Origin of the sequence: Klebsiella sp. MISC125, from assembly GCF_051131775.1 — a bacterium.
Lineage (GTDB): Bacteria > Pseudomonadota > Gammaproteobacteria > Enterobacterales > Enterobacteriaceae > Klebsiella.
This window is the reverse complement of record NZ_CP180448.1, coordinates 3,664,627-3,721,638: the sequence shown is the minus strand read 5'-3', so window position 1 is coordinate 3,721,638 and position 57,012 is coordinate 3,664,627. Positions and strand designations below refer to the sequence as shown.

The 57,012-nt window shown below is 53.2% G+C and carries 56 protein-coding genes (2 of these 56 cut by a window edge); 45 read left to right on the top strand and 11 right to left on the bottom strand.

Going from position 1 to position 57,012, the window contains the following annotated elements; translation table 11 throughout:
• Window positions 1–750 carry the 3' portion of a sulfite exporter TauE/SafE family protein gene (locus ACMYSL_RS17670; protein ID WP_110277116.1) on the top strand. The gene continues 36 nt to the left of window position 1, outside the view, so the window shows 750 of its 786 coding nt (coding positions 37–786); its start codon lies off the left edge, out of view; the stop codon is at window positions 748–750.
• Between the two features lie 60 nt (window positions 751–810).
• Here the strand turns inward: ACMYSL_RS17670 and ACMYSL_RS17665 are convergent, their stop codons facing one another.
• Window positions 811–1,395: a Maf family protein gene (locus ACMYSL_RS17665; RefSeq protein WP_182237874.1), complete on the bottom strand. Its 585-nt coding sequence runs from the start codon at window positions 1,393–1,395 to the stop codon at window positions 811–813.
• Between the two features lie 141 nt (window positions 1,396–1,536).
• Here ACMYSL_RS17665 and yceD point away from each other — a divergent pair, with 141 nt between their 5' ends.
• From yceD to ptsG (ACMYSL_RS17595), 14 genes are all read left to right on the top strand, one after another.
• Window positions 1,537–2,058, top strand: a complete 522-nt coding sequence (gene yceD, locus ACMYSL_RS17660; protein WP_181482689.1) for a 23S rRNA accumulation protein YceD — start codon at window positions 1,537–1,539, stop codon at window positions 2,056–2,058.
• Between the two features lie 16 nt (window positions 2,059–2,074).
• The gene (rpmF, locus tag ACMYSL_RS17655; RefSeq protein ID WP_000290724.1) at window positions 2,075–2,248 is read left to right on the top strand and encodes a 50S ribosomal protein L32; all 174 of its coding nucleotides are present in this window, start codon (window positions 2,075–2,077) and stop codon (window positions 2,246–2,248) included.
• Between the two features lie 202 nt (window positions 2,249–2,450).
• Window positions 2,451–3,548 (top strand): phosphate acyltransferase PlsX, encoded by a 1,098-nt coding sequence (gene plsX, locus ACMYSL_RS17650; RefSeq protein ID WP_182237876.1) that lies wholly within the window; start codon window positions 2,451–2,453, stop codon window positions 3,546–3,548.
• Between the two features lie 53 nt (window positions 3,549–3,601).
• Entirely contained in the window at window positions 3,602–4,555 is a 954-nt protein-coding gene (locus ACMYSL_RS17645) for a beta-ketoacyl-ACP synthase III (protein WP_112216823.1), read from the top strand.
• Between the two features lie 15 nt (window positions 4,556–4,570).
• A complete protein-coding gene (gene fabD / locus ACMYSL_RS17640; RefSeq protein WP_434659223.1) occupies window positions 4,571–5,500 on the top strand; it encodes an ACP S-malonyltransferase in 930 nt (309 codons plus the stop codon).
• A 12-nt stretch (window positions 5,501–5,512) separates the two neighbouring features.
• Window positions 5,513–6,247 carry a 3-oxoacyl-ACP reductase FabG gene (fabG, locus tag ACMYSL_RS17635; protein ID WP_004131399.1) on the top strand — a complete coding sequence of 245 codons (735 nt, stop codon included), beginning with the start codon at window positions 5,513–5,515 and terminating at the stop codon, window positions 6,245–6,247.
• 210 nt (window positions 6,248–6,457) lie between these two features.
• Window positions 6,458–6,694, top strand: a complete 237-nt coding sequence (gene acpP, locus ACMYSL_RS17630) for an acyl carrier protein (protein WP_000103754.1) — start codon at window positions 6,458–6,460, stop codon at window positions 6,692–6,694.
• An 89-nt stretch (window positions 6,695–6,783) separates the two neighbouring features.
• Window positions 6,784–8,025 (top strand): beta-ketoacyl-ACP synthase II, encoded by a 1,242-nt coding sequence (gene fabF, locus ACMYSL_RS17625; RefSeq protein ID WP_110277122.1) that lies wholly within the window; start codon window positions 6,784–6,786, stop codon window positions 8,023–8,025.
• 143 nt (window positions 8,026–8,168) lie between these two features.
• A complete protein-coding gene (gene pabC, locus ACMYSL_RS17620; protein WP_434659222.1) occupies window positions 8,169–8,978 on the top strand; it encodes an aminodeoxychorismate lyase in 810 nt (269 codons plus the stop codon).
• A 2-nt stretch (window positions 8,979–8,980) separates the two neighbouring features.
• A complete protein-coding gene (gene yceG, locus ACMYSL_RS17615) occupies window positions 8,981–10,003 on the top strand; it encodes a cell division protein YceG (RefSeq protein WP_304258136.1) in 1,023 nt (340 codons plus the stop codon).
• On the top strand, window positions 9,993–10,634 hold the full coding sequence (gene tmk, locus ACMYSL_RS17610) for a dTMP kinase (protein WP_182237884.1): 642 nt from the start codon (window positions 9,993–9,995) through the stop codon (window positions 10,632–10,634). Before yceG ends, tmk begins: the two co-directional genes overlap by 11 nt.
• Window positions 10,631–11,635 carry a DNA polymerase III subunit delta' gene (gene holB / locus ACMYSL_RS17605; RefSeq protein ID WP_434659221.1) on the top strand — a complete coding sequence of 335 codons (1,005 nt, stop codon included), beginning with the start codon at window positions 10,631–10,633 and terminating at the stop codon, window positions 11,633–11,635. Before tmk ends, holB begins: the two co-directional genes overlap by 4 nt.
• A gap of 10 nt (window positions 11,636–11,645) precedes the next feature.
• On the top strand, window positions 11,646–12,440 hold the full coding sequence (locus ACMYSL_RS17600; protein ID WP_182237888.1) for a metal-dependent hydrolase: 795 nt from the start codon (window positions 11,646–11,648) through the stop codon (window positions 12,438–12,440).
• Between the two features lie 299 nt (window positions 12,441–12,739).
• A complete protein-coding gene (ptsG, locus tag ACMYSL_RS17595; protein WP_181482682.1) occupies window positions 12,740–14,173 on the top strand; it encodes a PTS glucose transporter subunit IIBC in 1,434 nt (477 codons plus the stop codon).
• A gap of 227 nt (window positions 14,174–14,400) precedes the next feature.
• On the opposite strand, the gene fhuE is transcribed toward ptsG (ACMYSL_RS17595), so the two are convergent.
• The gene (gene fhuE, locus ACMYSL_RS17590) at window positions 14,401–16,584 is read right to left on the bottom strand and encodes a ferric-rhodotorulic acid/ferric-coprogen receptor FhuE (RefSeq protein ID WP_434664134.1); all 2,184 of its coding nucleotides are present in this window, start codon (window positions 16,582–16,584) and stop codon (window positions 14,401–14,403) included.
• Window positions 16,585–16,937: 353 nt separating this feature from the next.
• Between fhuE and hinT the strand changes: the two genes are divergently transcribed.
• The 8 genes from hinT to ACMYSL_RS17550 all read left to right on the top strand — a co-directional run bounded on the left by hinT (window position 16,938) and on the right by ACMYSL_RS17550 (window position 23,151).
• On the top strand, window positions 16,938–17,294 hold the full coding sequence (hinT, locus tag ACMYSL_RS17585) for a purine nucleoside phosphoramidase (RefSeq protein ID WP_041144975.1): 357 nt from the start codon (window positions 16,938–16,940) through the stop codon (window positions 17,292–17,294).
• A gap of 5 nt (window positions 17,295–17,299) precedes the next feature.
• On the top strand, window positions 17,300–17,674 hold the full coding sequence (locus ACMYSL_RS17580; RefSeq protein ID WP_181482679.1) for a YcfL family protein: 375 nt from the start codon (window positions 17,300–17,302) through the stop codon (window positions 17,672–17,674).
• 21 nt (window positions 17,675–17,695) lie between these two features.
• The gene (gene lpoB / locus ACMYSL_RS17575; protein ID WP_167492879.1) at window positions 17,696–18,322 is read left to right on the top strand and encodes a penicillin-binding protein activator LpoB; all 627 of its coding nucleotides are present in this window, start codon (window positions 17,696–17,698) and stop codon (window positions 18,320–18,322) included.
• Window positions 18,303–19,121 (top strand): thiamine kinase, encoded by an 819-nt coding sequence (gene thiK / locus ACMYSL_RS17570; protein WP_434659220.1) that lies wholly within the window; start codon window positions 18,303–18,305, stop codon window positions 19,119–19,121. Before lpoB ends, thiK begins: the two co-directional genes overlap by 20 nt.
• A gap of 31 nt (window positions 19,122–19,152) precedes the next feature.
• A complete protein-coding gene (gene nagZ, locus ACMYSL_RS17565) occupies window positions 19,153–20,163 on the top strand; it encodes a beta-N-acetylhexosaminidase (RefSeq protein WP_304258150.1) in 1,011 nt (336 codons plus the stop codon).
• 36 nt (window positions 20,164–20,199) lie between these two features.
• Window positions 20,200–20,742, top strand: coding sequence for an alpha/beta hydrolase YcfP (ycfP, locus tag ACMYSL_RS17560; RefSeq protein ID WP_112216810.1), 543 nt, complete (start codon window positions 20,200–20,202; stop codon window positions 20,740–20,742).
• Between the two features lie 234 nt (window positions 20,743–20,976).
• Complete coding sequence (locus tag ACMYSL_RS17555) at window positions 20,977–22,281, top strand: NAD(P)/FAD-dependent oxidoreductase (protein ID WP_142512420.1); 1,305 nt, start codon at window positions 20,977–20,979, stop codon at window positions 22,279–22,281.
• 330 nt (window positions 22,282–22,611) lie between these two features.
• Window positions 22,612–23,151 carry a glycine zipper 2TM domain-containing protein gene (locus ACMYSL_RS17550; protein WP_112216808.1) on the top strand — a complete coding sequence of 180 codons (540 nt, stop codon included), beginning with the start codon at window positions 22,612–22,614 and terminating at the stop codon, window positions 23,149–23,151.
• Between the two features lie 47 nt (window positions 23,152–23,198).
• On the opposite strand, the gene ACMYSL_RS17545 is transcribed toward ACMYSL_RS17550, so the two are convergent.
• Window positions 23,199–25,376, bottom strand: coding sequence for a TonB-dependent siderophore receptor (locus tag ACMYSL_RS17545; RefSeq protein ID WP_434659219.1), 2,178 nt, complete (start codon window positions 25,374–25,376; stop codon window positions 23,199–23,201).
• A gap of 232 nt (window positions 25,377–25,608) precedes the next feature.
• On the bottom strand, window positions 25,609–26,244 hold the full coding sequence (locus ACMYSL_RS17540) for a TetR/AcrR family transcriptional regulator (protein ID WP_304258159.1): 636 nt from the start codon (window positions 26,242–26,244) through the stop codon (window positions 25,609–25,611).
• Window positions 26,245–26,493: 249 nt separating this feature from the next.
• On the opposite strand from ACMYSL_RS17540, the gene bhsA reads away from it, so the two are divergent.
• Window positions 26,494–26,751, top strand: coding sequence for a multiple stress resistance protein BhsA (gene bhsA / locus ACMYSL_RS17535; protein WP_434659218.1), 258 nt, complete (start codon window positions 26,494–26,496; stop codon window positions 26,749–26,751).
• A 157-nt stretch (window positions 26,752–26,908) separates the two neighbouring features.
• Here bhsA and ldtC read toward each other — a convergent pair whose 3' ends face one another.
• The gene (ldtC, locus tag ACMYSL_RS17530) at window positions 26,909–27,868 is read right to left on the bottom strand and encodes a L,D-transpeptidase LdtC (RefSeq protein ID WP_434659217.1); all 960 of its coding nucleotides are present in this window, start codon (window positions 27,866–27,868) and stop codon (window positions 26,909–26,911) included.
• A 165-nt stretch (window positions 27,869–28,033) separates the two neighbouring features.
• Complete coding sequence (gene mfd / locus ACMYSL_RS17525; protein ID WP_434659216.1) at window positions 28,034–31,480, bottom strand: transcription-repair coupling factor; 3,447 nt, start codon at window positions 31,478–31,480, stop codon at window positions 28,034–28,036.
• 304 nt (window positions 31,481–31,784) lie between these two features.
• Here mfd and lolC point away from each other — a divergent pair, with 304 nt between their 5' ends.
• Genes lolC through cobB form a run of 5 tightly spaced genes read left to right on the top strand, consistent with a single transcriptional unit; the run spans window position 31,785 to window position 36,721 of the window.
• Window positions 31,785–32,984 (top strand): lipoprotein-releasing ABC transporter permease subunit LolC, encoded by a 1,200-nt coding sequence (lolC, locus tag ACMYSL_RS17520; RefSeq protein ID WP_112216803.1) that lies wholly within the window; start codon window positions 31,785–31,787, stop codon window positions 32,982–32,984.
• Window positions 32,977–33,678, top strand: a complete 702-nt coding sequence (gene lolD / locus ACMYSL_RS17515; RefSeq protein WP_182237907.1) for a lipoprotein-releasing ABC transporter ATP-binding protein LolD — start codon at window positions 32,977–32,979, stop codon at window positions 33,676–33,678. The genes lolC and lolD overlap by 8 nt, the downstream gene beginning before the upstream one ends.
• Entirely contained in the window at window positions 33,678–34,922 is a 1,245-nt protein-coding gene (gene lolE, locus ACMYSL_RS17510; RefSeq protein WP_434659215.1) for a lipoprotein-releasing ABC transporter permease subunit LolE, read from the top strand. The genes lolD and lolE overlap by 1 nt, the downstream gene beginning before the upstream one ends.
• A 48-nt stretch (window positions 34,923–34,970) precedes the next feature.
• Window positions 34,971–35,882: an N-acetylglucosamine kinase gene (nagK, locus tag ACMYSL_RS17505; RefSeq protein WP_434659214.1), complete on the top strand. Its 912-nt coding sequence runs from the start codon at window positions 34,971–34,973 to the stop codon at window positions 35,880–35,882.
• A gap of 14 nt (window positions 35,883–35,896) precedes the next feature.
• Window positions 35,897–36,721 (top strand): Sir2 family NAD+-dependent deacetylase, encoded by an 825-nt coding sequence (cobB, locus tag ACMYSL_RS17500; protein WP_434659213.1) that lies wholly within the window; start codon window positions 35,897–35,899, stop codon window positions 36,719–36,721.
• Here the strand turns inward: cobB and ACMYSL_RS17495 are convergent.
• On the bottom strand, window positions 36,718–37,776 hold the full coding sequence (locus tag ACMYSL_RS17495; protein WP_304258169.1) for a LacI family DNA-binding transcriptional regulator: 1,059 nt from the start codon (window positions 37,774–37,776) through the stop codon (window positions 36,718–36,720). The genes cobB and ACMYSL_RS17495 overlap by 4 nt on opposite strands.
• Window positions 37,777–38,006: 230 nt before the next feature.
• Between ACMYSL_RS17495 and ACMYSL_RS17490 the strand changes: the two genes are divergently transcribed.
• From ACMYSL_RS17490 to alsE, 4 genes are read left to right on the top strand one after another with little or no spacing between them, the layout of a single operon-like run.
• Complete coding sequence (locus ACMYSL_RS17490; RefSeq protein ID WP_434659212.1) at window positions 38,007–38,447, top strand: PTS sugar transporter subunit IIA; 441 nt, start codon at window positions 38,007–38,009, stop codon at window positions 38,445–38,447.
• Window positions 38,448–38,458: 11 nt separating this feature from the next.
• Window positions 38,459–38,725, top strand: coding sequence for a PTS sugar transporter subunit IIB (locus tag ACMYSL_RS17485; RefSeq protein WP_182237919.1), 267 nt, complete (start codon window positions 38,459–38,461; stop codon window positions 38,723–38,725).
• Between the two features lie 31 nt (window positions 38,726–38,756).
• The gene (locus ACMYSL_RS17480) at window positions 38,757–40,019 is read left to right on the top strand and encodes a PTS ascorbate transporter subunit IIC (RefSeq protein ID WP_434659211.1); all 1,263 of its coding nucleotides are present in this window, start codon (window positions 38,757–38,759) and stop codon (window positions 40,017–40,019) included.
• A 22-nt stretch (window positions 40,020–40,041) separates the two neighbouring features.
• Complete coding sequence (alsE, locus tag ACMYSL_RS17475; protein ID WP_182237924.1) at window positions 40,042–40,719, top strand: D-allulose 6-phosphate 3-epimerase; 678 nt, start codon at window positions 40,042–40,044, stop codon at window positions 40,717–40,719.
• 262 nt (window positions 40,720–40,981) lie between these two features.
• Here alsE and ACMYSL_RS17470 read toward each other — a convergent pair whose 3' ends face one another.
• Together ACMYSL_RS17470 and ACMYSL_RS17465 are read right to left on the bottom strand one after the other, a co-directional pair.
• Window positions 40,982–41,944 (bottom strand): sugar-binding transcriptional regulator, encoded by a 963-nt coding sequence (locus ACMYSL_RS17470; protein WP_110277146.1) that lies wholly within the window; start codon window positions 41,942–41,944, stop codon window positions 40,982–40,984.
• Window positions 41,945–41,985: 41 nt separating this feature from the next.
• Window positions 41,986–42,780 carry a triose-phosphate isomerase gene (locus tag ACMYSL_RS17465; protein ID WP_434659210.1) on the bottom strand — a complete coding sequence of 265 codons (795 nt, stop codon included), beginning with the start codon at window positions 42,778–42,780 and terminating at the stop codon, window positions 41,986–41,988.
• A gap of 245 nt (window positions 42,781–43,025) precedes the next feature.
• Here ACMYSL_RS17465 and pdxA point away from each other — a divergent pair, with 245 nt between their 5' ends.
• From pdxA to ACMYSL_RS17425, 8 genes are all read left to right on the top strand, one after another.
• Window positions 43,026–44,033 carry a 4-hydroxythreonine-4-phosphate dehydrogenase PdxA gene (pdxA, locus tag ACMYSL_RS17460; RefSeq protein ID WP_434659209.1) on the top strand — a complete coding sequence of 336 codons (1,008 nt, stop codon included), beginning with the start codon at window positions 43,026–43,028 and terminating at the stop codon, window positions 44,031–44,033.
• A 35-nt stretch (window positions 44,034–44,068) separates the two neighbouring features.
• On the top strand, window positions 44,069–45,787 hold the full coding sequence (locus tag ACMYSL_RS17455; protein ID WP_434659208.1) for a four-carbon acid sugar kinase family protein: 1,719 nt from the start codon (window positions 44,069–44,071) through the stop codon (window positions 45,785–45,787).
• A gap of 92 nt (window positions 45,788–45,879) precedes the next feature.
• Complete coding sequence (locus ACMYSL_RS17450) at window positions 45,880–46,899, top strand: 2-keto-3-deoxygluconate permease (protein ID WP_142461409.1); 1,020 nt, start codon at window positions 45,880–45,882, stop codon at window positions 46,897–46,899.
• A gap of 1 nt (window position 46,900) precedes the next feature.
• Window positions 46,901–47,269, top strand: coding sequence for a PTS glucitol/sorbitol transporter subunit IIA (locus ACMYSL_RS17445; RefSeq protein WP_434659207.1), 369 nt, complete (start codon window positions 46,901–46,903; stop codon window positions 47,267–47,269).
• A 33-nt stretch (window positions 47,270–47,302) separates the two neighbouring features.
• Window positions 47,303–47,761, top strand: a complete 459-nt coding sequence (gene rpiB / locus ACMYSL_RS17440) for a ribose 5-phosphate isomerase B (protein ID WP_434659206.1) — start codon at window positions 47,303–47,305, stop codon at window positions 47,759–47,761.
• A 30-nt stretch (window positions 47,762–47,791) separates the two neighbouring features.
• Window positions 47,792–48,742, top strand: a complete 951-nt coding sequence (gene tal, locus ACMYSL_RS17435; protein ID WP_434659205.1) for a transaldolase — start codon at window positions 47,792–47,794, stop codon at window positions 48,740–48,742.
• A gap of 18 nt (window positions 48,743–48,760) precedes the next feature.
• A complete protein-coding gene (tkt, locus tag ACMYSL_RS17430; RefSeq protein ID WP_434659204.1) occupies window positions 48,761–50,764 on the top strand; it encodes a transketolase in 2,004 nt (667 codons plus the stop codon).
• Between the two features lie 158 nt (window positions 50,765–50,922).
• Window positions 50,923–51,216, top strand: coding sequence for a hypothetical protein (locus ACMYSL_RS17425; protein WP_139537839.1), 294 nt, complete (start codon window positions 50,923–50,925; stop codon window positions 51,214–51,216).
• 7 nt (window positions 51,217–51,223) lie between these two features.
• Here ACMYSL_RS17425 and ACMYSL_RS17420 read toward each other — a convergent pair whose 3' ends face one another.
• The gene (locus ACMYSL_RS17420) at window positions 51,224–52,900 is read right to left on the bottom strand and encodes an SgrR family transcriptional regulator (protein ID WP_434659203.1); all 1,677 of its coding nucleotides are present in this window, start codon (window positions 52,898–52,900) and stop codon (window positions 51,224–51,226) included.
• A 257-nt stretch (window positions 52,901–53,157) separates the two neighbouring features.
• Between ACMYSL_RS17420 and ptsG (ACMYSL_RS17415) the strand changes: the two genes are divergently transcribed.
• Genes ptsG (ACMYSL_RS17415) through hxlA form a run of 4 tightly spaced genes read left to right on the top strand, consistent with a single transcriptional unit; the run spans window position 53,158 to window position 56,773 of the window.
• The gene (ptsG, locus tag ACMYSL_RS17415; protein ID WP_182237939.1) at window positions 53,158–54,708 is read left to right on the top strand and encodes a glucose-specific PTS transporter subunit IIBC; all 1,551 of its coding nucleotides are present in this window, start codon (window positions 53,158–53,160) and stop codon (window positions 54,706–54,708) included.
• A gap of 10 nt (window positions 54,709–54,718) precedes the next feature.
• Complete coding sequence (locus ACMYSL_RS17410; protein ID WP_434659202.1) at window positions 54,719–55,558, top strand: glucose-6-phosphate isomerase family protein; 840 nt, start codon at window positions 54,719–54,721, stop codon at window positions 55,556–55,558.
• Window positions 55,558–56,121, top strand: a complete 564-nt coding sequence (hxlB, locus tag ACMYSL_RS17405) for a 6-phospho-3-hexuloisomerase (protein WP_434659201.1) — start codon at window positions 55,558–55,560, stop codon at window positions 56,119–56,121. The genes ACMYSL_RS17410 and hxlB overlap by 1 nt, the downstream gene beginning before the upstream one ends.
• Before the next feature lie 16 nt (window positions 56,122–56,137).
• On the top strand, window positions 56,138–56,773 hold the full coding sequence (hxlA, locus tag ACMYSL_RS17400) for a 3-hexulose-6-phosphate synthase (RefSeq protein ID WP_434659200.1): 636 nt from the start codon (window positions 56,138–56,140) through the stop codon (window positions 56,771–56,773).
• Between the two features lie 211 nt (window positions 56,774–56,984).
• Here the strand turns inward: hxlA and ACMYSL_RS17395 are convergent, their stop codons facing one another.
• On the bottom strand, window positions 56,985–57,012 hold the 3' end of the coding sequence (locus ACMYSL_RS17395; protein WP_434659199.1) for a TPM domain-containing protein. 746 nt of this gene lie beyond the right edge of the window; the window shows 28 of its 774 coding nt (coding positions 747–774); its start codon lies off the right edge, out of view — the gene reads right to left on this strand; its stop codon occupies window positions 56,985–56,987.

Here is a 57,012-nt window from a genome sequence, read left to right as displayed (position 1 = left end):
ATGCAAATTGTCGGTTTTTTTGTTCAGGGATGTACCGGATTTGGCTGTACCGTTATCGCGGCATCAGTGACTAACGGTTTACTAGGAACGTCGGTAGGGGTACCTTATGGTACGTTGATTACCTTACCTTTTTTATATTTTCTGGCGGTCAGAACCTGGCGCGATGTTTCCTGGAAAGATTTAGGAAAAATAGTCGCCCTGTGCGTTCCGGGAATATTAGTCGGTAACTATTTATTTTATACAATTAGTCCCAATGTAGCGAAAATCTGTATTGGCGCAATGGTCACGATTATTGCAGTAATGAACATTTACAAGCATATCGTCAATCCATTGATCTTTAAAAAAGCAGAAGCTATTAATGTGCCAGATACGACAGCGAAAAAATGCTTTCGTTATGGTTGTCTTATTTTAGGTGGTGTTGTGCACGGTGCGTTCACTATCGGTGGGCCGCTGATCACCGTTTACACGATTGAAGCGGTGAAGGAGAAAGAAAAATTTCGTAATACCATGAATATGGTATGGGTGGTATTTAACACCTGGAACGCATTTAACCAGTATCGTAATGGCGCATGGACGGAACATCTTGGGGGCGCTCTGACTATCGGTTTCCCGATGGCGGCGATCGGCTTCTTTCTGGGAATGGCCTTCCTGCAGCGTATTAATAAGGAGACGTTCCTGCGCATCGTGTATTGCGTGCTGTTATTTGTCGGCGGCAACATGCTGTTTACCAGCCTGATGGCTCTTGCGTAAAATGAGGTCGTTATGGGATCGGGAGGATATTAAAACCTCCGATCCCATTTTAACGCCTGCTTATGTGAGTAAGGGGTTAAATCCTTCCCGGCGGAGCATTTGACATAAGGCGATTAACGGTAGGCCGACCAGTGCATTTGGGTCGCGGCCTTCAAGACGTTCAAAAAGCGTGATACCTAATCCTTCGCTTTTGAAACTTCCAGCGCATTGCAGTGGGTTTTCTTTGCGCACATAGCTGTCAATTTCCTGGTCGCTTAAACGGCGGAAATGAACGTCAAAGGGTTCGCATTCGGTCTGTAAATGACCATTAGCTGAATTGTACAGCGCCAGACCGGTGTAGAAGGTCACGATGGTGCCGCTGGCTTTCTTTAACTGGCGATGGGCGTTTTCTTCGGTATGTGGTTTGCCAGTGATTTCACCATCCAGGACGCAAACCTGATCAGAACCTATAATAAGGTGGTGTGGAAAGCGTTCGGCGAGGGCTTGCGCCTTTGCTTGTGCCAGACGCATCACCAGCTGGCGTGCCGATTCACCCGGCAGCGGCGTTTCATCAACGTCTGGAGCTGCGCATTCAAAAGGCACTGAAAGCTTCTCCAGCAGCATTCGCCGCCATGGAGAGGTTGACGCCAGGATCAGTTCAGACATATTTTTTCATCCACATGTAGCGCTTCGCAGAGCATCATTTTAAACTATGCGCCGCAATGTGTGCGAATAATTGGCAAAAGGCAACCTGAGGCTGCCTTTTTCTTTGACTCTATGACATTACAAAGTTAATATGCGCGCCCTATGCAAAAGGTAAAATTACCCCTGACTCTCGATCCGGTTCGCACGGCTCAAAAACGCTTAGATTACCAAGGTATCTATACCCGTGATCAAGTTGTGCGTGTCGCCGATTCTGTTGTCAGCGTGGACAGCGATGTGGAATGCAGCATATCGTTCGCTATTGATAATCAGCGCCTTGCCGTGATAAACGGCGATGCAACGGTGTCGGTAACCCTCGAATGCCAGCGTTGCGGGAAACCGTTCCCTTATCATGTCCACACAACGTATTGTTTCAGCCCCGTCAGAAATGACGAACAGGCGGAAGCACTGCCGGAAGCGTATGAGCCGATTGAGGTTAACGAATTCGGTGAAATCGATCTGCAGGCGCTCGTTGAAGATGAAATTATCCTCTTCTTGCCTGTAGTTCCGGTGCATGATTCTGAACACTGTGAAGTGTCCGACGCGGACATGGTTTTTGGCGAACTGCCTGAAGAGGCACAAAAACCAAACCCATTTGCCGTATTAGCCAGCTTAAAGCATAAGTAATTGAGGAGTAAGGTCCATGGCCGTACAACAGAATAAACCAACCCGTTCCAAACGTGGCATGCGTCGTTCCCATGACGCTCTGACCGCAGTCACCAGCCTGTCTGTAGACAAAACTTCTGGTGAGAAACACCTGCGTCACCACATCACTGCCGACGGTTTCTACCGCGGTCGCAAGGTAATCGCTAAGTAATCACGCATTACTCCATGGATTTCGCGTTGCAAGAAGACGCAAGCGAGAGAAGCACCCGGAGCATAGCTCACTATGTGACTGGTGTGAACGAGCGCAGTCAACGCACTTGCAGCGTGAAAGACGAAGAGTAAAAGCGTGATGAAGCTTAGTGAGGATTTCCCCGGGTAACTGGGGAATAACCAAACCGAGCAGCGACGATATCTTGACACATCTAACCCTGGCGTTAGATGTCATGGGGGGAGATTTCGGACCCTCCGTGACGGTGCCTGCAGCATTGCAGGCACTGAACTCTAATTCACAACTCACACTTCTTTTAGTCGGCGATCCCGACACTATCACGCCATTACTAGCCAAAGCTGATTTTGAACAACGTTCACGTCTGCAGGTGATTCCTGCGCAGTCAGTTATTGCCAGTGATGCGCGACCCGCACAAGCGATCCGCGCCAGTCGCGGTAGCTCAATGCGCGTGGCGCTGGAGTTAGTGAAAGAAGGGCGGGCGCAGGCCTGCGTTAGCGCGGGCAATACCGGGGCGCTGATGGGGCTGGCGAAACTGTTGCTCAAACCCATCGAAGGGATTGAGCGTCCTGCGTTGGTAACGATGTTGCCGCATCAGCAGAAGGGCAAAACGGTGGTGCTGGATTTAGGCGCTAACGTAGATTGCGATAGTACGATGCTGGTGCAGTTTGCGGTGATGGGGGCAGTTTTAGCCGAAGAGGTCATCGGTATTCAAAATCCCCGAGTTGCATTACTGAACATTGGCGAAGAAGAGATGAAAGGTCTCAGCAGTATTCGCGATGCGGCGGCGGTTTTGAAAACCTTGCCAACCCTCAACTATATTGGCTATCTGGAAGCCAACGAATTGTTGACGGGTAAGACGGATGTTTTGGTTTGTGATGGATTCACGGGCAACGTCACATTAAAAACGATGGAAGGTGTTGTCAGAATGTTCCTTTCACTGTTGAAATCACAGGGAGAGGGGAAAAAAAGGTCGTGGTGGCTGCTTTTATTAAAGCGTTGGTTACAAAAAAGCCTGTCGAGGCGATTCAGTCACCTCAACCCCGACCAGTATAATGGCGCCTGTCTGTTAGGATTGCGCGGTTCCGTGATTAAAAGTCACGGTGCTGCCAATCAGCGCGCCTTTAGCGTAGCGATAGAGCAGGCAGTGCAGGCGGTGCAGCGGCAGATCCCTCAGCGGATTGCCGCTCGCCTGGAATCTTTATACCCTACAGGTTTCGAACTGCCTGAGGGCGGCAGAAGCGGGAGTTCCGGTTCTCAGACTGGGATAACTGGTAACGACTGACGCCCGGTAGTTTGAGTAACCCAGGTATATTACCCAAGAGTGACTGAGCGTACATGTATACGAAGATTGTTGGTACCGGCAGTTATCTGCCTGAGCACGTGCGTACGAACGCTGAATTAGAAAACATGGTAGATACGTCTGACGAGTGGATTGTCACTCGAACAGGTATCCGTGAGCGTCGTATTGCCGCACCGAATGAAACAGTTGCTACGATGGGCTTTGCAGCCGCTAAGAATGCACTGGACATGGCGGGCGTTAAGCCGGAACAAATTGGTCTGATTATTGTTGCGACCACCTCCGGTACCCATGCATTTCCAAGTTCTGCTTGCCAGGTTCAATCAATGCTGGGCATTAAAGGTTGTCCGGCGTTTGACGTTGCTGCTGCATGTGCGGGTTTCACCTACGCGCTGAGCGTCGCCGATCAATACGTTAAAAACGGTGCGGTTGATTACGCGCTGGTCATTGGTGCTGATGTGCTGGCGCGAACCTGCGATCCGACCGATCGTGGAACCATCATCATCTTTGGCGATGGCGCTGGTGCGGTTGTGCTGGGCGCTTCTGAAGAACCGGGTATTATCTCTACGCATCTGCATGCGGATGGTAGCTACGGTGAACTGCTGACGCTGCCGAACGCCGATCGCGTTGATCCTGACAACTCAATTTATCTGACGATGGCGGGCAACGAAGTCTTTAAAGTTGCCGTGACCGAACTGGCGCATATCGTTGATGAGACCCTGGCGGCAAATAACCTCGAGCGTTCTGCGCTGGATTGGCTGGTGCCGCATCAGGCCAACCTGCGTATTATCAGCGCCACGGCGAAAAAGCTGGGGATGTCGATGGATAACGTGGTGGTTACTCTCGACAGACATGGTAATACTTCAGCAGCCTCTGTTCCTTGCGCGCTGGATGAGGCCGTTCGTGATGGCCGTATCCAGCGTGGTCAGCTCATTCTGCTGGAAGCCTTTGGTGGTGGTTTCACCTGGGGTTCCGCGCTGGTTCGTTTTTAGTATAAGGATTTAAACATGACGCAATTTGCTTTTGTGTTCCCGGGACAGGGCTCTCAGACCGTCGGGATGCTGTCCGATATGGCAGCCGCTTACCCGGTAGTCGAAGAGACATTCCGTGAAGCCTCTGCGGCGTTGGGTTACGATCTGTGGGCGCTTGTACAGCAAGGCCCAGCGGAAGAACTGAACAAAACCTGGCAGACACAACCGGCGCTGCTGACAGCATCCGTCGCGTTGTATCGTGTCTGGCAGCAGCAGGGCGGTCAAGCACCGGCGCTGTTGGCGGGTCATAGCCTGGGTGAGTATTCTGCACTGGTCTGTGCGGGCGTTATCGATTTTGCTGATGCGGTGCGTCTGGTTGAGATGCGCGGCAAATTCATGCAGGAAGCCGTACCAGAAGGTACCGGCGCAATGTCAGCTATCATTGGTCTTGACGATGCATCAATTGCGAAAGCCTGCGAAGAGTCTGCTGAAGGTCAGGTGGTTTCTCCGGTAAACTTTAATTCACCGGGACAGGTTGTTATTGCCGGTAACAAAGAAGCCGTAGAGCGCGCTGGCGCAGCATGTAAAGCTGCGGGCGCTAAACGTGCGTTGCCGCTGCCGGTCAGCGTGCCGTCTCACTGTGCATTGATGAAGCCTGCTGCTGAAAAATTGGCCGTTGAATTACAAAAAATCACCTTTAACACGCCGACTGTTCAGGTTGTGAACAATGTTGACGTGAAGTGTGAAACGACACCTGATGCTATCCGTGATGCATTGATCCGCCAGCTGTATAGTCCGGTTCAGTGGACCAAAACCGTTGAGTTTATGGCGTCACAGGGCGTTGAGCATCTGTATGAAGTGGGGCCGGGTAAAGTCCTCACCGGCCTGACTAAACGTATTGTTGACACCCTGACCGCCTCCGCGCTTAACGAGCCGGCGGCCATGTCTGCGGCGCTTGAGCAATAAAAGAGGAAAACCATGAGTTTTGAAGGAAAAATCGCGCTGGTTACCGGTGCAAGTCGCGGGATTGGCCGCGCAATTGCTGAAACGCTCGTTGCCCGTGGCGCGAAAGTTATCGGTACTGCAACCAGCGAAAGCGGTGCGCAGGCGATCAGCGATTATTTAGGTGCCAATGGCAAAGGTCTGCTGTTGAATGTGACCGATCCGGCATCTATCGAATCTGTTCTGGGAAATATTCGCGCAGAATTTGGTGAAGTTGATATCCTGGTGAACAATGCCGGGATTACTCGTGATAACCTGTTAATGCGCATGAAAGATGATGAGTGGAACGATATTATCGAAACCAACCTGTCATCTGTTTTCCGTCTGTCAAAAGCGGTAATGCGCGCTATGATGAAAAAGCGTCATGGACGTATTATCACTATCGGTTCTGTGGTTGGTACCATGGGAAATGCAGGTCAGGCCAACTACGCTGCGGCGAAAGCGGGTCTGATTGGCTTCAGTAAATCACTGGCTCGCGAAGTTGCGTCACGCGGTATTACTGTAAACGTTGTTGCTCCGGGCTTTATTGAAACGGACATGACACGTGCGCTGACCGATGAGCAGCGTGCGGGTACTCTGGCAGCAGTTCCTGCGGGGCGCCTCGGCTCTCCAAATGAAATCGCCAGTGCGGTTGCATTTTTAGCTTCTGACGAAGCGAGTTACATCACCGGTGAAACTTTGCACGTCAACGGCGGGATGTATATGGTCTGACCGAGATTTGTGCAAAACGCTCAGGAACCGCGCAGTCCGTGCGATTCACAGTAATGTTTTGTGCAAAATGATTTGCGTTATGAGGGGAAAAAGCCGCAAAATAGCGTAAAATCGTGGTAAGACCTGCCGGGATTTAGTTGCAAATTTTTCAACATTTTATACACTACGAAAACCATCGCGAAAGCGAGTTTTGATAGGAAATTTAAGAGTATGAGCACTATCGAAGAACGCGTTAAGAAAATTATCGGCGAACAGCTGGGCGTTAAGCAGGAAGAAGTTACCAACAATGCTTCCTTCGTTGAAGACCTGGGCGCTGATTCTCTTGACACCGTTGAGCTGGTAATGGCTCTGGAAGAAGAGTTTGATACTGAGATTCCGGACGAAGAAGCTGAGAAAATCACTACTGTTCAGGCTGCCATTGATTACATCAACGGTCACCAGGCGTAAGTGAACATCTCCAGGCGGTCATTCGACCGCCTGAGTTTTATCTACATTTTGTCCCACAAGAATCTATTTTCCCTCCCTGGAGGACAACCGTGTCTAAGCGTCGTGTAGTTGTGACCGGACTGGGCATGTTGTCTCCTGTCGGCAATACCGTAGAGTCTACCTGGAAAGCTCTCCTTGCCGGTCAGAGTGGCATCAGCCTGATCGACCATTTCGATACTAGCGCCTATGCAACGAAATTTGCTGGCTTAGTAAAGGATTTTAACTGTGATGATTTCATCTCGCGCAAAGAACAGCGCAAGATGGACGCATTCATTCAATATGGAATTGTCGCTGGCATTCAGGCCATGCAGGATTCTGGCCTTGAAGTGACGGAAGAGAATGCTACCCGCATCGGTGCCGCTATTGGTTCCGGTATTGGCGGCCTCGGTTTGATCGAAGAAAACCACAGTTCGCTGGTAAAAGGCGGACCGCGTAAGATCAGCCCATTCTTTGTTCCTTCCACAATTGTTAACATGGTGGCCGGACATTTGACCATCATGTTTGGTCTGCGTGGACCGAGTATTTCCATCGCGACCGCTTGCACTTCGGGCGTACACAACATTGGTCAAGCCGCGCGCATTATCGCCTACGGCGATGCTGACGCAATGGTTGCCGGTGGTGCAGAAAAAGCCAGTACTCCACTGGGCGTTGGTGGGTTTGGTGCAGCACGTGCGCTCTCCACTCGTAATGACAGCCCTCAGGCGGCAAGCCGTCCGTGGGACAAAGAGCGTGATGGTTTTGTGCTAGGTGATGGCGCGGGAATGGTCGTGCTGGAAGAGTACGAACATGCCAAAAAACGCGGTGCGAAAATCTACGCTGAAATCGTCGGCTTTGGTATGAGCAGCGATGCCTACCATATGACTTCGCCGCCGGAAGATGGCGCTGGAGCGGCACTGGCGATGGTTAACGCTATCCGTGATGCGGGTATCGATGCAGGCCAGATTGGCTACGTCAACGCGCACGGTACCTCAACGCCTGCTGGCGATAAAGCAGAAGCGCAGGCCGTTAAGTCTGTCTTCGGTGATGCCGCCGGCCGCGTAATGGTCAGTTCGACTAAATCAATGACCGGCCACTTGCTCGGTGCCGCGGGTGCAGTAGAGTCTATCTACTCTATCCTGGCGCTGCGCGATCAAGCTGTTCCGCCGACTATCAATCTGGATAACCCGGATGATGGTTGCGACCTCGACTTCGTCCCGCACGAAGCACGCCAGGTTAGCGGTATGGAGTATACCTTGTGTAACTCCTTCGGCTTCGGTGGTACAAATGGTTCGCTGATCTTTAAAAAGGTCTGATGCGCGCCTGGCGCAACATTAGTTATGCCGTTAATGCCCATCAAAAATTGGCCCGCTTGTCGGGCCTTTTTTATTCGGCTTTCTCCGCTTGTACCGTATCTTTCCTCCTGCGACACTGACCGACCAGCGATAAGGAGTCCTTTATGTTTTTGATAAATGGCACTGAAAGTGAAACGCTTGCGGTGAACGATCGCGGCGTGCAGTTCGGTGATGGTTGTTTTACGACAGCTCGAATAATTGGGGGCCGTGTACAATTTCTGCCTGCTCATCTGGCGCGCCTGCAAACCACCTGTGAAAGACTCTTTATTACCTTTAGCGACTGGAAAGTATTAGCCGAGGAGATGCAGCGTCTGGCGCAGCCATGTCAGGAGGGGGTTCTGAAGGTGATGATCACTCGTGGCGCCGGCGGCCGTGGATACAGCACTGTGGGCTGCACAAACCCTACCCGAATTCTTAGCGTGTCGCCATATCCTGCCCATTATGCCCGCTGGCGAGAAGAAGGGGTTTCTGTGTCGCTAAGTCCCATGCCGCTGGGACGTAATCCTTCTCTTGCCGGACTAAAACACCTTAACCGCCTGGAGCAGGTACTGATCCGCTCTCATCTTGAGCAGACGGACGCTGATGAAGCACTGGTTCTTGACAGTGAAGGGTGGCTTACGGAATGCTGTGCCGCGAACGTATTCTGGCGTAAAGGATTTGATGTTTTTACCCCGCGCCTCGATCAGGCGGGAGTAAACGGTATTATGCGCCAGCACATTCTCGCAACGCTGGCACCATCGCCGTTTCGCGTTGTCGAAGTGACTACGCGCCCCGATGCGCTACGCGAAGCCGACGAAGTGCTTATCTGTAACGCATTAATGCCGCTGGTGCCGGTTCGCCGTTGGGACGACACATGTTGGTCCGCGCGCGAGCTTTACCATTTTTTAGCCCCATTGTGTGAGCTGTCTGATTAGTCATGAAGAAAATGTTACGTTTCATCCTGTTGCTGGTAGTGGTGCTGGGCATTGCTGCGGGCGTCGGCATGTGGAAAGTTCGCCAATTGGCGGATAGCAAGTTACTCATTAAAGAAGAGACCATCTTTACTCTTGAAACGGGCACCGGGCGCATCGCGTTGGGCCAACAGCTTTACGGCGATAAAGTCATTAACCGGCCACGGGTGTTCCAGTGGTTGCTACGTATTGAACCTGAGCTCTCCCACTTTAAAGCTGGGACATATCGTTTCACGCCTGACATGACGGTACGTGAGATGCTGCAACTGTTGGCCAGTGGGAAAGAAGCCCAGTTTCCGCTGCGCTTTGTCGAAGGTATGCGGGTAAGCGACTATCTGCGACAGCTTCGCGATGCGCCTTATGTGAAACATACGCTGGCGGATGACAGCTATGAAACCGTCGCGAAGGCCCTTGATCTGGAGCATGCGGACTGGGTGGAGGGTTGGTTCTGGCCGGATACCTGGATGTATACCGCCAATACCAGCGATGTGGCGATCCTTAAGCGAGCGCATCAGAAAATGGTTGCTGCTGTTGAGAAAGCCTGGGAAGGGCGGATGGATAATCTGCCGTATAAAGATCAGAACCAATTGCTGACAATGGCCTCCATTATTGAAAAAGAGACGGCGGTGTCTGAAGAGCGCGATCGCGTGGCATCGGTCTTTATCAATCGCTTGCGTATTGGCATGCGTCTGCAAACCGATCCGACCGTGATTTATGGGATGGGTGAGAGTTATAATGGCAAGTTAACGCGTAAAGACCTGGAAACCCCAACGGCTTACAATACTTATGTCATTAACGGCATGCCGCCAGGGCCTATCGCCGCACCGGGAGAGGCTTCTCTGAATGCCGCTGCCCATCCGGCAAAAACGCCGTATCTCTATTTTGTCGCCGACGGAAAAGGGGGTCATACGTTCAATACCAATCTGACCAGCCACAACCGTTCGGTGCAGGATTATCTGAAAGTACTTAAGGAAAAAAATGCGCAGTAACTATATCGTCATCGAGGGCCTGGAAGGCGCAGGGAAGACCACCGCACGTAATCTGGTGGTAGAGACGCTAAAACAGCTGGGCGTTAGCGATATGGTGTTCACCCGCGAGCCGGGCGGCACCATTCTTGCCGAGAAGTTGCGCAGCCTGGTTCTGGATATTCAGTCAACCGGCGATGAAGTTATCAATGACAAAGCTGAAGTGCTGATGTTTTATGCGGCTCGCGTGCAGTTGGTTGAAACAGTGATTAAACCGGCGCTGGCTCGCGGTCAGTGGGTGATCGGCGATCGTCATGATCTCTCTACTCAGGCCTATCAGGGCGGTGGTCGTGGTATCGATCAAACCATGCTGGCAACCCTGCGTGATGCGGTGCTGGGCGATTTTCGTCCCAACTTGACCCTTTATCTTGATGTGACGCCTGCGGTGGGACTTAAGCGCGCTCGCGCTCGTGGCGATCTTGATCGTATCGAACAGGAATCCCTGGATTTCTTCAACCGTACCCGCGCACGCTACCTTGAGCTGGCCGCACTTGACCCCAGCATTCGCACCGTGGACGCCACGCAGCCGCTGGAAGCTGTGGAACGTGATATTCGTGCGGTAGTGAGCCAATGGGTGGCGGAGCTGCGCGCATGAAATGGTATCCGTGGTTACGCCCGTCTTTCGAACAGCTAGTTTCCAGCTACCAGGCAGGACGGGGTCACCATGCGCTACTGGTCCAGGCATTGCCGGGCATGGGGAGCGATGCGTTGATTTATGCGCTGTGTCGCTTCCTGATGTGCCGGCAACCGGAAGGGCATAAAAGCTGTGGCCATTGCCGCAGCTGTCAGTTGATGCAGGCGGGCACTCATCCTGATTATTATGCGTTGACTCCTGAAAAGGGGAAGAGTTCGCTCGGTATTGATGCCGTGCGCGACGTCAACGAAAAGCTCTATGAACACGCCCGGCTGGGCGGCGCTAAGGTGATATGGATCGGTGATGCCGCCATGCTAACTGACGCGGCGGCCAACGCGTTGCTGAAAACGCTGGAGGAACCGCCGGAGAATACCTGGTTCTTCCTCGCTTGCCAGGAACCCGCGCGTTTGCTGGCGACGTTGCGCAGTCGATGCCGTTTACATCACCTCACACCGCCTCCGGAATCGTACGCGCTGGCGTGGTTAGAGCGTGAAGTGACAATGTCACAAGATGCATTGCTTGCTGCTCTGCGTCTTAGCGCGAATGCGCCAGCGGCAGCTCTGGAGCTGCTCCAGGATGCGCACTGGACTGCGCGTCAACAGCTTTGTCAGGCGCTGGCAAACGTTTTAACTCAGGGTGACTGGCTGACGCTGCTACCCATTTTAAATCACGAACAGGCCGCAGTTCGCCTGCATTGGCTGGCATCGCTGCTGGTTGATGCGCAAAAAAGACAGCAGGGGATTACGCTTGTCAGTAACCCGGACGTCTGGACGCTGGTGAATCAACTGGCCCAGGCGCTCCCTGCCGCACGTTTACAAGTGATAGCGCGCGACGTGAGCTTCTGCCGCGAGCAGCTATTAAACGTTGTTGGTGTTAACCGCGAACTACTGCTAACCGAGCGCCTTCTGCGCTGGGAACATTACCTGCAACCCGGGGCGGTACTTCCCGTATCCCATCTCTGAGAGAGATATCATGTTTTTAGTCGACTCCCATTGCCACCTTGATGGCCTGGATTATCAAACGCTGCATAAAAATGTGGACGATGTGCTGGCAAAAGCCGCCGCGCGCGATGTGAAGTTTTGCCTTGCGGTTGCCACGACGCTACCAGGGTATCGCAGTATGCGCGAGCTGGTGGGACAGAGTGGCAGCGTTGCTTTCTCCTGTGGCGTGCATCCGTTAAATCAGGATGAAGAGTACGACGTCGAGGAGCTGCGCAAACTTGCGGCGGAAGAGGGGGTAGTGGCGATGGGTGAAACCGGGCTGGATTATTTCTACACGCCAGAAACCAAAACACGTCAACAGACGTCGTTCCGCGATCATATTCGTATCGGTCGGGAACTTAACAAGCCGGTTATTGTGCATACTCGTGATGCCCGCGCCGATACGCTGGCAATTTTACGCGAAGAAAAAGTGACGGATTGCGGTGGCGTACTACACTGTTTCACTGAGGATAGAGAGACAGCGGGTAAGCTGCTGGACATGGGGTTCTATATCTCGTTTTCCGGTATTGTGACGTTCCGCAATGCAGAACAGCTTCGTGACGCGGCGCGCTACGTGCCTCTTGACCGCCTGCTGGTGGAGACCGATTCGCCGTATCTGGCGCCGGTACCGCACCGTGGTAAAGAGAACCAACCGGCGATGGTTCGTGACGTTGCTGAGTACATGGCGGTTCTGAAAGGTGTCTCGCTGGATACGCTGGCGCAACGGACCACGGAAAACTTTGCAACGCTTTTTCATATTGACCCCGCCCGGCTACAACCTGCCTGATCTTCCTTATTATTTTAAGGCTCGTAATTAATACTCAAAGCGAGTAAAGTTCACCGCCACAAATGGGGCGGTGAAGCTTTTTTGGCAACATTCAGACACGTGTTATGTAAAACAGTGTAAGTTTTTACCTGAAGGCTGATTGAAACGTGATAGCCGTCAAACAATCATTCCGCTAATTATTTTACTCTGTGTAATAAATAAAGGGCGCTTAGACGTCCTGTCCACGGCGCGGTTCTCCCCCCGGGCCAATGCGTGAAAACGTAAAAAAAAGCACCAAATACTCAGGAGCACTCTCAATTATGTTTAAGAATGCATTTGCTAACCTGCAGAAGGTCGGTAAATCGCTGATGCTACCGGTATCCGTACTGCCTATCGCAGGTATCCTGCTGGGCGTCGGTTCCGCAAACTTCAGCTGGCTGCCAGAAGTCGTTTCACATGTTATGGCAGAAGCGGGCGGTTCGGTCTTCGCCAATATGCCGCTGATTTTCGCTATCGGTGTTGCGTTAGGCTTCACCAATAACGATGGCGTATCTGCGCTGGCATCGGTTGTCGCTTACGGCATCATGGTGAAAACCATGGCGGTGGTAGCGCCTCTGGTTCTGCATTTACCTGCTGAAGAGATTGCGGCTAAACACCTTGCAGATACCGGCGTACTGGGCGGTATTATTGCGGGCGCGATCGCGGCGTACATGTTTAATCGCTTCTACCGTATTAAGCTGCCTGAGTATCTGGGCTTCTTCGCCGGTAAACGTTTCGTGCCGATCATTTCTGGTCTGACCGCGATCTTTATGGGCATCGTGCTCTCCTTCATTTGGCCGCCGATCGGTACTGCTATCCAGACGTTCTCTCAGTGGGCTGCTTATCAGAACCCGGTTGTCGCGTTTGGTATCTACGGCTTTATCGAGCGCTGCCTGGTGCCGTTTGGTCTGCACCATATCTGGAACGTTCCTTTCCAGATGCAAATTGGTGAATACACCAATGCGGCAGGTCAGGTGTTCCACGGTGACATCCCTCGTTACATGGCTGGCGACCCGACTGCGGGCAAACTGTCCGGCGGCTTCCTGTTCAAAATGTACGGTCTGCCGGCTGCTGCCATCGCTATCTGGCACTCTGCTAAACCCGAAAACCGCGCGAAAGTGGGCGGTATCATGATCTCCGCAGCGTTGACCTCGTTCCTGACCGGTATCACCGAGCCGATCGAGTTCTCCTTCATGTTCGTTGCACCGATCCTGTACATCATCCACGCGATTCTGGCAGGCCTGGCATTCCCAATCTGTATCCTGCTGGGTATGCGTGACGGTACTTCGTTCTCTCACGGTCTGATCGACTTTATCGTTCTGTCCGGTAACAGCAGCAAACTGTGGCTGTTCCCGATAGTCGGTATTTGCTACGCGATTGTTTACTACGTGGTATTCCGCGTGTTGATCAAAGCGCTGGACCTGAAAACGCCGGGTCGTGAAGATTCAACTGAAGACAGCAAAGTTGGCGCGACCAGCGAAATGGCTCCGGCCCTGATTGCAGCCTTCGGCGGTAAAGAAAACATTACTAACCTCGACGCATGTATCACCCGTCTGCGCGTTAGCGTGGCGGATGTAGCGAAAGTTGATCAGGCTGGCCTGAAAAAACTGGGCGCTGCTGGCGTGGTTGTTGCAGGTTCAGGTGTTCAGGCAATCTTCGGTACCAAATCCGATAACCTGAAAACTGAAATGGATGAGTACATCCGTAGCAACTAAGTTGTGATGTGGGGAGACTAAGGCAGCCAAATGGCTGCCTTTTTTAATGGGTCTATACCCGTCATACTTCAAGTTGCTTATGTGTTGGCTACGCTCATTCCCCCCAGTCACATAGTTATCTATGCTCCTGGGAACTCACTCCCTTGCCGCCTTTAAGCAACTCGAATTATTTAGGGTATATAACATAAAAAAGGGAGCCGATTGGCTCCCGAAACATTGACCACCAATCAGAACTGATAGCTGGCGGTAATGCTGAAGTTGCGCGGTTCGCCGTACACAATCGAGCCGTCGATGTTGGTATCGTAGGTTTTGTCGAACAGGTTATTGACGTTGCCCTGTAAGGCAAAGTTTTTGCTGACCTGGTAACGGGTAAACAAATCCACCAGCGCGTAGCTGCCTTGTTCCGCACGGAAAGTACCGTAAGGGGTAGCGGTATCTTTATAAACACGGTTTTGCCAGTTAACGCCGCCGCCGACGGTCAGATCAGGCATCACTGGCAGGCGATAGCTGGTGAACAGCTTGACGCTGGTACGCGGCAGGTTAGGGTTCACCGCGTTGCCTTCATTATCCTCGGCAACAAAGCGAGTCGCGCCGAAGGTCATCTGCCAGTTATCGGTAAGCGCGCCGTTGATTTCGAACTCCACCCCTTTGCTTACGGTACCATTGACGGTTTTATAGGCTGCCTCGCCGTTGCTGCCAGGGATTTGCCCGCCGGTTGCCTGGCCGAGGTTATCCTGTTCGATGCGGAATATGGAGAGGGTGGTGGTCAGGCGGCTGTCCATCCAGTCGGACTTCAGGCCGACTTCATAGTTATTACCGGTAACCGGGGTCAGATATTTACCGGAACTATCACGCTTATTCTGCGGCTGGAAAACGGAGGTGTAGCTGGTGTAGGCCGACCAGTTATCGTTGATGTCGTAAACCAGACCGGCGTACGGCGTAGTATGGTTTTTCTCCATATTGTAGGTCAGCGTCTCGATACTCCAGTTGTTATAGCGAACGCCAAGGATCAAGTGTAGCGGGTCAAGCAGGGAGATACGAGTCGCAGCATATACCGATTTCATTCGCGTGGTATCGTCCTGCGCCAGGCTCTGCGGTCCCCAGTTGGTTTCCGGGAAGCTGGCACTATTAAAGTCATAGAAATTACCGATCTCATCCGGAAATACGTTTGCCCAGGAGCTGAAGTAGCGGTTATTTTGCTTGCTGTAGCTGCCGCCAATCATCAGGTTGTGCTGGCGACCAAACAGGTCGTAGCCGCCATCTGCAAACAAATCCACGGCGTCGACTTTACGCTTGCCGCTGTTCCAGCCGGTCCCGCCAACGTAGGTAAAGCTCGGACCGTAATTGCCATAAGGCCCCACCAGCATCCCGGTCTCTTTATTGACGTACGCATCAACGTACATCATTTTGCTGTCGAACTTGACCTCGGAGTGGGTCGCGTTCATCGTCGCCTGCCAGGTATCGGCAAAGCGCTGTTTCAGCGTGACGAAAACTTTGTTGATCTCTTTGTCGTTATAAGCCCAATCAGGGGCGGTGCTATGAGAACGGTCGTAGTGGTTTTTGCTGCCATCGGTATTCCAGCGCGGCAGACCACCCCATGTTGGGCTATTCACGTCGATACGCTGATATTCGTAGCCAGCGGATAAGCTGGTTGAGGTTCCGAGGTCAGCATCAAGAATGCCGGAGAAGAAGGTTTTTTCGCTGTTATAACGATCGAGCCACGAGTCGTTATTTTGATAGCCCGCGATAATACGCGCACGCACGTTGCCGTCTTCGGTCAGCGGGCTTTGCATATCAGCAACATAGCGCTGCTTGTTCCAGCTACCGTACTCCGCAGAGACATTGCCTTTAAACTCGCGGCTGGTGGCGTGTTTACGAATCATGTTGATTGACGCGGCCGGGTTGCCCGTACCTGTCAGCAGGCCATTGGCGCCACGCACGACTTCCACTCGCTCGAAGAGCGCCATATCGGTAAGGGCGTCACCCAGATTCCAGCGGGATTCAAACCAGGTCGGAATACCATCGACCATGTAGTTGTCAATTTGAAAGCCGCGAGAGTAGTAGCTGGTGCGATCTGAGTCTGCCTGGCTGCTGCTGATCCCGGTCGTGTGATCCATCACGTCGCCAAGGGTTTGCAACTGCTGATCCTGCATCCGTTGCTCGGTGATAATGCTGACCGATTGTGGGATATCGCGCTGTGCCATTTCCATCTTGGTCCCGGCAGAGGTGGTTTTGACGCTGTAATCCTGCTCTTGAGCACTGGAAGCGGTATCTGTGGAACCTTCTACAATGAGAGTTTCTTCGGACTTACTGGCAGCTTGGCCGAGGTCAGGAAAGAGCGCCAGCGCTATGCCCATAGCAAGCAGAGATGGCGCAATACGCCCATCCCGGGTGTTGGTGGAGAGAGACATCATAAACCCTTGATCATATGATAATTATTATTCGCCGAGGCTCTGTGACCGCGGTCGATCGAAAGCGCGCTGCATTCAATGTGAATACAAATGAGAAATATACGCATTAATATTTAATATGTAAACAGAGGTAAAATATGTGTGCTGAATGATTTTGGGTGGGCTAGTGAAAATGGCGAACATGCGAAATGATTAATCAGTCAGCAGCTAAGTCCTTTGTCGCGTAAGAAAAAACGCTTTCAGGTTGAAAGAGTGGGAGTAACTCGCTCATACTCTTAAGCGAATCCTGTGCATCCGCGTTTATCTGCAGGGGCAGGCCAGAGCACGGTATAAAAATTAATAAGGAATCAGTCATGGCAGAAGAAACGATTTTCAGCAAAATCATTCGCCGGGAGATCCCGTCGGATATTGTTTATCAGGACGAGCTGGTCACCGCTTTTCGCGATATCTCCCCGCAGGCGCCGACCCATATTCTGATCATTCCTAATATCCTGATTCCAACCGTCAACGATGTGACTACGGAGCATGAACTGGCTCTTGGCCGGATGATGACCGTTGCGGCGAAAATTGCCCGCGACGAGGGGCTTGCCGACGATGGCTACCGCCTGATCGTCAATTGCAATCGCCACGGGGGTCAGGAGGTCTACCATATCCACATGCATCTGCTGGGCGGGCGTCCATTAGGTCCAATGCTGGCCCACAAAGGTTAATACCCATGCGCGCAGCCCATTTCGGCGCACTTCTGGCCGCGACGCTCCTGGCTGGATGCAGTTCGCATCCGGAAATACCGGTCAGCGATCAGCAAAGTCTGGTTATGGAATCTAACGTGCTGGCGGCGGGGATTAGCGCTGAAGTACCGACGGTGACCGCCTCAGAGATACAAGCGACGGCGACCACAAGATTATTTAATGAGCGCCAGGTACCGGTGACCGTGCATTATCGCTTTTTCTGGTATGACGCCAGAGGGCTGGAGATGCATCCACTTGAGCCGGCGCGCAGCATAACGGTTCCCGCGCACTCCTCGGTCACGCTTTACGGCAGCGCCAATATTCTGGGGGCGCACAAGGCCCGACTTTATCTTTATCTGTAAGAGGTCATCGTAATGATTAAAATGTGTCGCTATGCACTTGTTACCGCACTGGCGATATTCCTTGCCGGGTGCGTAGGGCCAGGTCAGCAGCCCGCTCCCGTTGAGGAAGCACAGCCAAAACCGCAGCAGCCTGTTCAGCCGCAGCCGACTGTGCCAAGTATTCCTGTGATACCTACGCAGCCAGGCCCAATTGAACATGGCGAGGAGCCAGCGCAACCGGCCCCGCGCGTGCGTCATTATGACTGGAGCAGCGCAGTGCAGCCGATGGTTGGACAAATGCTGCAAGCGGGCGGCGTGACAGCAGGTAGTATCCTGCTGATTGATAGCGTAAACAACCGCACCAACGGCACGTTGAACGCCGCTGAGGCGACAACCGCGTTACACAACGCGCTGGCGGGTAATGGTAAATTTACCCTCGTATCGCAGCAGCAGCTCGGCGTCGCCAAACAGCAGCTTGGCCTGTCGCCACAGGATAGTCTCGGCAGCCGCAGTAAGGCGATGGGTATTGCCCGTACCGTTGGCGCACAGTATGTGCTCTATTCCAACGCGACCGGCAACGTCAACTCGCCTGAGCTGAAAATGCAACTGATGCTGGTGCAAACTGGCGAAATTATCTGGTCAGGTAAAGGTGCGGTTCAGCAACAATAAGCTTACGCGCGACGAAGTGCTGTCGCGCTTTTTTCCTTGCTTTTCACCTGTTGCCGCGCTGACTGAAAACGGTCTGAGCGGCGGCAGTTGTGTCATCAGCGATGGTCGCCAAAGATTGGTTCTGCGCCAGCCGCATGATGTGCAGGCGCCAATCTGTCATTTTCGTCGCCAGTACCATGCGCTCTCCCGTCTCCCTGCTACGCTTGCTCCGGCTCCGCTTTTTTATTCTCCAGCCTGGATGGTGGTGGAATATTTCATCGGTGACGTGGCAAACGCACTGCCGGAGTGTCCGGCGCTTGCGGGGTTACTGTATCATCTGCACCGGCAACCACGCTTTGGCTGGCGTATTACGCTGAGCCCATTGCTTGAGCTTTACTGGCAGCAGTGCGATTCCGCCCGGCGCACGCCGTTATGGTTACGCTGGCATAAGCAACTGTTGCTACGCGGCGAACCTCGGCCGTTGCGTCTCGCGCCATTACATATGGATGTTCACGCGGGCAATATTGTCCATAGCGAGGGTGGGCTGCGGCTTATTGATTGGGAATATGCCGGAGATGGTGATATCGCGCTGGAGCTGGCTGCGGTATGGATTGAGCCCGTGGCGCACCGCCAGCTAGCGTCAGAGTACGCGAGGCTGGCGCATATTGATGAGCTTCAACTATGGCGACAAATACAGCGCTGGCGTCCATGGGTACGTCTGCTGATTGCAGGCTGGTATGAGCGACGCTGGCAACAAACCGGCGATCGACAGTTTATTGCGCTGGCGAATGAGATATGGCGTCAGCTAGAGAAAGAATAAAAAGATAAGAGAGGTATGTGTGGGCCCGGTAATGTTGGATGTCGAAGGTTTTGAACTGGATGCGGAAGAGCGTGAGATTCTGGCGCATCCCTTAGTTGGCGGGCTAATCCTGTTTACCCGCAACTACCACGATCCAGCGCAGTTACGCGAGCTGGTTCGCCAGATCCGCGAGGCTTCTCGCAACCATCTGGTGGTGGCGGTTGACCAGGAAGGCGGTCGCGTGCAGCGTTTCCGCGAGGGTTTTACCCGCTTACCGGCGGCGCAATCCTTTGCCGCGCTGCTCGGCATGGAAGAGGGCGGTAAGCTGGCAGAAGAGGCCGGTTGGCTGATGGCCAGCGAAATGATCGCCATGGATATCGATATTAGCTTTGCGCCGGTGCTGGACGTTGGGCATATCAGCGCCGCCATCGGCGAACGTTCTTATCATGAAGACCCCGACAAAGCGCTGGCGATAGCCCGTCATTTTATTGACGGAATGCACGGTGCGGGAATGAAAACTACCGGTAAGCACTTCCCCGGTCACGGTGCGGTGACCGCAGATTCACACAAAGAGACGCCGCGTGACCCGCGCGCGCAAGCGGAGATTCGCGCTAAAGATATGGCGGTGTTCCGCACGCTTATCACTGAGCAGCGGCTGGATGCCATTATGCCTGCTCACGTTATTTACAGCGACGTTGACCCGCGTCCGGCGAGCGGTTCAGCGCACTGGCTGAAGACGGTTCTGCGCGGTGAACTGGGCTTTGATGGGGTTATTTTCTCTGACGATCTGTCGATGGAAGGAGCGGCGATTATGGGCAGCTATGCCGAGCGTGGGCAGGCATCGCTGGATGCGGGTTGCGATATGATCCTGGTCTGCAATAATCGTAAAGGTGCGGTCAGCGTGCTGGATAACCTGTCGCCGATCAAAACAGAGTGTGTTACGAAATTGTATCATAAAGGTTCTTTTAGTCGTCAGGAGTTAAGGGATTCCGCCCGCTGGAAAACGATAAGCGCGCAGCTCGAACAGCTTCACGAGCGCTGGCAAGAGGCGAAATCCGCGTAATAAACCTGAAAGGCGTTGTTGTCTGGTGAGGATGCGATGATTATCTATTTACATGGTTTTGACTCAAACAGCCCCGGTAACCATGAGAAGGTGCTTCAGCTTCAGTTTATCGACCCTGATGTCCGGTTGATTAGCTACAGCACGCGGCATCCCAAACATGATATGCAGCACTTGTTGAAAGAGGTCGACAAGATGCTACAGCTGAGCGCTGACGATCGCCCGCTCATTTGCGGCGTGGGCCTTGGCGGTTTCTGGGCGGAACGGATTGGTTTTCTTTGTGATATCCGTCAGGCCATTCTGAACCCGAATTTGTTCCCCAATGAAAATATGGAAGGCAAGATTGACCGGCCGGAAGAGTATGCGGATATCGCCACTAAGTGCGTGAATAACTTCCGTGAAAAAAATCGCGATCGTTGCCTGGTCGTGCTCTCGCGTCAGGACGAAGCGCTGAATAGCCAGCGTTCGGCGGATTTGCTGCATCATTACTACGAGATCATCTGGGATGAAGAGCAGACCCACAAGTTTAAAAATATCTCTCCTCATCTTCAGCGAATAAAAGCCTTTAAAACCCTCGGCTGATCCTCCTCCAGCCCGCAGTGTGAAAACACCGCGGGCTTTTTTTATCCAGTTATGCGACTGTGCGCTCAAAAAATATGCGGTAAAACTTGATGCATATCAATTTTGGTATGACCAATGCACCGTTCATGTTATTCTCGATCTCGTTGGATGGTTTCATTGCTGTAACCTGCTGTTAATTAAAGGCTATTGTTATAACTTTTAATTAACAATTGGTTAATAATTTTAGGGGGTTGTGTGACTACACCAATGAAAAAAATAGTGATTGTAGGTGGTGGGGCCGGTGGGCTGGAGCTGGCGACTCAGTTGGGTAAAAAGCTAGGTCGTAATAAAAAAGCCAAAATAACGCTGGTCGATCGCAATCATAGTCACCTGTGGAAACCGCTGCTGCATGAAGTGGCAACCGGTTCACTTGATGAAGGTGTAGATGCGCTGAGCTACCTGGCTCATGCCCGCAACCACGGATTCCAGTTCCAACTGGGCTCGGTGATGGATATCAACCGCGAAGCGAAAACCATCACCCTGGCTGAGGTGCATAATGAAAAAGGCGAACTGCTGGTTGCCGAGCGCAAGCTGCCTTACGACACGCTGGTCATGGCGTTGGGAAGCACTTCTAACGACTTCAACACCCCTGGCGTAAAAGAGAACTGTATTTTCCTCGACAACCCGCATCAGGCGCGCCGTTTCCACCAGGAAATGCTGGATCTGTTCTTGAAGTATTCTGCGAATCTCGGCGCGAACGGCAAAGTGAATATCGCCATCGTCGGCGGCGGCGCGACCGGCGTGGAGCTTTCTGCTGAACTGCACAATGCGGTAAAACAGCTCCACAGCTACGGTTACAAAGGACTGACTAACGAAGCGCTGAACGTGACGCTGGTGGAAGCCGGGGAGCGCATTCTGCCTGCACTGCCGCCGCGCATTTCTGGCGCTGCGCACAGCGAGCTGACCAAGCTTGGCGTTCGCGTGTTGACTAAAACCATGGTCACCAGCGCCGATGCTAACGGTCTGCACACCAAAGACGGTGAATTTATTGACGCTGATCTGATGGTCTGGGCGGCAGGGATTAAAGCACCGGACTTTATGAAAGAGATTGGTGGTCTGGAAACTAACCGCATCAACCAACTGGTGGTTGAGCCGACGCTGCAGACCACGCGCGATCAGGACATCTACGCAATCGGCGACTGCGCTTCCTGCGCCCGTCCGGAAGGTGGTTTTGTGCCGCCGCGCGCCCAGGCAGCACACCAGATGGCGAGCTGCGCCCTGCACAATATTCTGGCGCAAATGAAAGGCAAACCGCTGAAATCTTATACCTATAAAGATCACGGTTCGCTGGTATCGCTCTCTAACTATTCCACCGTCGGAAGCCTGATGGGCAACCTGATGCGCGGTTCTATGATGATCGAAGGGCGCATCGCGCGTTTCGTGTACATCTCTCTGTACCGTATGCACCAGATTGCGCTGCACGGCTACTTTAAAACCGGCCTGATGATGCTGGTTGGCCGTATCAACCGTATTATTCGTCCGCGTCTGAAGCTGCATTAATGACCGACGGGCGGCAGAACCTGATGGTTTTGCCGCCCGATTTATACCCGTCATACTTCAAGTTGCTTGTGCGTTGGCTACGCTCGTTCGCCCGAATCACTTACTTGAGTAAGCTCATCGGGACTTTCTCACTTGCCGCCTTCCTGCAACTCGAATTATTTAGGGTATATTTATAGCTCAATTCCAGAATATCCTTCTGCCTTATCCGCTAAATCTTCTCGGATTCCTCTGAATCCTGCTATTTTCCTGTATTTTTAATCCGCTTCTTATTTGCAAGCCCTGTGTCCCGATCGCAGAATTACAGGCAATAGCAATGAAGGAGGATCTCCCGTGAATAAATCGATGTTGGCGGGTATAGGAATTGGCGTGGCCGCCGCGCTGGGCGTTGCAGCCGTTGCCGGTCTTAACGTGTTAGATCGTGGCCCACAATATGCGCAGGTGGTGTCCAGTACGCCGATAAAAGAGAGCGTTAAAACGCCACGCCAGGAGTGCCGAAACGTCACCGTGACCCATCGTCGCCCGGTGCAGGATGAAAACCGTATCGCGGGTTCCGTATTAGGTGCAGTCGCCGGTGGCGTTATTGGCCATCAGTTTGGCGGCGGACGCGGTCGTGATGTTGCTACCGTGGTCGGTGCGCTGGGCGGCGGCTACGCCGGTAACCAGATACAGGGATCGATGCAGGAAGGGGATACCTACACCACTACCCAGCAGCGCTGTAAAACGGTGTACGACAAATCGGAAAAAATGCTCGGTTATGACGTCACTTATAAAATCGGCGACCAGCAGGGTAAAATCCGCATGGATCGCGACCCCGGAACGCAAATTCCGCTGGACGGTAATGGCCAGCTGATTCTGACTAATAAAGCGTAAAAAAGATGTTTATTTCTATTAGCCCCTCAGTCTGAGGGGCTTTTTTATCAGAAGCTCAGTGCGTAGTTCAGGCCAAAGGTGCGACCGCGTCCTTTGTACTCATATAAAGAGCTGCTGCCGTAGGTTGGGCTGTAAAGCAGCGGTGCGCGCTGGCCCCAGATGGTGACATAGTCTTCATTGAGCAGGTTTTCGATGCTGAAGGTTAGCTTGCCGAGAGGAAGCGCGTAGCTGCCGATAAAGTCCACGGTGTTATAGCCATCGAGCTTATTGCCGCTGGCATCGCTGATATCAAACACCTGTTGGCTTTGTACCCGTAGCGACCATGGTTCCGGCGCCCAGCCGACCCAGGCGGTGGCTTTTGAAGGCGACGCGAGCGTAACATCCCATTTTTTCCAGCTGCCCTCACTCTTCACCTGAGATTTCAGTACGTTAAAGTTGGCCCCGGCGCTCCAGTCGCTATCAGGGAAGAAGTAGTCTACCGCTCCCTCAAGTCCATAAATACGGCGCTTGTCAGACTCGACGTCGATAGTCATATCGGTACGGTTAACGACGATGGTCTTATCCGAGGTGGAGTAGTAAGCCGCCAACTGAGTGCGAAGATTATCACCGGTGTAGCGCCAGCCGAGCTCGTAAGAGTTGACTTTGATTCCCTGCAACGGTGAATCGCCGACGTTAACGCTTGAAAGCAGAGGCAGATGACCGTTGACCGCCGCGCCATATTTGCCAATGCCGTAATATTTGCCCGGATCCGGCAGCTCAACGCCCTGGGAGAAGTTAAACCAGGTTTGCTGACGGTCGGTAAGGTGGGCAACAATCCCGGCGTTAAATAAGAAGTTGTCGTAATCGGTTTTACCACCCGGAATCGCATCCGCCGAGCTGGCTTTGCCGTTGGCGACATCCTGCTGCTGGGCGTAGCCGACAAAATCATCGACCTTATTTTCCGTCCACTGGTAGCGCACACCGCCGCTAATGCTGAAGATATCGTTCAGGTCATAGCTGGACTGCAGGAAAGGTGCCAGGTTGGTAATGCTGTAGCTCGGATAACGACCGGTAGTATAAATCGACTGATTATTCAGGCCGCCGGAAGGCATCGATTGCCCCAGGTCGAAGAACATCTGGTTGGCGTTGAAGGTTTCGTGATCGGCATCTAGCCCCCAGGTCAGATCCCAGCCGTCCAGCGGCTGGCTATTCAAGGTTATCTTCGCGCCATATTGATCGGTATCCTGCTTTGAGGAAGAGAAGCTGCTGACCTGGCCTTTACTCAGCGTAGGGAAGGGGTAAAAGGTCAGGGATTCATCACGATAGTAGATTTGGCTGACCAGGTTCTGACCAAAGAAGTCAGCATCTGAGTACTGCAAGCTAATCAAGTGGCGTTCGGTGCCGGGGACGCGGTCGGAATTAAGCCCGTCAGTGGTGAAGGCTTTACCGTCGCCGGTCACCGCCGACATATTTTTCCCCAGATACAGTCCGTAGTCGTCTCCCTGACTTTTATAGTATTGCGTGACCAGCTGGAGCTGACGGTTATTGTCAATTTCGATGGTTCCTGTTCCCATCACGTCCAGGCGATCCGAGTGCTGAAGCCCGGTCTGGGTATTATCGAGGACCAGCGCATTGTTGTTGCCGTCATACCAGCCGCCAAAGCGTTGATAGGCTACAGACAAGCGGCCAGATGCGTGGTCGGTTCCACCACTCACCGCCGTCGCGACGCGCTCATCATGATCGTTGCTATTAGCAAAGCCGGTTTTGCCGCCCAGCTCCAGATCGACCTGGCGCTCCTGTTGGCCCTTTTTGGTGACGATATTGATAAGACCGCCGGTACTGCCGCCGCCGTACAGCGATGTTGCCCCGGAGATCACCTCGATGTGCTCAATGTTGAAAGGATCGATAGAGTCGAGCTGACGGCTGTCGGTACGGGAAGAGTTAAGGCGAACGCCGTCAATCAGCACCACGATCGCGCGACCGCGCATATTCATGCCGTAGTTAGTACGTCCCTGGCTGCTGACGTCGATGCCGGGAATCAGCTGTGCCAGGACATCTTTGAACTCTTTACCGCCCTGAACCTGTTGTTCAATTTCCTGGCCTTCGATAACCCAGGTGGTCTGGGCCATTTCAGCGACGGTACGGTGTGTACGGTTGGCGCTGACGATCATGTTGTCATCAGCGGCCCAGGCGGGGAGGGCGGTTGCCAGCAGCAGTGGGTTAAGCACCCAGAGACGCGTTTTCATGCTCATTCCTTTTATGAGTTTACGATATCGTTGTTTTAGTTTTCCGGTACGGGCGCACCGGTTGTTACAAGGTGAAATAAACAGAAATGTTTAAGGCTGAAGTTTGCCCGTATTGATTATTGTTATCAATATCATTTACGTGAAATGTGCAAATAACCTATTGAAATCATTAATTAATGTGTGGGTAAGCAGGGGGGGTGACCGACGGAGGAGCCATCGGTCAAAGAGAGGTTTAGTGCTGAAGAACCTGCGGCCAAAGACGCATCATGGTCTCGGCAATTTGCATGATTTTAGTGAAATCTGCACCTTCGCGGGCGCTGATTGACATGCCCTGCAATACGCAGCTTAAGAACTGCGCCAATTGGCTCACGTCGCCGTCAGACGGAAGTTCGCCGCGCAGCTGCCGCTGCTGTAGAAATTGCGTCAATGCCTGTTCCTGCATGGCATGCCGCGATTTAAGCGTATTGGCGATATCGGTAGACGAGGCCGCCAGCGCTGCAGAGGCGTTGACCATAAAGCAGCCTGCGGGCGTTTCTTTGCTGGTAAAGCAGGTGGCGACAGCGGTGAAGTAATCGCGCAATGCCTGATCGACGGTTTTGCCCTCATCAAACAGCAATGCTTCGTGTTTGGCGGCAAAGCGAGAGATGTAGCGATCCAGCACTGCGCGAAACAGCCCCTCTTTATTCACGAATTCTGCATAGAGCGTTGGCGCTTTTGCGCCCGTCGCCTCTACCAGATCGGCAAGAGAGGTGGCTTCATAGCCGTGCTGCCAGAAGAGTGTCATGGCCTTATCCAGCGCCGCGTCCCTGTCGAACACTTTAGGTCGGCCACGGCTTTTTTTTACGCAACCTTGAACGTCAGTTGTCATGGCGCCGTTGTACCTGTGTTGGTTTGTTGAAAGGGCATTATAAAAATAAACGTCGTGGGCTGCCAGTGATGTTGCTCTAAAAATAAATAATTCATATATGTATGAATTTTAAGTTTTTTATAAATAGTTAAACGGTCGTTATAAAAATGGTTTGACGTGTGATGTGGATCACATTATTATTTACCTATCGATCGTTAAGTTAATTCGTTCGACCCTACAAAAACATTCATCTGCATAGGTATAATAATCATGAAAAACGTTAAAACATTGGCCGTCGCCGCTGTTCTTAGCTCGCTCTCTTTCGCAAGCTTTGCCGCTGTTGAAGTTCAGTCAACCCCGGCAGGCCAGCATAAAATTGGCACCGTTTCCGCTTCCGCCGGGACCAACCTGGGTTCTCTGGAAGATCAGCTGGCGCAAAAGGCTGAAGAAATGGGCGCAAGCTCTTATCGTATTACTTCGGTAACCGGTCCTAACACCCTTCACGGGACTGCGGTTATCTACAAATAATTTTTTGTACCCTGTCATGCCACTGACAAAACGCGGACCTGACCCCTTCAGCAGCCCGCGTTAGCAAGAAATATGTTGTACCCTGTTTGATTATTGCTACAAAAAAACCGCCAGCACGTTTGTGTCAGGCGGTTTTTTTATATCTGCTTTCAGGAGGCTATAGCGACTGCGTGCCGCCACCATGGTGACGCGTCACGTCAACCGGCATACCTGAACGCAGCGTCATTGCGCGCTCCATAACATCCTCATCGGTTAACTGGGTCTGCTTAAAGGCCTGCATGCTGTCGTTAAGCGTAATAGGCAGCGTCTGCGGATCGTCATCAATGTGTTTGGACAGCGGCTGGTGAATTTCAACCAGACGTGTACCGTCCGGCTCGACAGAGGCTTTAATCGGCGTATTGATAATGGTGACCTTAGTGCCCGGCGTTATCTTGCTATACAACGTTTTGATATCGTCATCGCGCAGGCGGATGCAGCCGGAGCTGACGCGCATACCGATGCCGAAATCAGCGTTAGTTCCATGAAGCAGATAGACGCCGCCGTAGGCTGCCAGACGAATGGCGTGGTGGCCCATCGGGTTATCTGGCCCGGCAGGCATGACGGCGGGCAGGTCAATGCCCATTGATTTATAGCGGGCGCGAATATTGGCCGTCGGCGTCCAGGTCGGGTTTGCGCGCTTGTCGGAAACGGTAGTGACCATCGTTGGCGTAATGGTATCGCCGCCCAACTGACCAATGCCGATAGGATAGACGGTGACCTCGCTTTTACCCGGCGGATAGTAGTAGAGGCGCAGCTCGGCAAGGTTAAGGACTAACCCTTCGCGCGGCGCTTCAGGTAACAGGGTTTGTAGCGGAATTGTCAGCACGCTGCCCGCTCGCGGAACGTAAGGATCAACGCCAGGGTTCGCTTGTAGCAGCGCCAGAAAACCGACATTGTACTTTTTGGCAATGGCCTCCAGGGAACCGCCGTTATTTTCGACGACGTGAAACTGATTTTGCCCAACCAGCCGGCTGCCCGGAGGCGGCAGCGGCCAGGTATTGGCGCGGGCGGGTAGCGCCAGCGCGGCGGCGATGGCAATCATCCCCAACCAAATTGAAATACGCGAAAAGCTTTTCATCACGCTAATTCCATATAATGTAAGTGGTTATTTTTATACGTAAAGTCTTGTGCATTATGGCGTAGCGAGTGTTGGGAAGTGCAGGGGGATTGCAAAATGTTTGTAAATTTTGCAGAGCATGTTGGAGGGCCGGGATACGGCGTCCAGGCCGTATCCCTAATACCGCTAAGCGGTGGTGTTTTCTTCCAGTTGACGCATAAACTGACGCACCCAGTCCATCCGCGTTTTACGCTCGGCAAGGTCCTGCATAAACTTCAGCCGCGTCGGGCCATCAAGTCGATAGTGCTGAGGCTGTTTCTGCAATAAACCAATTAGCCACATGGGGTTAACGTGATTCTTCTCGTTAAACTCAACGGTACCGCCTTTTTCGTTGCTCTCCAGTTTGCGGATCCCTAGCTTCTGCGCCTGCTGGCGTAAACGGGCGATATCGAGCAGGTTTCTTGCCGGATCCGGCAGTTGGCCGAAGCGATCGATAAGCTCAACCTTGATCTCCTCCAGCTCGTTTTCATTTTTCGCGCTGGCAATGCGCTTGTAGAACGACAGGCGAGTATTCACGTCCGGGATAAAGTCGTCCGGCAGCAGTGACGGCATCCGCAGCTCAACTTCCGTCTGCTGGCTGGTGAGATCTTCCAGAGAGGGTTCGCGCCCGGCTTTCAGCGCATCGACGGCGTTTTCCAGCAGCTCCATATACAGCGAGAAGCCGATGGTTTCCATCGAACCGCTCTGATCTTCGCCCAGTAGTTCACCCGCGCCGCGAATTTCGAGGTCATGGGTCGCCAGCGCGAACCCAGCGCCGAGATCTTCAAGCGACGCGATAGCCTCAAGGCGTTTTTGCGCATCGGTAGTCATCGCTTTCGGATGCGGCGTCAGCAGCCAGGCATAGGCCTGATGGTGCGAACGACCAACACGACCGCGCAGCTGGTGCAGCTGCGCCAGACCGAAGTGGTCGGCGCGCTCGATAATAATGGTGTTGGCGGTGGGAATGTCGATCCCGGTTTCGATGATGGTGGTGCACACCAGCACGTTAAAGCGCTGGTGGTGGAAATCATTCATCACCCGCTCCAGCTCGCGCTCGCGCATCTGCCCGTGGCCGATGGCGATACGCGCTTCCGGTACCAGCTCTGCCAGCTTGTCTGCCGCTTTCTGGATGTTTTCGACATCATTAAAGAGATAGTAAACCTGGCCGCCGCGCAGCACTTCGCGCAGGATAGCCTCACGCACCACCAGAGCATCATATTCGCGCACAAAGGTTTTGACCGCCAGACGGCGGGCCGGCGGCGTGGCAATGATCGACAGATCGCGCATTCCGCTCATCGCCATATTCAGAGTTCGCGGAATTGGCGTCGCGGTCAGGGTCAGGATATCGACGTCGGCGCGCATTGCCTTGATGCGCTCTTTGTGGCGCACGCCGAATCGGTGCTCTTCATCGACAATCAGCAGGCCAAGATCGCGCAGCTTAACGTCCGGTTGCAGCAGCTTATGGGTGCCGATAAGTATGTCGATTTTTCCTTCAGCGACCTGTTCGAGGATCTGCGCCTGTTCTTTGGCGCTTCTGAAGCGCGAGAGCATCTCGATGCGCACCGGCCAGTTGGCGAAGCGATCGCGGAAGTTATCAAAGTGCTGCTGGGCGAGCAGTGTGGTCGGCACCAGCACCGCCACCTGCTTATGGTTTTCAACCGCCAGAAAAGCGGCGCGCATGGCGACTTCAGTTTTACCAAAGCCCACATCGCCACAGACCAGACGGTCCATTGCCAGCGGCTGGCACATATCGCTTAACACGGCGTTGATGGCCTGCGCTTGATCCGGTGTGGTTTCGAACGGGAAGCCGTCGCAGAATAGCTGGTACTGCTCTTTATCATGTTTAAACGCGTAGCCTGCTTTTGCTGCTCGCTGGGCGTAAATATCCAGCAGCTCGGCGGCCACATCACGCACCTTCTCTGCGGCTTTCTGCCGCGCGCGGGCCCAAACGTCGCCGCCCAGTTTATGCAGCGGCGCGTTCTCTTCCGCGCCACCGGCGTAGCGGCTAATCAGATGCAGCGACGACACCGGCACGTACAGTTTGGCGTCGTTGGCGTAGGTCAGCATCAGGTATTCGCCATTAATGCCGCCCGCTTCAAGGGTGGTCATTCCGGCGTAGCGGCCTACGCCATGCTCAAGATGCACCACCGGCTGGCCAATATGCAGCTCCGCCAGGTTGCGGATCAAGGTGTCCGGGTTAATGGTGCGCCGCGAATCCTGGCGGCGACGGGCAACGCGTTCGCCCAGAAGGTCACTTTCGCAAATCAGCGCTAGGTTACGCTGGCTGTCGATAAAACCATGTTCCGCCGCGCCGATCATCAGGTAGCGGCCATTACCGGTAGCGTCTTCAAGGCGTTGAATATATTTCGGCGCCACCTTAATTCGCGCCAGCATTTCGCCCAGCGTTTCGCGACGGCCTTCGCTTTCCACAGAGAAAATCACTGGCCCGCTGAAGGATTCAAGGAAGCGGCGCAGGTTATCCAGCGGCGCTTTGTTCTGCGCCTGAATTGCCAGTTCGGGTAATGTCTGATAACCGAGGTTGGTATTGGCGGCTTTCTCCGCCAGACGCTCGGTTTTAAGCTGCACGCGCGGCCATTTTTTTAGCTCGCTAAACAGCTCATCGCTACGCAGCCATAGCATCTCAGGTGGCAGAAGAGGGCGCATCGGGTCGACGCCGCGATTTTCAAAGCGGGCGCGGGTTTCATTCTGAAATCGTTCGGCGCTGGCCTCCAGATCGCCAGTATTCACAATCAGCGTTTTAGCCGGGAAATAGCTGAACAGCGGCGGTAGCGGCTCGTTAAAAAACAGCGGCTGCCAGTATTCGATCCCCGCTGGCAGCGTGCCTTTACTGACCTGCTGATAAATATGTTCGGCGTCGCGTTTCACGTCGAAGCGGTCGCGCCATTGGCTGCGGAAGAGTTCGATAGCGGCCTGGTCAATCGGAAATTCATGCGCAGGTAGCAAATTAATGGCGGCGACTTCTTCCAGCGTGCGCTGGCTGTCGACGTCGAACAGACGCAGGCTGTCGATTTCGTCATCAAAAAAGTCAAGGCGATAAGGCTGCTCGCTACCCATTGGGTACAGGTCAAGCAGCGCCCCGCGCGTGGCGTATTCACCGTGCTCCATCACCTGATCGACATGGCGATAACCGGCGCTATCGAGCTGCGAGCGCAGCGCATCCCGTGACAGACGCTGGCCTTTTTTCATCACCAACGCATGACCATGAAGGAAATTATGCGGGCAGACGCGCTGCATCAGGGTGCTGACCGGAACGATCAGCACGCCGCGTTCCATAGTCGGAAGCTGATAAAGGGTGGCGAGACGGGAAGAGATAATATCCTGGTGCGGCGAGAAGCTGTCGTAGGGGAGCGTTTCCCAGTCCGCCAGGCCTGCCACCATGCTGTCGGTAAACTGCCTGATTTCATCATTCAGCCGCAGAGCGTTTTGCATGTCCGGGGCGATAAGGATCACCGGTCCGGCATGACGCTCGGCCATTTCTGCCACCAGCGTCGCGCAGGCCGCGCCGGTAAGTTCGCCAAGCTGGCGCTGATCGCCGGCTTTGACCGGCAGAGAGTATCGGTTTTGTTCAGGCATAGACGGTATCATAATCTCTTGGGGATTCGCTCTGCCGATATGGAGGGCAACTCGCTGATATTCAATAGTGTGATTATCCGCGATCGACCTGGATTCGCCAACCCGTATCGCAAATGTCATGTTTTGGGCAAAAATGTAACGGACTCTGATAAGCGTAAAGATAAATAAGGACTTACTTATCTATGTGGCTGTTTATATTGGATTTTTAATGGGTTTGCTAATAAAATCGTCAGGTTTCAGACATTTACGCTGCTCATAATCGCTTATATACTCGGGCATCGGCTTCAGCAATCAGATGGATTACATGTATCAACCTGCCGCACTCTTTATTGGCCTTCGCTATATGCGCGGGCGCGCAGCTGACCGCTTCGGTCGTTTCGTCTCCTGGCTCTCGACCATTGGCATTACGCTTGGCGTAATGGCGCTGGTTACCGTGCTTTCGGTGATGAACGGCTTTGAACGCGAACTGCAAAACAACATCCTGGGGCTGATGCCACAGGCCATTCTTAGCGCCCAGCAAGGGTCCATCGATCCGCAAAAGCTGCCGGAAAGCGCGGTGAAGTTACAGGGCGTCACCCGGATTGCGCCGCTGACGACCGGCGATGTGGTGCTGCAAAGCGCCCGCAGCGTGGCGGTTGGCGTAATACTGGGTATCGACCCGGCGCAGAAAGATCCTCTGACGCCATACCTGGTGAACGTCAAGCAAAGCGATCTGCAACCTGGAAAATACAACGTGATTATCGGCGAGCAGTTGGCCGGACAACTGGGGGTTAATCGCGGCGATCAGATCCGCGTGATGGTCCCCTCCGCCAGCCAGTTCACTCCGATGGGGCGGGTTCCCAGCCAGCGTCTGTTTAACGTGATCGGCACCTTTGCTGCCAGTAGTGAAGTCGATGGCTATCAGATGTTGACCAACATTGACGATGCTTCTCGCCTGATGCGCTACCCGCTGGGCAATATTACCGGCTGGCGTCTCTGGCTGAGTCAGCCTTTGCAGGTTGATACCCTCAGTCAACAAACGCTGCCGGAAGGCACTAAATGGCAGGACTGGCGCGAGCGTAAAGGCGAGCTGTTCCAGGCCGTGCGGATGGAAAAAAATATGATGGGCCTGCTGCTGAGCCTGATTATCGCCGTCGCCGCCTTCAATATCATCACCTCTCTGGGGATGATGGTGATGGAGAAACAGGGTGAGGTGGCAATTTTGCAGACTCTCGGGCTCACGCCGCGGCAAATCATGCTGGTCTTTATGGTCCAGGGGGCCAGCGCCGGGATTGTCGGTGCGCTGCTGGGGGCCGGGCTGGGCGCACTGCTCGCCAGCCAGCTGAATAATTTAATGCCGATTATCGGCGCGTTCCTTGATGGCGCCGCGCTGCCGGTAGCCATTGAGCCGCTGCAGGTGATTTCCATCGCCCTGGTGGCGATGGTGCTGGCATTACTCTCTACGTTGTATCCTTCATGGCGCGCTGCCGCCACTCAACCCGCTGAGGCTTTACGTTATGAATAAGATCCTGCTGCAATGCGACAACCTGTGCAAACGCTATCAGGAAGGCACTGTGCAAACCGACGTATTGCACGATGTCAGCTTCAGCATTGAAGAGGGCGAGATGATGGCGATTGTCGGTACCTCCGGTTCCGGCAAGAGTACGCTGCTGCATCTGCTGGGTGGGCTGGATACGCCGACCTCCGGCGACGTTATTTTTTCCGGTCAATCGATGAGCCAGCTTTCTGCCGCAGCTCGTGCCGACCTGCGTAACCGCGAGCTGGGCTTTATTTATCAATTCCACCACCTGCTGCCGGATTTCACCGCCCTGGAAAACGTAGCGATGCCGCTGCTGATTGGTAAACAGAAGGCGGCGGATATTGAACGCCAGGCCAAAGCGATGCTGCGCGCAGTTGGGCTTGAGCATCGAAGTGACCACCGCCCGTCGGAGCTTTCCGGCGGCGAGCGTCAGCGCGTAGCGATTGCCCGTGCGCTGGTCAATAAACCGCGTCTGGTGCTGGCGGATGAGCCTACCGGTAACCTCGATGCCCGCAACGCCGACAGCATTTTCCAGCTTCTCGGCGAGCTGAACGTGGCCCAGCGCACTGCATTTCTGGTGGTCACCCATGACCTGCAGCTGGCAAAACGTATGAACCGCCAGCTGGAGATGCGCGATGGACACTTGACCGCTGAACTCTCCCTGATGGGGGCCGAGTAATGGCTTCTCCGTTATCGTTATTGATTGCCCTGCGTTTTAGCCGCGGGCGGCGACGCGGCGGGATGGTGTCGCTGATTTCGGTTATCTCAACCATCGGCATTGCGCTGGGGGTGGCGGTGTTAATCGTCGGCCTGAGCGCGATGAACGGCTTTGAACGCGAACTCAATAACCGCATTCTGGCGGTGGTCCCACATGGTGAAATTGAGCCGGTAAACCAGCCGTGGAACAACTGGAACGATGCGCTGACGAAGGTTGAAAAGGTCAAAGGCATCGTTGCCGCCGCGCCCTATATTAACTTCACCGGGCTGGTGGAGAGCGGCAGCAATATGCGGGCGATTCAGGTGAAGGGCGTCGACCCGCTGCAGGAGAGTCGTCTCAGCTCATTGCCAACGTTTGTGCAGAATAACGCCTGGGCCAGCTTCAAGGCCGGTGAGCAGCAGGTGATCCTCGGTAAGGGCGTTGCCGACGCGCTGCACGTTAAGCAGGGCGATTGGGTCTCGATCATGATCCCTAACTCCGATGCCGATCACCAACTGTTGCAACCCAAGCGCGTCAGGCTTCACGTCACCGGCATTTTGCAGCTCAGCGGTCAGCTCGATCATAGTTTTGCCATGATCCCAATGCAGGATGCGCAGCAGTATCTGGATATGGGCAGCAGCGTGACCGGTATCGCGCTTAAAGTGAACGATGTGTTTCATGCGAATACCCTGGTGCGCGACGCGGGTGAAGTGACCAACAGCTACGTTTATATCAAGAGCTGGATTGGCACCTACGGCTATATGTATCGCGACATTCAGATGATCCGCGCCATTATGTATCTGGCGATGGTGCTGGTGATCGGCGTGGCCTGCTTTAACATCGTCTCGACGCTGGTGATGGCGGTGAAGGATAAAAGCGGCGATATTGCGGTGCTGCGCACGCTTGGCGCAAAAGACGGCCTGATCCGCGCGATTTTCGTATGGTATGGTTTACTTGCCGGTTCGGTAGGGAGCCTGATTGGGGTGGCGATTGGCGTTATCTGTGCGTTCAAGTTGACCTCGATTATTAACGGGATTGAGGATCTGATCGGGCATAAATTCCTCTCCGGCGACATCTATTTTATTGACTTCCTGCCGTCTGAACTGCACTGGCTGGACGTCGTTTACGTGCTGGTGACGGCACTGTTGCTGAGTTTGCTGGCCAGCTGGTATCCCGCCCGCCGCGCCAGCCGCATTGACCCGGCGAGGGTGCTGAGTGGCCAGTAATTTATCGTCATGATCGGCTTTGCCGATGCATCAAGAGGAATTGCTGAAATGTACTACGGATTTGACATTGGCGGCAGCAAGATAGCGCTGGGCGTATTTGATAAAGAGCGGCGATTGCAGTGGGAAAAACGCATCGCCACGCCGAAAGATAGCTACGAGGCCTTTTTACTGGCGGTGGAAGAACTGGTTCAGGAAGCCGATCAGCGTTTTGGCTGCAAGGGCTCTGTGGGAATTGGTATTCCGGGAATGCCGGAAACAGAGGACGGCACGCTGTATGCCGCCAACGTTCCCGCTGCCAGCGGCAGGCGACTGCGGGCGGATCTGAGCGAACGTCTGGGGCGCGACGTGCGCCTTGATAACGACGCTAACTGTTTTGCGCTCTCCGAAGCGTGGGACGATGAGTTTACGCAGTATCCGCTGGTGATGGGGATGATCCTCGGCACTGGCGTCGGCGGTGGTCTGGTGCTCAACGGCAAATCGATTACCGGACATCGCTATATTACCGGCGAGTTCGGCCATATCCGCCTGCCGGTGGATGCGCTGGAAGTGGTGGGCCGTGATTTTCCGCTGACCCGCTGCGGTTGCGGCCAGCTTGGCTGCATCGAAAATTACCTTTCCGGTCGTGGATTTGCCTGGCTGTATGAACATTTTTATCAACAATCCTTAACTTCGCCGGAAATCGTTGCGCTCTGGCAGCAGGGCGATGCGAAAGCGCGTGAGCATGTCGAGCGCTATCTCGATCTGCTGGCGGTGTGCCTGGGCAATATTTTAACCATCGTTGACCCGGATCTGCTGGTGCTTGGCGGAGGATTGTCTAACTTTACGGCAATAACCGAAGGGCTGGCGCAGCGTCTGCCGCGACATCTGCTCCCTGTCGCCAGCGTGCCGCGAATTGAGCGTGCACGTCATGGTGATGCCGGAGGTATGCGCGGTGCGGCCTTCCTTCATCTGACTCATTAATTACAGAGGTAGCTATGCAGTCGCGCCGCTTACATCGATTAAGCCGATTTCGCCGCAACAAACGCCGGTTACGTGACCGTCTGCGTCAGCGGATTTTCTTCGGTGATGATAAGGAGAACTCTGAGACGATGGAAAAACCAAGAGTCGTGGTGTTAACCGGCGCGGGCATTTCGGCGGAGTCGGGAATTAGAACTTTCCGCGCCGCCGATGGCCTGTGGGAAGAGCACCGGGTAGAAGACGTGGCGACGCCGGAAGGTTTCTCCCGTAATCCAGAACTGGTGCAGTCGTTTTACAACGACCGTCGTCGCCAGCTGCAAAGCCCGGATATCGCACCCAATGCGGCGCATCAGGCGCTGGCGCGGCTGGAAGAAGCTTTGGGCGATCATTTTCTGCTGGTTACTCAGAATATCGATAACCTGCACGAGCGTGCGGGTAATCATCGGGTGATACATATGCACGGTGAGCTGCTGAAGGTGCGCTGTTCGTGGAGCGGGCAGGTGCTGGAGTGGACCGGCGATGTGACGACGGAAGACAAATGCCACTGCTGCCAGTTCCCCGCGCCGCTGCGCCCGCACGTCGTGTGGTTTGGTGAAATGCCGCTGGATATGGATGAGATCTACCTGGCGCTGGCCGAATGCGATATTTTTATCGCCATCGGCACCTCCGGGCACGTTTATCCGGCGGCAGGGTTTGTTCATGAAGCGCGGCTACAGGGCGCGCATACGGTGGAGCTAAACCTTGAGCCAAGCCAGGTGGGCAGTGAATTTGCTGAAAAACACTATGGCCTGGCAAGCGTAGTCGTGCCGGAGTTTATCGACAAGCTGTTGAAGGGTTTTTAACGCTGCGGCTTTCTGCTGCTGGCGCGAACTTTCAGGCTGGAGGGCAGCTCAATGGCGCTCTCCAGCGTATTTCCTGCCAGCAAATCCAGCAGCGTTTTACCAGCAATCGTACCCGCTTCACTCCACGGAAACTCTACCGCAGTTAACGCAGGTGAGCAGACTGCCGCCAGCGTACCGCCGCTCAGGCTGGCCAGCGCCAGCGTATCCGGTACCTTAATCCCCGCGTTATGACAGGCCATAATACAGCCGCAGGCCAGTTCGTCTGAGGTACAGATCAGCGCATCCAGTTCGGGCCAGGTGATGCGAATATCGTTCAACAGATTGAAGCCGGTGGTGATCCCTGAAGGTAAATGCGGCGTCACTACCCGATGCGGAGAGTAGTTGATCGAAAGCATCCCGCTATTCCAGCCGCTCAATACCTGCCTGAACATCATGTTGTTCGACGCCGTACAGAGTAATCCGAGATTCTTATAGCCCGCCTGCGCCAGCGAAGTGACCAGTTTTTTTAATGCGGCGGAGTAGTCCACCCCAATGCTGACGCCGGTCGTCTCGTGGTTAATCGCGCCGATTTCTACCACCGGTATACCAGCATTTATCAGCATCTGCGCACAGCTATCGATGTTATCGATATTGAATTGAACGATCGCCGCCGGATTATAGGCCAACATCTGCTGAAAGGCCTTTTCCTCGCTTTGTCCGCCCTGGCCGGATTCGATAAACATCATCGTATAGCCTCGCGATGCGAGGACGGTTTGCAGCGTTTCTGAGGCGGCGATAAAACCGGGCGATGAAAATGAGGGGACGACGCCCATCACCAGCGTTGAATCAGCAGAGGCCAGGCTGCGCGCCTGTAAATTGGGCACATAGCCGAGTTCGCTGACTGCGGCCTCAATGCGCGTGCGCAGCTCCGGGTTGACCTTTTCAGGCATGCGTAACGCGCGGGATACGGTCATGGTACTGACGCCCACCAGCTTTGCGACTTCCGCCAGCGTGATTTTGCCGGTGTTCTTTCTGCGTTTTTCTTTTGCGCCGTCATCCGCTTGTAACGTCTGCACTGATTTCCTCCTGTTTACCCAATCGCCCGGGCCTATTGTAAATGATGGCGGGCGACCAGGGCACTACTAATGCTCATTCCTACAGTCACCATCAGTATGGTTAACAAAGTTAGCGGTAACAAGTATTTTAACATTTTATCGTGTTAGCGCTAACTTTGAGATGCAGATCACGGTAAGCCACGAAAGTATTCCACTATAGTAGGCCCATATTGAAATAGAGCGGGGGATTTATGATTTCTACCTGGTTAACAGAAAAGAAGATTCAAATAGTGGATAGCGTTAGCGACTGGAAACAGGCCGTGGCTATTTCTGCGCAGCCACTGTTAGCTGATGAATCAATTAATGAACATTATATTGAAGCTATTTTTCGTAGTCATGAGGAATTAGGCCCGTATTATGTTCTGGCTCCCGGTCTGGCAATGCCTCATGCTCGTCCGGAGCAGGGTGCTAAAAAAAATGGATTATCTTTACTGCATATTAAAGAGGGTGTTTCTTTTGATGCTGATGAAAACGATCCTATCTATGTCGTGATTATGCTATGCGCAGTTTCTGGTGATGAGCACATCCGCATGATAACCGCCCTGGCGGAAATTTTCTGCGATGAGACACGTCTGGAAAGTCTGCTTAATGCATCGACGATTGAAGAAATTAACAGTGTTATCAATGAATAATGAGGTTGGTCATGAAAAAAATCCTGATTGTTTGCGGTAATGGTTTAGGCAGTAGCTTCATTGTAGAAATGAATGTCAAAAAAATCATTGCCGAGCTAGGCAAAGAGGCGGAGGTATCACATACCGATCTCACCTCGGCAAAAAGCGAATCTGCAGATATTATTTTGAGCGCTAAAGATATTGCTGAGCATCTGTCCGGACATTCCGCTCAGGTCTTTGGTTTAAATAATCTGCTGGATAATAACAAAATTAAAGAAATCCTGGTTGATAACCTTTAATTAATTCCTTGCGGCCCTACGGAGTCATTCTATGCTGCAGTTTATTATTCATGATGTGCTTGGCACACCAGCGATACTGGTCGGTCTTTTTTCTTTAATCGGTTTGTTATTACAGAAAAAAGCTATTTCTGATGTTATTTCCGGAACCCTGAAAACGATTATGGGTTTCGTGATATTAACATCCGGTGCGGCGATTATCGCCACCACGTTAACAACCTTCAGCCAGCTGTTTGAACACTCATTCCATATTCAGGGCGTGGTACCCAACACCGATGCGATGGCCGCGCTGGCGCAAAAGAACTACGGTACGGCGACCGCGATGATTATGGTGCTGGGGATGCTGTTTAACATCGTGCTGGCACGCATCACCCCGCTGAAATACATCTTTTTGACCGGTCACCACACATTGTATATGTCGGCGATGCTGGCGGTAATCCTTTCCGTTGGCGGCCTGTCTCCTTTCTGGGTTGTTGCTCTCGGCGCGGTGATCCTCGGCGCTATGATGGTGATTTCCCCGGCAATCCTGCAACCGTTTACCCGCAAAATTACCGGGACTGACGATCTGGCGCTGGGCCACTTTGGCTCCACTGGCTATCTGCTGTCGGCGCTGGTCGGCAAAGCGGTAGGCAAGGGCAGTCCGTCGATTGAAGAACTGAAGGTTCCTAAATCGCTGAACTTCCTGCGTGACTCATCGGTAGCCATCTCGCTGACCATGATGATTCTGTTCCTGATTCTGGTTCTGGTGGCAGGGAAATCGTTTGTTGAAACCAGCATCAGCGGTGGTCAGAACTTCATTATCTTCGCCATTATTCAGTCGCTGACCTTTGCCGCCGGGGTATGGATCATTCTTGCGGGTGTGCGCATGGTGATCGCCGAAATCGTCCCAGCCTTTAAAGGTATCGCCGATAAACTGGTTAAGGACGCTAAACCGGCGCTCGATTGCCCAACGGTATTCCCGTTCGCGCCGAATGCGGTCATCGTTGGCTTCTTATCAAGCTTTGCCGCCGGTCTGGTAAGCATGTTCCTGTGCCCGCTGTTTGGCCTGAGCGTAATAGTTCCCGGCCTGGTCCCGCATTTCTTCTGCGGCGCAACGGCGGGCGTGTACGGCAATATCTGCGGCGGCCGCCGAGGCGCCATCGCTGGCGCGTTTGCGCAAGGATTACTGATTTCTTTCTTACCGGCCATTCTTCTGCCGCTGATGGGCGACCTGGGCTTTGCATCCACCACCTTCGGAGATGCGGATTTCGGCGTGGTCGGCATCGTGCTCGGACACGTTGTGGCCTGGTTTAATTAATTGATTTTTTTGGAGATGGGGTATGGCAGCTAAATTTTCGCCCTCGTTGATGTGCATGGATTTAACCCAGTTCAGAGAGCAGATTACGGCGATGAACGGCAGAGCGGACTTCTATCACGTCGACATTATGGACGGCAACTACGTCAGAAACATCACGCTGTCGCCGTTCTTTATCGAGAATCTGAAAAAGATAACCGATGTGCCTGTTGATGTGCATTTGATGGTGAACCACCCGGAAGATATTATTCCGATGTGTCTTGAGGCAGGGGCGGACATTATCAGCTTCCATCCTGAGACGGCGAATAACAAAATCTTTCGTTTACTGAACCAGATTAAAGATGCAGGCCGCCGCTGTGGCGTGGTGCTGAACCCGGCGACGCCAGCGGAAGCTATTAAAGAGTACGCGCATCTGCTCGATAAAGTGACGGTGATGTCGGTGGATCCGGGTTATGCCGGGCAGAAATTTATCCCGGAATCGCTGAATAAGATTAAACAGCTGATTGCCATGCGCGAAGAGAACGGCTGGCATTATCTGACGGAGATCGATGGCTCCTGCAATGAGAAGACCTTCGGAGTGATAGCTCAAACAGGCGTTGATGTCTTTATCGTCGGCACATCCGGGCTATTTTCTCTGGCGGAAGACGTGGGAGATGCCTGGGATAATATGATGACTATCTTCGAGCGTGAGGTCAGCGCATAAAATTTACAGCATCCTCAACCGGCACGTAGATATACGTTTAAGCAGAGGTCTATTTAACCGGTCCGGCTTTCTGTTTTCCCGAATGGCAACAGTGGCGTTGAGGATGCTGTAACCCTTCTCTTTGCTTCCTGATATTCGTCGAGTTGCAGCCATAATGGTTTTGTTAGCCCCGGGGCGGGGAGGGCTACAGGGCTTGCGTTGTCGGGTAGCGCCGCACTCCGGGGAGTGCGATTATTGCTTAAGGGCGCCGCGGCGCCCTTTTTTATAACGCTTTCTGCATGTTAATCACTGCCCGGGCATTTGATGCGCTGGTAGCCAGCACATCTATTACGCCGGTGCGCAGCGCGCCAAGAATGGCCGTTGATTTAGTGCTTTCCGAAGCAATAGCAATCACGCAGGGGATGGTGCGCAGTTGTTCAAGGCTCAGGCCAATAACCCGATCATTCATTACCGTATCAACCGGCGTGCCCTGAATATTGAAAAAGCTATAGCCCGCGAGATCGCCCACCACGCCCTGTTCCTGACGAGCGGTGGCTATCTCCTGCGGTGAGAACCAGCCCAACTGCACCATAAAGCTGTTTTCGTTCATATCGCCGAGGCCAATAATGGCAACGTCCGCCTTGCTGGCCTGTTCGAGCGTAGCTTTAATCAGCCGGTTTTGCATAAACGCTGAACGCAGTTCCGGGGTTTCGACGTAGGCTGGAGCGTACAGCGTTTCGCTAAAGCCGTTAAATTTGCGCGCCAGGTTTCGACTGATGTGATCGGCATCGATCAGCTGGTTATCGCGCTTGGTTCCGCCGATACCGCAAATAAAGCGGCAGTTGCGTTCCGGGAAAATCCCCACATGGTTAGCGACGGCGGCGACGTTGCGCCCCTGGCCAACGGTCACGGTCATATCATTTTTGAGGATCCCGGCCAGATAGTTGCTGACCAGCGCCGCCACCTGCTGGCGCTGTTCGTCCTCGTCGTGATGGTCTAAGGCGATAAGCGCACGTTTGATCCCGAAATGAGAAATAAACTGCTGCTCTATCTGCGAGCTGAAGACCGGATGATATTTCACGCTGATCTCGACAATCCCTTCGTGACGGGCTTTCTTCAGCAAACGACCGACCTTAATGCGCGAGATACCAAAGCGCTTTGCAATCTCTTCCTGGGTTTGTTCCTGATCGTAATAAGCCACGGCAATTTCTGTCAGCAGCGCATAATCTGAGTCTTGTTCAGTCATAGTTATCGCCCGGTGTTTCCATCTTTGATGTCTCCCTAATACTACTGCGCCTGAAGAATAAATTCCTCTGTAACGCGTTGAACAATGTCGCAATAGCCGTTGGCATCCCATGCCGAACGACCAATAAACAGCCCATTGATATCATCCTGAAGGAGTAGTTCTACGGCATTTTGCCGATTGACGCTACCGCCATACAGCAGGGGAATGCGCTGTCCGGTCTCTGTGCCGAAGGTTTCACACAATGCCTGACGAAGTGCCCGGTGGATATCTGCGGCCTGTTCCGGCGTCGCTGGGGTGCCGTGTTCGCCAATGGCCCATACCGGCTCGTAGGCGACCAGAGTTTGTAAAACCTGTTCTTCGCTTAAACCATACAGGGCGATTTTCATCTGTCGTACCACGGTTTCTCGCGATACCTGCCAGCGCTTCTCGTCGGCGCTGTCGCCAATGCAGATAAGCGGCCGCAAACCGTGGCGCAGGGCGCTATGCACCTTTTGGTTAATGGCGGCATCGGTTTCATTAAATGCGCCCCGGCGTTCAGAATGGCCAAGTTCGACCAGGGTTGCGCCGGTTTCAGCCAGCATGGCGGCGGAAATTTCACCTGTCCAGGCGCCGTTTTCCGCTTCATGCATGTTCTGTGCCCCGGTCAGACAAGGGATTTGGTGCTGCTGGAGATACTGACTAACCGGATGAATAGCGGTAAAGGGAGGGATAACAAACGGCTGAATTTTCGGATGTAAAACCTCCGGTAGCCGCTCTGTCAGCGTTTCACACCAGGCCATGGCCTGAGACAACGGCTTGTTCATTTTCCAGCTGGTTCCTAACCAGATTTGTTCCATTGTTATTCTCCATAATAGATAAATCAATAGCTTGTAGTGAAAGTGAGTTCGCGTAGTAGTGAGATTGAACTTTTTATCACTGTGTGAACATATGTTAGATCACATTTTTTTATAAAATAAATCTATGGATTTTTTTATGTGATCTAAATCACTAATAACCTCTCAATCATCAGGTAATGTTCTGACCATATGATTAATCAATGAACATATGAACAAAAACTGATTTCCACTACGAGAGGTCCACGATGTCACAAGAGAAAAAACCCGTTGTCGCACTTACCATTGGCGATCCTGCTGGAATTGGCCCAGAGATTTCAGTCGCGACGATGATGGAAAAAAGCGTCTACGACGAGTGCAAACCTTTTTTAATTGGTTCAGTGCCTATTATCGCCAGAGCGATGAAGATCATGGGATGTGATTTCCCGATAAACAAAATTACCCATCCGCAGGAAGCTCGCTTTAGCTGGGGTACGCTGGATGTCCTGGAAACCGGTGATTACGACTGCGAGAGTATTGAATGGGGGAAAGTACAGAAGCTGGCGGGGAAAATGTCGCTGGACTATGTCCTGAAATCTATCGAGCTGGGCAAAGCGGGCCTGATCGATGTGGTCTCTACCGCGCCCATTCATAAAGAAGCTATCAAGCTGGCGGGATGTAAATTACCGGGCCATACCGAAATCTATCAGGTTGAAACCAATTCGGATTACGGCCTGACGATGTTCCACGTCCACAATCTGCGCGTGTTTTTCGTCAGCCGCCATATGGCGCTGAAAGATGCCTGCGATTACGCCAATAAAGAGCGCGTGCTGGCTTGCGTACAGCAAATCCACCATGAGTTCACTGCGCTGAATATCCAGAACCCGCGCATTGCGGTGGCCGCACTGAATCCGCACGGTTCAGATAACGGTCTGTTTGGTCATGAAGAAGCCGATAACCTGATCCCGGCGGTTAAAGCGGCGCAGGACATGGGCATTAACGCCATCGGCCCGGTACCGGCAGATTCCGTTTTCCATCTTGGCAAGCTGGGTCGCTATGACGCCATCCTCTCTCTTTATCACGATCAGGGGCATATCGCCTGTAAAACCCTCGATTTTGAACGTTCCGTGACCATCACGTTCGGTTTGCCGTTTATGCGTAGCTCTGTCGATCACGGGACGGCGTTTGACATTGCAGGCACGGGTAAAGCGGGCACCGTCAGCATGCTGGAATCCACCATGGCTGCGGCGCGCTACTGGAAAATGAAAAACCACTAATCGCTGACGTTCATGCGAAGCAAAAGGGCAGAGAAATGGAAAAACATCTGTTGATTAGCAAGGGCAGTAAGGGCTGGGGTGGGCCGCTGACCATTAATATTAGCCAGGCGAAAAAGATTGCTTATATTACCGGGGGGATTTGTCCCCCGGTAGTTGAACGCCTGAGCGAGCTTACCGGCTGGCCGTCCGTTGATGTCTTTAAAAACGGCGAGCCGCCGGAAGAGGAAATTGGTCTGATGGTTATCGACTGCGGCGGCACGCTGCGCTGCGGTCTCTATCCCAAACGCGGTATTCCGACGATTAACCTGCATCCAACCGGCAAAAGCGGCCCGCTGGCGGAGTTTATTCACGAAGGAATATACGTTTCCGGCGTCACGCCAGCCTGTATCGAAATGGTCTGGCCGCAAGGAGAAGGCGGTAAGCTGGGCATCGTCGCCGACGACCTGACCGGTGCGACCACCGTTGGGGTACTGCTGGCGCGCAGCGGCTTGAAAACCGCCGCCTTTTTCGATACCGAATCTTTCGCCCGCAACGAAGTAGAGTATCCGGCGATGGTGGTTAGTAGCGACAGCCGTCCACTGCCGAAAGCTGAAGCTCAGCATCAGGTTAGCGCCGCGGTGAAGCAGCTGCAGGCGCGCGGGGCGCACTACTTTACCAAACGTATTGATACCACTCTGCGCGGCGGTATTGGTTTTGAAATCGACGCTATGCTGGAACAGCTGCCGCTGGAAACGGTTGCCGTAGTGGTCCCCGCGATGCCGCAGTCGCGCCGTATTCTGGTTGGCGGCTACTCGGTGATTGACTCCGTTGCGCTCTCGCGTACCGATGTGGCTCGCGATGTGCGTACTCCGGTGACCGAGTCGTGGGTTCCGGGGCTGTTGGCAGCGCAAACCCATCATCAGGTCGGGCATATCGCGCTGGCTTCGGTGATGAAAGGCGAGGGGCAGATTCAGCAGGCTCTCCAGGAACAGCAGCAGCGCGGTGTGCGGGTCATCGTGGTTGATGCGATTACGGTTGAGGATGTCGACGCGATTGCCGGGGCGGTGGTTTCGCTGAACTGGAATGTGCTGGCGGTCGATCCGGGTCCATTTACCGAACGGCTGGCGGTGCGTCGCGGCCTGATGCGGGAAGCGCGCAACAGCGCGTCAACGACCGCGGCAGCGGAAAACCCGCGCGGCTCGATCCTGGTCGTCGCCGGGAGCGCAACGCCGGTGACCAAAAGGCAACTCCAGCATCTGATCGCCAATGATGAAAGGGTTTGCCATATCCCAGTCGATGCCGAGCTGCTGGTCGACAAGAAAAATGCCGCTGAGATCGAAGTCAATCGCGTGGTTCAGCATGCGCGGCAGTGCGTACCGGCACAGCAGAACGCGCTGTTTGTTTTTGAATCTGCGTTAACCGGACGGTTATTGAATCTTCAGGAAGAAGAGCAGCGATTTGGCCTGGCGCACGGTCAGGCTGCGGAAAATATTAACCAGGGATTGGGGAGTATCGTGCGTGAAGTGCTTAACTGCGCATCGGGTGAAATTAAAGGTCTGTATATGACCGGCGGTGACACCATGGTGAATGTGCTGAAGGAACTCGGTGCTACCGGTATTGAAATGATTGACTATGTGATACCGCAAACCGATATGGTGCGTATTATCGGCGGCGATTATGCCGGGTTGATTTGCGTCGGCAAAGGAGGTTTAACCGGGCCGGAGGATATTATTAGTACCATTGTCGATAGAATTTATAAAGAATCACAGCAATAACCCAAAAGTCATATAACTAAAAAACGGCGTAATGGTCGTACGGGTAGTATTGCGTCGTTATCTCTGTTAAATCATAATTTATGAGTTACCCTATGAACATAAATATACTTGAGAAAATGAATAAGGTGCCAGGCGGTTTAATTATTATACCGTTGCTCGCGGCGATTCTTATTAATACCTTTGCTCCTGAAGTTCTGGGCATCGGCGGCCCGACGACCGCATTATTTAAAGTCGGTTCCAGCGCGATGATGGGCATTTTTCTGCTTATTTGTGGCACATCGATTAATATCCGCCAGGCCGGGCTGCCACTCTATAAAGGCGCGGTGCTGTTGTTCCTTAAATGCCTTGCCGGTGCGCTGGCCGTATGGGCCGCTGGGGCGATGTTTGGCCCTAATGGTTTTCTTGGCATCTCGACGCTGGCGCTGATTGCCTGCTTAACCAGCTCCAACAGCTCGCTGTATATCGCGCTATGCAGCAACTACGGCGATGCCAGCGATGCTGGGGCTATTTCCGTCTTCTGCGTCAAAGATGGTCCGTTCGTGACCATGATGGTACTGGGCGTCAGCGGGTTGGCTAATATCCCGTTCGCCGCGCTGCTGTCGATGCTGATCCCTTTACTGATTGGCATGCTGTGGGGCAACCTTGATGAGCGCTTCAAGCAGCTGTGCGCCGCCGCTCAACCGCTGATCATCATTATTATGTCGTTTGCTATCGGCGCAAACTCCAGTATCAATACGGTCTTTACCGCCGGTTTGTCCGGGATCTTACTGGGTATTATCTCCGCGATAACCGGCATTGTGTTCTACTTTATCTACAACCTGTTTCTGAAGAAGAAAACTGCGCTGGGTGCCGCGTTGGGGACGACTGCCGCCAGTTCGGCGCTGACGCCAGCAATGGTGGCTCAGGCCGACCCTTCTTTGGCGATGTACGTTGATGCCGCCACCGCACAGCTGGCGACGGCGAGCATTATCACCATGATCACCGCACCGATTCTGGTGGCCTGGTTCGATAAACGCCTGAAAAAGCGAGCCCCGGCCGTTGAACCGGTAAAAAAAGAAGAGAGTGAAGAGAAGGTAGCATTATCTTCTCATGCCGCAAAAGGAAACAAATAATATGACCGTGCCGTTGTATTCATTACTTATCACGGCTGTTGGGGAATATGTTGAAAACTACCTGCTGGAGCAGAAACTGATTTTATTCTCAGATTCCGTTCCTGACGATATTGCGATGTATTGCGCCGTACACCAGGGCAGTGAGCTGACGGCTGAACTGTCACCCGGGCAGATAATGAAAATAAATGAGACTATTTATCGGGTGACTGCGGTGGGCAGTGTTGCAACGGCAAATTTAAAACAGCTTGGTCATATTACATTAAATTTTGATGGGGCGGTAAGCGCTGAATTACCAGGGACGGTACATCTTTGTGGCAAAACACCACAATATATCCAAACTGGCGACCGAATTTCTTTCTATAAAATCTGAATTAAGACGTACTGTTAAATTAAGGAAACTACAATGAAAACAATCGCTATTGGTGCGGATGATGCCGCCTATGCTTTCCGCGACGCTATCGTCGCTTATCTGAATGGGCAGGGAATTAACGTCGCGGATTACAGCAGCGATAAACGCCAGGGCAGTACGGTCTATCCGGACGTTGCCCATGCGGTGGCGATGTCGATTAAGCAGGGCGAGCACGAACGCGGCATTTTAATTTGCGGCACCGGTATTGGGATGAGCATTGTGGCGAATAAAGTGCCGGGCGTTCGTGCAGCCCAGTGCCACGATACCTTCTCCGCCGAACGGGCGCGCAAAAGTAATAATGCGCAGATTATTACCCTTGGGGCTCGCGTGATTGGCCCGGAGCTGGGCAAAAAAATTATTCAGGCATGGCTTGAATCCGAATATGAAGGCGGCGGCTCTGCATCGAAAGTAGAGCGTATCGATTATTACGAACACCAGCACGCCAGAGATTAATATCCGCAGTCGTAATATAAGGAACAGACTATGAGCCAATTAGACGAGCTGAAAAAATACACCACAGTTGTCGCCGATACCGGTGATATTGAATCGATTAAAAAATTTGCCCCGCAGGATGCCACAACTAACCCTTCGCTGGTGCTCAAGGCCGCACAGCTGCCGCAGTATCAGGCGCTGATTGCCGACGCTATCGGCAAGGCTCGCCAGCAGGGCGGCAGCGCACAAACGCAGCTGATTAACGCCTGCGACCAGGTGGCGGTGGATATCGGTAGCGAAGTGCTGCGCCACGTACCGGGGCGTATCTCGACAGAAGTCGATGCCCGATTTGCCTGGGATCGCGGGATGTGCGTGTCGAAAGCACGCAAACTTATCCAGATGTACGAAAAGAACGGTGTCGGTCCAGAGCGTATCTTAATCAAGCTTGCCGCCACCTGGGAGGGCATTCGTGCTGCTGAAGAGCTGGAGCAGAGCGGCATCAACTGCAACCTGACCCTGCTGTTCTCTTTTGCTCAGGCACGGGCCTGCGCCGAAGCGGGCGTCTTTTTAATCTCGCCGTTTGTCGGACGTATTTACGACTGGTATCAGAAAAATCAGCCGCAGGCGGAGTATCAGGTGGACCGCGATCCGGGCGTGGTTTCCGTGCGCCAGATTTATCAGTACTACAAGTCCCACGGCTACGACACCGTGGTGATGGGCGCCAGCTTCCGCCGCATTGAGCAGATCCAGGCGCTGGCAGGCTGCGATCGTTTGACTATCTCTCCGGCGCTGCTTGATGAACTGGCCGCCAGCGAAGGTACCCTGACCCGTCAGTTGTTGCCAGGCAACGTGACGGAAACCCGCCCCAGCCCGATGACCCAGGCGGAGTTCCTCTGGTCGCATAATCAGGACCCCATGGCAGTGGATAAACTGGCGGAAGGGATCCGGTTGTTCGCGGTCGACCAGGTCAAACTGGAAAATCAGATTCAGCAGATGCTGTAAGGCGTGGGGAATATCCTGATGAACACAACCAATAATACCCGCCGCCTGTGCGCCAATGCGCTGCGTGCGCTGAGCATGGACGCGGTGCAGAAGGCAAACTCCGGCCACCCCGGGGCGCCGATGGGGATGGCGGATATTGCGGAGGTCCTGTGGCGGGACTTCCTGCGGCATAACCCGAGCAACCCGGCATGGGCCGATCGTGACCGCTTTATTCTCTCCAACGGTCACGGCTCGATGCTGATTTACAGCCTGCTGCATCTGACGGGCTACGATGTTTCGCTGAACGATTTGCAGAGTTTCCGCCAGATGCACTCTAAAACGCCGGGCCACCCGGAAGTGGGTTACACCCCGGGTGTAGAAACCACCACCGGGCCGCTTGGGCAGGGGATTGCCAATGCGGTGGGTATGGCGATTGCGGAGAAAACGCTGGCGGCGCAGTTCAACCGCCCGGGCCACGACATTGTTGACCACTTTACCTACGTCTTTATGGGCGATGGCTGCATGATGGAAGGTATCTCTCACGAGGTATGCTCCCTGGCCGGTACCCTGAAACTGGGCAAGCTGGTGGCGTTCTATGACGACAACGGCATCTCCATCGACGGTCACGTTGAAGGCTGGTTCACCGACGACACCGCGAAGCGTTTTGAAGCCTACGGCTGGCACGTTGTTCGTGGCGTGGACGGTCACGATGCGGAGGCGATTAAACGCGCGGTGGAAGAAGCGCGTGCAGCTACCGACAAACCGTCTCTGCTGATGTGCAAAACCATCATCGGTTTTGGTTCGCCGAACAAACAGGGCACTCACGACTCCCACGGCGCGCCGCTGGGCGACGCGGAAATCGCGCTGACCCGCGATGCTTTGGGCTGGAAACACCCGGCCTTTGAAATCCCGTCTGATATCTATGCTCAATGGGATGCGAAAGAAGCCGGTCAGGCGAAAGAAGCCTCCTGGAACGAGAAGTTCGCCGCCTGGGCCAAAGCCTTCCCGCAGGAAGCGGCAGAATTCACCCGTCGTATGAAAGGCGATATGCCGTCTGACTTCGATGCGAAAGCGAATGAGTTCATCGCTAAGCTGCAGGCGAATCCGGCGAAAATCGCCAGCCGTAAAGCATCCCAGAATGCGATCGAAGCTTTCGGTCCGTTGCTGCCTGAATTCCTCGGCGGCTCCGCTGACCTGGCACCGTCTAACCTGACCATCTGGTCCGGCTCTAAAGCCATCAACGAAGACACCGCCGGTAACTACATCCACTACGGCGTGCGTGAATTCGGGATGACCGCGATTGCCAACGGTATCTCGCTGCACGGCGGTTTCCTGCCGTACACCTCCACCTTCCTGATGTTCGTCGAATACGCGCGCAACGCGGTGCGTATGGCGGCTCTCATGAAGCAGCGTCAGGTGATGGTCTATACCCACGACTCCATCGGTCTGGGCGAAGATGGCCCGACCCACCAGCCGGTTGAGCAGGTTGCTTCCCTGCGCGTCACGCCAAACATGTCCACATGGCGTCCGTGTGACCAGGTTGAATCCGCTGTCGCGTGGAAATACGGCGTTGAGCGTCAGGACGGCCCGACCGCGCTGATCCTCTCCCGTCAGAACCTGGCGCAGCAGGAACGTACCGAAGAGCAGCTGGCGAACATCGCCCGCGGTGGCTACGTGCTGAAAGATTGCGCGGGTCAACCGGAGATTATCTTCATCGCCACCGGTTCAGAAGTGGAGCTGGCGGTAGCCGCATACGAAAAACTGACTGCCGAAGGCGTGAAGGCGCGCGTGGTTTCCATGCCGTCTACCGACGCATTCGACAAGCAGGATGCGGCTTACCGTGAAGCCGTGCTGCCGAAAGCGGTCTCTGCTCGCGTGGCGGTTGAAGCTGGTATCGCTGACTACTGGTTCAAATACGTGGGCCTGAACGGCGCTATCGTCGGCATGACTACCTTCGGTGAATCTGCTCCGGCAGAGCTGCTGTTTGAAGAGTTTGGCTTCACCGTTGACAACGTAGTCGCCAAAGCGAAAGCGCTGCTGTAGGCCTTTCACCGTTCCTGGGGACGGGGCGCAGCACCGCCTCCGGGAGCTTTCAATACCGTTTTGCTTCACAAAAAAGTAACATTGTGACTAACGAGGCATTATCAAATATTCATTTGTGGCATGTTCCTTAACTCAGGTAACAGAGAAGGAATATAACCATGGCCACTGAGTATGTTGACTACCTTATCCTCGGCGACGAACATCACGGCGAAACCTACCGCGATATCAAAACCCACTCTCTCCAGGTCCGTTCGAAATATTCAGCGCCGGTTCAGCGTTACGCCGCCAATACAGATTCCGCCTCCGCGCAGCCAAAAATGGTGAACTACAACGTACATGAATACCCGGCGCAAGATGGCCGATTTTATCTGGTGGCGACCAACTACCCGCTGGCGGATTTTGACGTTGAGGAAGCGCTGGTTAAATCAAGGATCCACCCGCTAAGAGCGTAACCCTTCACTATAGCCACAGCTGGCTGAAATCGGGCCAGCCCAGGGTGCTCAAATCGCGCCAGGTAAACGAATTTTCGTTAGCGAACTCCATCCAGTGGTGCAGCAGCGGAATAATCCACCGCTGATGAGTGAGCTGATGAAAGTGTTCGTTGATGCGCTGATGGGCAACATCGTCGGCCTCATTGAGAATGTGCTGAATAAGCGCCCGATGATCCTGTTGCGCTTTTTCCGGCAAATGGCGAAAGACGGGGGACGAGGCCAGCCAGTCCAGGAAAGCCGGGCTGGAAAGCGTATCCAGCATAAAATTAGTGAGCCAGACATCCGCGCTCTGCGTGTTCCCCATCGTAAATTCTTCAAAAGTGTAAACGTGCACGGTGCATTGAAAATGATGCCCACGCAGGATGTCGGCCATGGCCTGCGCAAGCTCGACAAGCTCCGGTTGACCGAAGGTGGCAATCGTTACCTGACGGTGAGCGGTAAACGGTAGCGGAATATTGCCGAAATCGACCCGTCGGTGGTTCCATTCTGGCAGTAACCCTTGCGCAATCGACAGGATGCTGGCGTACTCTTGTGGAAGATTAGTGCGATCGAGCAGCGCCATGGGTTGCAGCACGTGATTGAGAAAACGCCTGCCGACATCGTCAGCGAAAAGCCCTTCGTTATCCACCAGCACAAAGCAACTCCCTTTTTCCAGCTGCCGCTCGCTAAGCGGGCGGGTATCCAGCGCCTGCTCTCCGTGTAACACCGGGATAAAACTCATGCTGATGCTCTCCGGTGCCCAGGTAAAGATGTTGATTTCATTGAGCATTGGCCGGGCCTGATGATAATGCTCATTGCGATGGAGCGTCAGAAAGTTGCCCTGGTGCCGCTGAATGCGAAAGGGGCCGCTACAGCGCATTTCGCTGTCCCGCAGGTCGAAAATCAGAGCGGCCTGGGTCGCCAGCAGGCAGTCGAGCCGGTTCATTGAGACAGATGTTTCGACCACCATCTGGTATTCATCGGCAGCGTAAATGGCGGATAAATCACTAAACAACGCAGCAAACCAGGGGCTCTGGCTGGCGGCGTTCAGACAGCGCGCCAACAGAGGCGCGCTGAGCCGTTCGCCGTCGGAAAAATGGGCCGTTGATTTTATATAGAACTCCCAGCGAGTAGCCTGCTCGTTGTGAGTCCAGTAATGCGCGATATCCGGGACAATTTTTCCCTGAACGCCGTCATAACGGGTCAGACCGCTTAAACACTGACGAACCAGATGTCGCTCCGTACGCCGCAGCGGGTGCAGGGGATTGAGCCGGTCAATATCGCGATAATAGGGAATACGAACGCGGGTTTCGCTATTATTTTCTTGGGCGCCGAAGCGATATTGAATAATTCGATTCAGGGCCTGTTTTTCATTGCCAATAAATTTCAGCACGTTGCCGTAGTCAAAATGGGCAATCATCTGCTCAATATTCTGGTTGATTAACGTATCCGGTGCGATCAGCAGACGCAATATCGATTGTTTACCCCGACCGCGCTGGGGCTGCCACTCTATCCATTTTTCCTGCTGCATCCGCGTGAGGGTAATACGCGCATTTCTTATTGAACAATCGAACAACTCGGCAATTTGCTGCACCTGGACCGGCATATCCTGGCCGACGCCGTAGCGTGCGTACAATTTGCGGAAGTGATCTTCGATATTCGCCATCAGTTTTCCGCTCCATAAAAGGAATTTTTTCCTATTTTATGCAGGAATGGCGGCTTTAAGTGTGATTGCGTTCAAAGTACTTCCTGTTTTTGGCTAAAACCGGAAGTAATAAGTGTGGCTTATTACAGTTTTTAAAAAGCATTCCACGGCAAATAATCAGTCTATTCGCAGCCTGGAGTAAACGTGTAAGTCAGAGTTGCGAAAGCAAAAAAATATTTCGGGCTAAATGACGTTCAACGATCATCAGGAGTTGCGGAATGGAAAAATTTAATTTGTTGCAAAAACTGCAAAGTATTGGTCGCTCGCTAATGATTCCTATTGCAATGTTACCGGCGGCAGGGATTTTATTGGCATTTGGTACCAGTTTACAGGATCCCAATATTGTGGCGCAGCTGCCTTTTCTGGGTGCAAATTGGTTAGTTCACACATTAAAACTTATGTCGGAGGCAGGCGGAATTATATTTGCCAATCTGCCGTTGTTATTTGCCGTCGGCGTAGCGGTGGGATTGTCAAACGATCAGGGTATTGCCGGGCTATCGGCGATAGTCGGATTTTTGATAATGAATGTCACCATCGGGCAGTTTTTAGGTATTACTGCCGAATCGGTATCTCAGGTGCGCGATTATACCTTTGTGCTGGGGATTCCATCGCTACAAACGGGGGTTTTTGGCGGGATTGTTATCGGTATTATCGCCGCATGGCTCTATAAGCGTTATTACCAGATAAGCTTGCCTTCCTGGCTGGAATTCTTTTCCGGCAAGCGCTTTGTGCCAATTATTACCTCCTTCGCAGCGCTGTTTGTTGGTTTGGTTATGGCAATCATCTGGCCTCCGGTGCAGCATGCGATTAATGGCCTGTCTAATACCATGATGAACTCCGGCCTTGGGTTCTCCGCTTTCCTGTTTGGTTTCGTAGAGCGCCTGCTGATTCCTTTTGGTTTAAACCACGTCTGGTGGCCTACCTTCTGGTTACAGTTTGGCGAATACGTTAATAAAGCCGGGCAGGTGGTTCACGGCGATCAGCTGATTTTCTTCGCGCAGTTAAAAGACCAGGTGCCGCTCACCGCCGGGACCTTTATGGCCGGCCTGACGCCAATCAAGATGTTCTGTATCCCGGCCATTGCCCTGGCGATTTATCGCTGCGCTGATGACGAAAATAAGGCGCGGGTAAAAGGCATTATGCTCTCCGGCGCGATTACTTCTATCGTCTGCGGCATTACTGAACCCGTGGAGTTCTCGTTCCTGTTCGTCGCACCGGTGCTCTACGGCATTCATGCGGTGCTTGCCGGGGTAGTATTCCTGCTGATGGAATTGTTCAGCGTTCACATTGGTCTGTCGTTCTCCGGCGGTTTAATTGACTACCTATTTTTTGGCGTACTGCCGCGCGGCGGCAACTGGTACATGGTGATTCCGGTCGGTCTGGTGATGGGCGCGGTTTATTACTTCCTGTTTAGCTGGGCAATTAAACGCTGGAATTTACTCACTCCGGGGCGTGAAAAAATATTAGCAGAAAACGGTAATAGCGCGGATGTGAAATCGGATGCGCTAATCACCAACATTATTGCCGCCTACGGTGGATTAGAGAATATGCGCAGCATTGAGGCTTGCATGTCGCGACTGCGTATTGATGTTGTCGATAAAGCTATTGTGGATAAGAACAGGCTTAAACAATTAGGCGCATCGGGAATTGTTGAGGTTGGACAGAATATTCAAAGCGTTTTTGGCATGAAATCCGACCGTTTAAAAGAAGAAATTCGCGCCGTTAAGGCGCAGCAGGAAAAGGCTGTACTTCACACTGTTCACTCTTAAAGGAGGTTCTATGAAATTACTCACGCATAGCGGTATTCCCCTGTGGCTGGATACCGATGAGGTTATGGCTCTTAAGGCACCGTTGAATTATTTAGGCTATGGACGAAAAAAAGCCGGGCAGATGGCGGGGCTACTCTGGGAATTTAGCGAAGAGAAAAAAGATACCCTGGTTTATGATGTTTATCGGGGGATTGCTTTCCCTGAAGATGAAAAAACACTGGAAGCCGACAGGTATCGCTACGATATTACGATTGTGCTGTCCGGGCTGATTGGCAATGAGCGTAAGAAAACCAGCGGCCATTATCATGGCATTAATGAGAGCGGTAAGAATACGCACCCTGAGGTGTATGAAGTCATCAGCGGTACGGCGGCCTATGTTCTGCAAAAATCACCAGATTATTCCGTTGATCCACAAGAGTTAGCGGTAGATGACATTATTATTGCCGTCGTTAAGGCCGGGCAAAGTATCATTGTTCCGCCAAATTATGGCCACTGCGCAATTAATATTGGTGACGGTCCGCTGGTATTCAGCAATCTGGCCTATGTCCCCTGTGCGATCCACTACGAACCCGTTCAGTATTATCACGGTATGAGCTGTTCGGTCTATGAAGAGAGCGGTCAGTTGACGGTGGTGAAAAATAAACATTATCCACAATTGCCGAAAATACGCTTTGCCACGGTAAAAGAGAATCCACGGCTGGGGATCGTCTTTAATAAACCGGTTTATCAGAGCTATCAAGAAGACCCGCAGCGTTTTCATTTTTTGGGTAACGTTGACAGTTATGTCGATGAAATTATGTCCATGCTGGATATTCACGATGAGTTATTGCCCGTTCGGGAGGGAAGATAATGAACTCGGTAAATAACGTCATTCAGGCCAGCAACGATCTGCATCAGCTATTTAAAAAAGTGAATGCCGATGATGTACAGCATCTGGAACTGCTCATTAGCGAAGCCCCTGCGGTATTTGTTTATGGGGCCGGGCGTTCGCTGCTGATGCTTAAAGCGTTTGCGATGCGGCTGATGCATATCGGTATAAGCGTGCATATTGTTGGTGACGTCGTGACTCCGGCGTTGCGGGAAGGCGATTTGCTGCTGCTTGCCAGCGCGTCCGGTGAAACCGGTTTGCTGATTCAGGTCGCCAAAAAGGCCCGTAGTCTGGGCGGTAAAATTGCGTTGTTAAGCATCTTTCCAGAATCAACCTTAGGCCAACTGGCGGATGTCACGGTGAAGCTGCCGGCCTATACCGACAAGCTGCCGGACGGACCGGATAACGTTAAAGGCGTGCTGCCCGGCGGCAGTATGTTTGAAGAGAGCGTATTGCTGCTCGGCGATACCCTGACTTTACGTCTGGCAGAAATGAACGGCCATCTATTAACCAAAGGTTTTGCGCTGCACGCCAATCTTGAATAATCATAGGGGAATTAACATGAAATTACAGCTGGCTATTGATGAAATGACCTTAAGCGAAGCGCTGGTCTTTATTGATAAAGTTGAGAAGGATATTGATATTATTGAAGTAGGAACACCCTTTTTAATTCGTGAAGGATGCCATGCGATAAAAGCCATTAAAGAGAAATATCCGCATAAAGAAGTTTTGGCTGACGCCAAAATTATGGATGGCGGCTATTTTGAATCTGAAATGGCATTTAACGCTGGCGCTGAATATGTCACGGTATTGGGCGTGACGGATATTCTGACCATTCAGTCCTGCATTATGGCGGCGAAAGATTTCGGTAAGCAGGTGGTGGTCGATATGATTTGCGTTGATGACCTTCCGGCGCGCGTGCACCAGCTTGAAGATGCCGGCGCCAATATGCTGGCGGTCCACACCGGTACCGACCAGCAGGCCGCGGGGCGTAAGCCGATTGACGACCTGGCGGTGATGATTGAGCACCGCCGCCATGCCAAAATCGCCGTCGCCGGGGGCATCAGCAGCAAAACGATTGCTTCCTACGCGGCGTTGAAGCCGGACGTGGTGATTGTGGGCTCTGCGATTACCCACGCGGAAGACCCGGCGAAAGAAGCGCGCTTAATTGCCGACGCTCTGCACCAGCAGGGTTAAGAAAAGAGCGGCGTTATTCAACGCCTGAGACTGATGACAAACCAGATTTAAAAATTGTGCTCGCGTTTCTGCCGGGCGGCGGCTGACGCCTTGCCCGGCCTACAAAACCCACAATATTAATAAATTGTGCATTTTCGTAGGCCCGGTAAGGCGCTAGCCGCCACCGGGCAATTCCAGATGAGTGCACTTTGTCAGCAATCAGTGGCGTTATTCAACGCCTTCTTCTCGTCCATAGCCAG

Excerpts from the sequence above, each read along its gene's own strand:
- bhsA (WP_434659218.1), top strand. The coding sequence starts at position 26,494 with ATGAAAAACGTTAAAACATTGGCCGTCGCCGCTGTTCTTAGCTCGCTC.
- fabD (WP_434659223.1), top strand. The coding sequence starts at position 4,571 with ATGACGCAATTTGCTTTTGTGTTCCCGGGACAGGGCTCTCAGACCGTC.
- lolC (WP_112216803.1), top strand. The coding sequence starts at position 31,785 with ATGTATCAACCTGCCGCACTCTTTATTGGCCTTCGCTATATGCGCGGG.
- ACMYSL_RS17480 (WP_434659211.1), top strand. The coding sequence starts at position 38,757 with ATGCTGCAGTTTATTATTCATGATGTGCTTGGCACACCAGCGATACTG.
- nagK (WP_434659214.1), top strand. The coding sequence starts at position 34,971 with ATGTACTACGGATTTGACATTGGCGGCAGCAAGATAGCGCTGGGCGTA.
- mfd (WP_434659216.1), bottom strand. The coding sequence starts at position 31,480 with ATGCCTGAACAAAACCGATACTCTCTGCCGGTCAAAGCCGGCGATCAG.
- ptsG (WP_182237939.1), top strand. The coding sequence starts at position 53,158 with ATGGAAAAATTTAATTTGTTGCAAAAACTGCAAAGTATTGGTCGCTCG.
- ACMYSL_RS17490 (WP_434659212.1), top strand. The coding sequence starts at position 38,007 with ATGATTTCTACCTGGTTAACAGAAAAGAAGATTCAAATAGTGGATAGC.
- ACMYSL_RS17450 (WP_142461409.1), top strand. The coding sequence starts at position 45,880 with ATGAACATAAATATACTTGAGAAAATGAATAAGGTGCCAGGCGGTTTA.
- ptsG (WP_181482682.1), top strand. The coding sequence starts at position 12,740 with ATGTTTAAGAATGCATTTGCTAACCTGCAGAAGGTCGGTAAATCGCTG.
- ldtC (WP_434659217.1), bottom strand. The coding sequence starts at position 27,868 with ATGAAAAGCTTTTCGCGTATTTCAATTTGGTTGGGGATGATTGCCATC.
- lpoB (WP_167492879.1), top strand. The coding sequence starts at position 17,696 with ATGTGTCGCTATGCACTTGTTACCGCACTGGCGATATTCCTTGCCGGG.
- tal (WP_434659205.1), top strand. The coding sequence starts at position 47,792 with ATGAGCCAATTAGACGAGCTGAAAAAATACACCACAGTTGTCGCCGAT.
- tmk (WP_182237884.1), top strand. The coding sequence starts at position 9,993 with ATGCGCAGTAACTATATCGTCATCGAGGGCCTGGAAGGCGCAGGGAAG.
- ACMYSL_RS17410 (WP_434659202.1), top strand. The coding sequence starts at position 54,719 with ATGAAATTACTCACGCATAGCGGTATTCCCCTGTGGCTGGATACCGAT.
- ACMYSL_RS17540 (WP_304258159.1), bottom strand. The coding sequence starts at position 26,244 with ATGACAACTGACGTTCAAGGTTGCGTAAAAAAAAGCCGTGGCCGACCT.
- ACMYSL_RS17600 (WP_182237888.1), top strand. The coding sequence starts at position 11,646 with ATGTTTTTAGTCGACTCCCATTGCCACCTTGATGGCCTGGATTATCAA.
- pabC (WP_434659222.1), top strand. The coding sequence starts at position 8,169 with ATGTTTTTGATAAATGGCACTGAAAGTGAAACGCTTGCGGTGAACGAT.
- hxlA (WP_434659200.1), top strand. The coding sequence starts at position 56,138 with ATGAAATTACAGCTGGCTATTGATGAAATGACCTTAAGCGAAGCGCTG.
- yceD (WP_181482689.1), top strand. The coding sequence starts at position 1,537 with ATGCAAAAGGTAAAATTACCCCTGACTCTCGATCCGGTTCGCACGGCT.
- hxlB (WP_434659201.1), top strand. The coding sequence starts at position 55,558 with ATGAACTCGGTAAATAACGTCATTCAGGCCAGCAACGATCTGCATCAG.
- rpiB (WP_434659206.1), top strand. The coding sequence starts at position 47,303 with ATGAAAACAATCGCTATTGGTGCGGATGATGCCGCCTATGCTTTCCGC.
- ACMYSL_RS17485 (WP_182237919.1), top strand. The coding sequence starts at position 38,459 with ATGAAAAAAATCCTGATTGTTTGCGGTAATGGTTTAGGCAGTAGCTTC.
- rpmF (WP_000290724.1), top strand. The coding sequence starts at position 2,075 with ATGGCCGTACAACAGAATAAACCAACCCGTTCCAAACGTGGCATGCGT.
- lolE (WP_434659215.1), top strand. The coding sequence starts at position 33,678 with ATGGCTTCTCCGTTATCGTTATTGATTGCCCTGCGTTTTAGCCGCGGG.
- cobB (WP_434659213.1), top strand. The coding sequence starts at position 35,897 with ATGCAGTCGCGCCGCTTACATCGATTAAGCCGATTTCGCCGCAACAAA.
- ACMYSL_RS17645 (WP_112216823.1), top strand. The coding sequence starts at position 3,602 with ATGTATACGAAGATTGTTGGTACCGGCAGTTATCTGCCTGAGCACGTG.
- holB (WP_434659221.1), top strand. The coding sequence starts at position 10,631 with ATGAAATGGTATCCGTGGTTACGCCCGTCTTTCGAACAGCTAGTTTCC.
- ycfP (WP_112216810.1), top strand. The coding sequence starts at position 20,200 with ATGATTATCTATTTACATGGTTTTGACTCAAACAGCCCCGGTAACCAT.
- ACMYSL_RS17545 (WP_434659219.1), bottom strand. The coding sequence starts at position 25,376 with ATGAAAACGCGTCTCTGGGTGCTTAACCCACTGCTGCTGGCAACCGCC.
- yceG (WP_304258136.1), top strand. The coding sequence starts at position 8,981 with ATGAAGAAAATGTTACGTTTCATCCTGTTGCTGGTAGTGGTGCTGGGC.
- nagZ (WP_304258150.1), top strand. The coding sequence starts at position 19,153 with ATGTTGGATGTCGAAGGTTTTGAACTGGATGCGGAAGAGCGTGAGATT.
- tkt (WP_434659204.1), top strand. The coding sequence starts at position 48,761 with ATGAACACAACCAATAATACCCGCCGCCTGTGCGCCAATGCGCTGCGT.
- fhuE (WP_434664134.1), bottom strand. The coding sequence starts at position 16,584 with ATGTCTCTCTCCACCAACACCCGGGATGGGCGTATTGCGCCATCTCTG.
- acpP (WP_000103754.1), top strand. The coding sequence starts at position 6,458 with ATGAGCACTATCGAAGAACGCGTTAAGAAAATTATCGGCGAACAGCTG.
- ACMYSL_RS17425 (WP_139537839.1), top strand. The coding sequence starts at position 50,923 with ATGGCCACTGAGTATGTTGACTACCTTATCCTCGGCGACGAACATCAC.
- lolD (WP_182237907.1), top strand. The coding sequence starts at position 32,977 with ATGAATAAGATCCTGCTGCAATGCGACAACCTGTGCAAACGCTATCAG.
- ACMYSL_RS17445 (WP_434659207.1), top strand. The coding sequence starts at position 46,901 with ATGACCGTGCCGTTGTATTCATTACTTATCACGGCTGTTGGGGAATAT.
- fabG (WP_004131399.1), top strand. The coding sequence starts at position 5,513 with ATGAGTTTTGAAGGAAAAATCGCGCTGGTTACCGGTGCAAGTCGCGGG.
- pdxA (WP_434659209.1), top strand. The coding sequence starts at position 43,026 with ATGTCACAAGAGAAAAAACCCGTTGTCGCACTTACCATTGGCGATCCT.
- alsE (WP_182237924.1), top strand. The coding sequence starts at position 40,042 with ATGGCAGCTAAATTTTCGCCCTCGTTGATGTGCATGGATTTAACCCAG.
- ACMYSL_RS17665 (WP_182237874.1), bottom strand. The coding sequence starts at position 1,395 with ATGTCTGAACTGATCCTGGCGTCAACCTCTCCATGGCGGCGAATGCTG.
- ACMYSL_RS17580 (WP_181482679.1), top strand. The coding sequence starts at position 17,300 with ATGCGCGCAGCCCATTTCGGCGCACTTCTGGCCGCGACGCTCCTGGCT.
- hinT (WP_041144975.1), top strand. The coding sequence starts at position 16,938 with ATGGCAGAAGAAACGATTTTCAGCAAAATCATTCGCCGGGAGATCCCG.
- ACMYSL_RS17455 (WP_434659208.1), top strand. The coding sequence starts at position 44,069 with ATGGAAAAACATCTGTTGATTAGCAAGGGCAGTAAGGGCTGGGGTGGG.
- ACMYSL_RS17465 (WP_434659210.1), bottom strand. The coding sequence starts at position 42,780 with ATGGAACAAATCTGGTTAGGAACCAGCTGGAAAATGAACAAGCCGTTG.
- ACMYSL_RS17470 (WP_110277146.1), bottom strand. The coding sequence starts at position 41,944 with ATGACTGAACAAGACTCAGATTATGCGCTGCTGACAGAAATTGCCGTG.
- ACMYSL_RS17420 (WP_434659203.1), bottom strand. The coding sequence starts at position 52,900 with ATGGCGAATATCGAAGATCACTTCCGCAAATTGTACGCACGCTACGGC.